Source organism: Streptomyces cinnamoneus (assembly GCF_014650495.1).
GTDB lineage: Bacteria > Actinomycetota > Actinomycetes > Streptomycetales > Streptomycetaceae > Streptomyces > Streptomyces cinnamoneus.
In genome coordinates, this window is sequence record NZ_BMVB01000018.1 from 56,381 (window position 1) to 113,009 (window position 56,629).

At 72.8% G+C, this 56,629-nt stretch carries 48 protein-coding genes and 1 pseudogene (2 of these 49 cut by a window edge); 34 read left to right on the plus strand and 15 right to left on the minus strand.

Annotated features, from left to right (window positions below; translation table 11 throughout):
- Positions 1-201 carry the 5' portion of an iron-sulfur cluster insertion protein ErpA gene (gene erpA, locus IE182_RS22890; RefSeq protein ID WP_004946545.1) on the minus strand. Its footprint begins 156 nt before the window's first position, so the window shows 201 of its 357 coding nt (coding positions 1-201); it begins with the start codon at positions 199-201; the stop codon falls past the left edge of the window.
- A gap of 245 nt (positions 202-446) precedes the next feature.
- On the opposite strand from erpA, the gene nadA reads away from it, so the two are divergent.
- Positions 447-1,625 carry a quinolinate synthase NadA gene (gene nadA / locus IE182_RS22895; protein ID WP_190111777.1) on the plus strand — a complete coding sequence of 393 codons (1,179 nt, stop codon included), beginning with the start codon at positions 447-449 and terminating at the stop codon, positions 1,623-1,625.
- Between the two features lie 98 nt (positions 1,626-1,723).
- Here nadA and IE182_RS22900 read toward each other — a convergent pair whose 3' ends face one another.
- The 4 genes from IE182_RS22900 to IE182_RS22915 all read right to left on the minus strand — a co-directional run bounded on the left by IE182_RS22900 (position 1,724) and on the right by IE182_RS22915 (position 5,022).
- Positions 1,724-2,413, minus strand: coding sequence for a response regulator (locus IE182_RS22900; protein ID WP_190111778.1), 690 nt, complete (start codon positions 2,411-2,413; stop codon positions 1,724-1,726).
- A gap of 33 nt (positions 2,414-2,446) precedes the next feature.
- Positions 2,447-3,739, minus strand: coding sequence for a sensor histidine kinase (locus IE182_RS22905; RefSeq protein WP_190111779.1), 1,293 nt, complete (start codon positions 3,737-3,739; stop codon positions 2,447-2,449).
- Positions 3,740-3,871: 132 nt separating this feature from the next.
- The gene (gene pspAA, locus IE182_RS22910; RefSeq protein ID WP_190111780.1) at positions 3,872-4,150 is read right to left on the minus strand and encodes a PspA-associated protein PspAA; all 279 of its coding nucleotides are present in this window, start codon (positions 4,148-4,150) and stop codon (positions 3,872-3,874) included.
- A gap of 74 nt (positions 4,151-4,224) precedes the next feature.
- Complete coding sequence (locus tag IE182_RS22915) at positions 4,225-5,022, minus strand: PspA/IM30 family protein (RefSeq protein ID WP_190111781.1); 798 nt, start codon at positions 5,020-5,022, stop codon at positions 4,225-4,227.
- Between the two features lie 289 nt (positions 5,023-5,311).
- Between IE182_RS22915 and IE182_RS22920 the strand changes: the two genes are divergently transcribed.
- Positions 5,312-5,905 (plus strand): DUF3043 domain-containing protein, encoded by a 594-nt coding sequence (locus IE182_RS22920; protein ID WP_229845031.1) that lies wholly within the window; start codon positions 5,312-5,314, stop codon positions 5,903-5,905.
- Positions 5,906-5,991: 86 nt separating this feature from the next.
- On the plus strand, positions 5,992-6,729 hold the full coding sequence (locus tag IE182_RS22925) for a class I SAM-dependent methyltransferase (RefSeq protein WP_229845033.1): 738 nt from the start codon (positions 5,992-5,994) through the stop codon (positions 6,727-6,729).
- A gap of 93 nt (positions 6,730-6,822) precedes the next feature.
- Here IE182_RS22925 and IE182_RS22930 read toward each other — a convergent pair whose 3' ends face one another.
- Positions 6,823-7,041, minus strand: a complete 219-nt coding sequence (locus tag IE182_RS22930) for a hypothetical protein (protein ID WP_190111783.1) — start codon at positions 7,039-7,041, stop codon at positions 6,823-6,825.
- 138 nt (positions 7,042-7,179) lie between these two features.
- Here IE182_RS22930 and IE182_RS22935 point away from each other — a divergent pair, with 138 nt between their 5' ends.
- From IE182_RS22935 to IE182_RS22950, 4 genes are all read left to right on the plus strand, one after another.
- On the plus strand, positions 7,180-8,379 hold the full coding sequence (locus tag IE182_RS22935) for a bifunctional adenosylcobinamide kinase/adenosylcobinamide-phosphate guanylyltransferase (protein ID WP_190111784.1): 1,200 nt from the start codon (positions 7,180-7,182) through the stop codon (positions 8,377-8,379).
- Positions 8,380-8,443: 64 nt separating this feature from the next.
- Complete coding sequence (gene cobT, locus IE182_RS22940) at positions 8,444-9,490, plus strand: nicotinate-nucleotide--dimethylbenzimidazole phosphoribosyltransferase (protein WP_190111785.1); 1,047 nt, start codon at positions 8,444-8,446, stop codon at positions 9,488-9,490.
- A gap of 76 nt (positions 9,491-9,566) precedes the next feature.
- Complete coding sequence (locus IE182_RS22945; RefSeq protein WP_190111786.1) at positions 9,567-11,348, plus strand: phosphatidylglycerol lysyltransferase domain-containing protein; 1,782 nt, start codon at positions 9,567-9,569, stop codon at positions 11,346-11,348.
- Entirely contained in the window at positions 11,345-12,064 is a 720-nt protein-coding gene (locus IE182_RS22950) for a hypothetical protein (RefSeq protein ID WP_190111787.1), read from the plus strand. The genes IE182_RS22945 and IE182_RS22950 overlap by 4 nt, the downstream gene beginning before the upstream one ends.
- Here IE182_RS22950 and IE182_RS22955 read toward each other — a convergent pair.
- Positions 12,031-12,768 carry a hypothetical protein gene (locus tag IE182_RS22955; RefSeq protein WP_190111788.1) on the minus strand — a complete coding sequence of 246 codons (738 nt, stop codon included), beginning with the start codon at positions 12,766-12,768 and terminating at the stop codon, positions 12,031-12,033. The genes IE182_RS22950 and IE182_RS22955 overlap by 34 nt on opposite strands.
- Positions 12,769-12,839: 71 nt before the next feature.
- On the opposite strand from IE182_RS22955, the gene IE182_RS22960 reads away from it, so the two are divergent.
- The 6 genes from IE182_RS22960 to IE182_RS22985 all read left to right on the plus strand — a co-directional run bounded on the left by IE182_RS22960 (position 12,840) and on the right by IE182_RS22985 (position 20,721).
- Positions 12,840-13,637 carry an adenosylcobinamide-GDP ribazoletransferase gene (locus IE182_RS22960; protein ID WP_190111789.1) on the plus strand — a complete coding sequence of 266 codons (798 nt, stop codon included), beginning with the start codon at positions 12,840-12,842 and terminating at the stop codon, positions 13,635-13,637.
- A 139-nt stretch (positions 13,638-13,776) separates the two neighbouring features.
- Positions 13,777-15,297, plus strand: a complete 1,521-nt coding sequence (locus IE182_RS22965; protein WP_190111790.1) for a leucyl aminopeptidase — start codon at positions 13,777-13,779, stop codon at positions 15,295-15,297.
- 289 nt (positions 15,298-15,586) lie between these two features.
- Positions 15,587-16,975: a dihydrolipoyl dehydrogenase gene (gene lpdA, locus IE182_RS22970; protein WP_190111791.1), complete on the plus strand. Its 1,389-nt coding sequence runs from the start codon at positions 15,587-15,589 to the stop codon at positions 16,973-16,975.
- A 49-nt stretch (positions 16,976-17,024) separates the two neighbouring features.
- A complete protein-coding gene (gene sucB / locus IE182_RS22975) occupies positions 17,025-18,818 on the plus strand; it encodes a 2-oxoglutarate dehydrogenase, E2 component, dihydrolipoamide succinyltransferase (protein WP_190111792.1) in 1,794 nt (597 codons plus the stop codon).
- A gap of 126 nt (positions 18,819-18,944) precedes the next feature.
- A complete protein-coding gene (locus IE182_RS22980) occupies positions 18,945-19,568 on the plus strand; it encodes a GntR family transcriptional regulator (RefSeq protein ID WP_190111793.1) in 624 nt (207 codons plus the stop codon).
- Between the two features lie 187 nt (positions 19,569-19,755).
- Positions 19,756-20,721 (plus strand): helix-turn-helix transcriptional regulator, encoded by a 966-nt coding sequence (locus IE182_RS22985; protein ID WP_190111794.1) that lies wholly within the window; start codon positions 19,756-19,758, stop codon positions 20,719-20,721.
- On the opposite strand, the gene IE182_RS22990 is transcribed toward IE182_RS22985, so the two are convergent.
- Entirely contained in the window at positions 20,712-21,629 is a 918-nt protein-coding gene (locus tag IE182_RS22990; protein WP_190111795.1) for an SDR family oxidoreductase, read from the minus strand. The genes IE182_RS22985 and IE182_RS22990 overlap by 10 nt on opposite strands.
- A 212-nt stretch (positions 21,630-21,841) precedes the next feature.
- On the opposite strand from IE182_RS22990, the gene IE182_RS22995 reads away from it, so the two are divergent.
- From IE182_RS22995 to IE182_RS23005, 3 genes are all read left to right on the plus strand, one after another.
- Complete coding sequence (locus tag IE182_RS22995) at positions 21,842-22,360, plus strand: DUF4240 domain-containing protein (protein ID WP_190111840.1); 519 nt, start codon at positions 21,842-21,844, stop codon at positions 22,358-22,360.
- 18 nt (positions 22,361-22,378) lie between these two features.
- Positions 22,379-23,302, plus strand: a complete 924-nt coding sequence (locus IE182_RS23000; RefSeq protein WP_190111796.1) for a TIGR01777 family oxidoreductase — start codon at positions 22,379-22,381, stop codon at positions 23,300-23,302.
- A 177-nt stretch (positions 23,303-23,479) separates the two neighbouring features.
- Positions 23,480-24,802 (plus strand): NAD(P)/FAD-dependent oxidoreductase, encoded by a 1,323-nt coding sequence (locus tag IE182_RS23005; RefSeq protein WP_190111797.1) that lies wholly within the window; start codon positions 23,480-23,482, stop codon positions 24,800-24,802.
- A 67-nt stretch (positions 24,803-24,869) separates the two neighbouring features.
- Here the strand turns inward: IE182_RS23005 and IE182_RS23010 are convergent, their stop codons facing one another.
- Entirely contained in the window at positions 24,870-26,327 is a 1,458-nt protein-coding gene (locus IE182_RS23010; protein ID WP_190111798.1) for an NsdA family TPR-like regulatory protein, read from the minus strand.
- Between the two features lie 276 nt (positions 26,328-26,603).
- On the opposite strand from IE182_RS23010, the gene lipB reads away from it, so the two are divergent.
- The 4 genes from lipB (at position 26,604) to IE182_RS23030 (ending at position 29,689) form a co-directional block, all read left to right on the plus strand.
- Positions 26,604-27,401, plus strand: a complete 798-nt coding sequence (gene lipB, locus IE182_RS23015; RefSeq protein WP_190111799.1) for a lipoyl(octanoyl) transferase LipB — start codon at positions 26,604-26,606, stop codon at positions 27,399-27,401.
- 97 nt (positions 27,402-27,498) lie between these two features.
- Entirely contained in the window at positions 27,499-28,452 is a 954-nt protein-coding gene (lipA, locus tag IE182_RS23020; protein ID WP_190111800.1) for a lipoyl synthase, read from the plus strand.
- 282 nt (positions 28,453-28,734) lie between these two features.
- Positions 28,735-28,995: an SCO2195 family GlnR-regulated protein gene (locus tag IE182_RS23025; RefSeq protein ID WP_229845035.1), complete on the plus strand. Its 261-nt coding sequence runs from the start codon at positions 28,735-28,737 to the stop codon at positions 28,993-28,995.
- A gap of 10 nt (positions 28,996-29,005) precedes the next feature.
- Entirely contained in the window at positions 29,006-29,689 is a 684-nt protein-coding gene (locus IE182_RS23030) for a DUF4191 domain-containing protein (protein WP_190111801.1), read from the plus strand.
- Positions 29,690-29,808: 119 nt separating this feature from the next.
- Here the strand turns inward: IE182_RS23030 and IE182_RS23035 are convergent, their stop codons facing one another.
- The gene (locus IE182_RS23035; RefSeq protein ID WP_190111802.1) at positions 29,809-30,276 is read right to left on the minus strand and encodes an RDD family protein; all 468 of its coding nucleotides are present in this window, start codon (positions 30,274-30,276) and stop codon (positions 29,809-29,811) included.
- Positions 30,277-30,521: 245 nt separating this feature from the next.
- Here IE182_RS23035 and glnA point away from each other — a divergent pair, with 245 nt between their 5' ends.
- The 8 genes from glnA (at position 30,522) to IE182_RS23075 (ending at position 39,154) form a co-directional block, all read left to right on the plus strand.
- On the plus strand, positions 30,522-31,931 hold the full coding sequence (gene glnA / locus IE182_RS23040; RefSeq protein ID WP_190111803.1) for a type I glutamate--ammonia ligase: 1,410 nt from the start codon (positions 30,522-30,524) through the stop codon (positions 31,929-31,931).
- A gap of 267 nt (positions 31,932-32,198) precedes the next feature.
- Positions 32,199-33,143, plus strand: coding sequence for a sphingomyelin phosphodiesterase (sph, locus tag IE182_RS23045; protein ID WP_190111842.1), 945 nt, complete (start codon positions 32,199-32,201; stop codon positions 33,141-33,143).
- A gap of 76 nt (positions 33,144-33,219) precedes the next feature.
- Positions 33,220-33,864, plus strand: coding sequence for a DUF6891 domain-containing protein (locus tag IE182_RS23050; protein ID WP_190111804.1), 645 nt, complete (start codon positions 33,220-33,222; stop codon positions 33,862-33,864).
- A gap of 381 nt (positions 33,865-34,245) precedes the next feature.
- Positions 34,246-34,809 (plus strand): winged helix-turn-helix domain-containing protein, encoded by a 564-nt coding sequence (locus IE182_RS23055; RefSeq protein ID WP_190111805.1) that lies wholly within the window; start codon positions 34,246-34,248, stop codon positions 34,807-34,809.
- 45 nt (positions 34,810-34,854) lie between these two features.
- Positions 34,855-35,319 carry a cupin domain-containing protein gene (locus tag IE182_RS23060; RefSeq protein ID WP_190111806.1) on the plus strand — a complete coding sequence of 155 codons (465 nt, stop codon included), beginning with the start codon at positions 34,855-34,857 and terminating at the stop codon, positions 35,317-35,319.
- A gap of 64 nt (positions 35,320-35,383) precedes the next feature.
- Positions 35,384-36,004, plus strand: a complete 621-nt coding sequence (locus tag IE182_RS23065) for a rhomboid-like protein (RefSeq protein WP_190111807.1) — start codon at positions 35,384-35,386, stop codon at positions 36,002-36,004.
- Between the two features lie 48 nt (positions 36,005-36,052).
- Entirely contained in the window at positions 36,053-36,868 is an 816-nt protein-coding gene (locus IE182_RS23070) for a tyrosine-protein phosphatase (protein ID WP_190111808.1), read from the plus strand.
- A gap of 339 nt (positions 36,869-37,207) precedes the next feature.
- Positions 37,208-39,154, plus strand: a complete 1,947-nt coding sequence (locus tag IE182_RS23075; RefSeq protein ID WP_190111809.1) for a hypothetical protein — start codon at positions 37,208-37,210, stop codon at positions 39,152-39,154.
- 75 nt (positions 39,155-39,229) lie between these two features.
- Here the strand turns inward: IE182_RS23075 and pulA are convergent, their stop codons facing one another.
- Both pulA and IE182_RS23085 read right to left on the minus strand, forming a co-directional pair.
- Positions 39,230-41,788, minus strand: a complete 2,559-nt coding sequence (gene pulA, locus IE182_RS23080; RefSeq protein ID WP_229845036.1) for a pullulanase-type alpha-1,6-glucosidase — start codon at positions 41,786-41,788, stop codon at positions 39,230-39,232.
- Positions 41,789-42,067: 279 nt separating this feature from the next.
- Positions 42,068-43,435: pseudogene (locus IE182_RS23085) on the minus strand (alpha-amylase); the annotation flags it as partial.
- Between the two features lie 329 nt (positions 43,436-43,764).
- Here IE182_RS23085 and IE182_RS23090 point away from each other — a divergent pair.
- The 6 genes from IE182_RS23090 (at position 43,765) to IE182_RS23115 (ending at position 50,603) form a co-directional block, all read left to right on the plus strand.
- A complete protein-coding gene (locus IE182_RS23090) occupies positions 43,765-45,066 on the plus strand; it encodes an extracellular solute-binding protein (protein WP_190111810.1) in 1,302 nt (433 codons plus the stop codon).
- A 6-nt stretch (positions 45,067-45,072) separates the two neighbouring features.
- The gene (locus IE182_RS23095; protein WP_190111811.1) at positions 45,073-46,017 is read left to right on the plus strand and encodes a carbohydrate ABC transporter permease; all 945 of its coding nucleotides are present in this window, start codon (positions 45,073-45,075) and stop codon (positions 46,015-46,017) included.
- Positions 46,014-46,868 carry a sugar ABC transporter permease gene (locus tag IE182_RS23100; protein ID WP_190111812.1) on the plus strand — a complete coding sequence of 285 codons (855 nt, stop codon included), beginning with the start codon at positions 46,014-46,016 and terminating at the stop codon, positions 46,866-46,868. Before IE182_RS23095 ends, IE182_RS23100 begins: the two co-directional genes overlap by 4 nt.
- 75 nt (positions 46,869-46,943) lie before the next feature.
- On the plus strand, positions 46,944-48,584 hold the full coding sequence (locus tag IE182_RS23105) for a glycoside hydrolase family 13 protein (RefSeq protein WP_190111813.1): 1,641 nt from the start codon (positions 46,944-46,946) through the stop codon (positions 48,582-48,584).
- Between the two features lie 25 nt (positions 48,585-48,609).
- A complete protein-coding gene (locus tag IE182_RS23110) occupies positions 48,610-49,635 on the plus strand; it encodes a LacI family DNA-binding transcriptional regulator (protein WP_229845037.1) in 1,026 nt (341 codons plus the stop codon).
- A 107-nt stretch (positions 49,636-49,742) separates the two neighbouring features.
- Complete coding sequence (locus tag IE182_RS23115) at positions 49,743-50,603, plus strand: phosphatase PAP2 family protein (protein ID WP_190111815.1); 861 nt, start codon at positions 49,743-49,745, stop codon at positions 50,601-50,603.
- 15 nt (positions 50,604-50,618) lie between these two features.
- Here IE182_RS23115 and IE182_RS23120 read toward each other — a convergent pair whose 3' ends face one another.
- The 3 genes from IE182_RS23120 to IE182_RS23130 form a co-directional block, all read right to left on the minus strand.
- Complete coding sequence (locus IE182_RS23120; RefSeq protein ID WP_190111816.1) at positions 50,619-53,705, minus strand: bifunctional [glutamine synthetase] adenylyltransferase/[glutamine synthetase]-adenylyl-L-tyrosine phosphorylase; 3,087 nt, start codon at positions 53,703-53,705, stop codon at positions 50,619-50,621.
- Between the two features lie 37 nt (positions 53,706-53,742).
- Positions 53,743-55,104, minus strand: a complete 1,362-nt coding sequence (gene glnA2 / locus IE182_RS23125; protein WP_190111817.1) for a gamma-glutamylpolyamine synthetase GlnA2 — start codon at positions 55,102-55,104, stop codon at positions 53,743-53,745.
- Between the two features lie 224 nt (positions 55,105-55,328).
- Positions 55,329-56,629, minus strand: partial view of a cytochrome P450 gene (locus IE182_RS23130; RefSeq protein ID WP_190111818.1) — the 3' portion only. It continues 85 nt past the right edge of the window; only the last 1,301 of its 1,386 coding nucleotides appear in the window; its start codon lies off the right edge, out of view; the stop codon is at positions 55,329-55,331.

Here is a 56,629-nt window from a genome sequence, read left to right on the forward strand (position 1 = left end):
CTTGACGACGTCGCCGTCGAGCGAGCGCTCGTCGAAGAAGAGCTGGTAGCGCAGGCCCGAGCAGCCACCGGGCTGGACGGCGACGCGCAGGGCGAGGTCGTCGCGGCCCTCCTGCTCCAGCAGGCTCTTGACCTTCGCGGCGGCGGCGTCGGACAGGAGGATGCCGTCGCTCACCGTGGTCTTCTCGTCCTGAACGGACATCTGCTTCACTCCCGGGTTTGGTGCGGACTGCTTGCCTTCGGCAGCAACCCACGACGTCCCGGATTCATTCCGGGCCTGGCCTATGTCTTCCGTCTTTCATGCTCGCACACCACCCGCACCGGGGGAATGTGTCACATCGACGCGATGGCCATCGTCAAACTGACGTGAAGCAGTTATGATAGATAGCGTCAAATTGACGACAAGGCCCGTACCGGCCGTCCGCAGAAACAGAAAGGGTGCGTGTCGTGACCACCGCCCAGCCCTTGGATGTCCAGCCCACCCCCCTCGCCCTCCTGCTGCTCGGACGCGAGTCCGACCCCCGGAGCGAGCGCGGCGTGGAGTGCCCCGGCGACCTGCCGGCGCCGTCCGACCCGGATCTGGTGGAGCGTGCCCGCGCGGCCAAGGCGAAGCTCGGGGACAAGGTCTTCGTGCTCGGCCACCACTACCAGCGCGACGAGGTCATCGAGTTCGCGGACGTCACCGGCGACTCCTTCAAGCTCGCCCGCGACGCGGCCGCCCGCCCGGACGCCGAGTACATCGTCTTCTGCGGCGTGCACTTCATGGCCGAGTCCGCGGACATCCTGACCACGGCCGACCAGCAGGTCGTCCTGCCGGACCTGGCCGCGGGCTGCTCGATGGCCGACATGGCCACCGCCGAGCAGGTCGCCGAGTGCTGGGACGTGCTGACCGAGGCCGGCATAGCCGAGGTGACCGTTCCCGTCTCGTACATGAACTCGTCGGCCGACATCAAGGCGTTCACCGGCAAGCACGGCGGCACCATCTGCACCTCCTCCAACGCCGAGCGCGCCCTGAACTGGGCGTTCGAGCAGGGCGAGAAGGTGCTGTTCCTGCCCGACCAGCACCTGGGCCGCAACACCGCCGTCCGCGACATGGGCATGTCGCTGGAGGACTGCGTCGTCTACAACCCGCACCGGCCGAACGGCGGTCTGACCGCCGAGGAGCTGCGCGGCGCGAAGATGATCCTGTGGCGCGGGCACTGCTCGGTGCACGGCCGCTTCTCGCTCGACTCCGTCAACGACGTGCGCGAGCGCATCCCGGGCGTCAACGTCCTGGTGCACCCCGAGTGCCGCCACGAGGTCGTGGCCGCGGCCGACTACGTCGGTTCGACGGAGTACATCATCAAGACCCTGGAGGCCGCCCCGGCCGGGTCGAAGTGGGCCATCGGCACGGAGCTGAACCTGGTGCGCCGCCTGGCGAACCGATTCGCCGGTGAGGGCAAGGAGATCGTCTTCCTCGACAAGACGGTCTGCTTCTGCTCGACGATGAACCGCATCGACCTGCCCCACCTGGTGTGGGCGCTGGAGTCCCTGGCGGACGGCAAGGTCGTCAACCGCATCGAGGTCGACCCCGAGGTCGCGAGCTTCTCGAAGCTGGCGCTGGAGCGGATGCTCGCGCTGCCGTAGCCGCAGCGGTCGTCGCCGTCCGCGGACGCCGGGCGGGCCGGAGGGATCCGGCCCGCCCGGCGTCCGGCGTTTTCCGTCCGTCCGCGGGCCGGCGTCCGTCAGTCCGTCCGCGGGCGGACCAGGCCCGACTCGTAGGCGATCACCACCAGCTGGGCCCGGTCCCGCGCGCCCAGTTTCGCCATGGCCCGGTTGACGTGGGTCTTGACCGTCAACGGGCTGACGCTGAGGCGCTCGCCTATCTCGTCGTTCGACAGCCCGCCCGCCACCTGGACCAGCACCTCCCGCTCCCGCACGGTCAGGACGTCCAGCCGCACCGGGGCCGCCCCCGGCCGCTGCGGCCCGCGCGCCTCCCCCTGCGCCAGGAACTTCGCGATGAGCCCCTTCGTCGCCACCGGTGACAGCAGCGCCTCCCCCGCCGCCGCGATCCGGATCGCGGCGAGCAGCTCGTCCGGCTCGGCCCCCTTGCCGAGGAAGCCCGAAGCACCCGCCCGCAACGACTGGACGACGTACTCGTCGACCTCGAAGGTCGTCAGCATCACCACCCGCACCGCCGCCAGCGCCGGGTCGGAACAGATGGCGCGGGTCGCGGCGAGGCCGTCCGTACCCGGCATCCGGATGTCCATCAGCACCACGTCCGGCGCGTGGAGGCGGGCCAGCGCGACCGCCTCGGCGCCGTCCGCCGCCTCGCCCACCACCCGCATGTCCGGCTCGGAGTCCACCAACACCTTGAACGCGCTGCGCAGCAGCGCCTGGTCGTCCGCCAGGAGAACGGTGATCGGCTCAGTCATGCGGCCCAGCCTAGGCTCGGCCTCCCCCGCCCCTCACGGCTCGGTACGGGCCTGCAGGGGCAGGACGGCGCGCACCCGGAAACCGCTCGCGCCCCCCGCGCGCGGGCCCGCCTCGCAGATGCCGCCGAGCGCGACCGCGCGCTCCCGCATGCCGATCAGGCCGTGGCCGCCCCCCGGTTCCGCGGCGGTGGCGGCGGCCGGTTCCGCCGCGGGGCGCCCGCCGCCGTCGTCCAGGACGGTCAGGTCCAGGCTGCCGGGCCGGCGCAGCAGGGCCACCTCGGCGCGGGCACCGGGCCCGGCGTGCTTGTGGACGTTGGTCAGCGCCTCCTGGAGCACCCGGTAGGCGGTCAGGTCGACGGCCCCCGGCAGCGGGCCGATGACGGCCGCGGCGCCGGCCGCGCCCGTGCCGGTGGCGGGGGTGCCGGGCCCGGTGGAGGTGGCGGTGACCTCGACGCCCAGTCCCACCCGGGCGAAGCCGTCGACGAGCTGGTCGAGCACGCCGAGGCCGGGCGCCGGCTCGGTGGGGGCCTCGGGATCGCCGTACTGCCGCAGCAGCCCCACGGTGGCGCGCAGCTCCTCCAGCGCCGAGCGGCTGGCCTGGCGGACGTGGGCGAGGGCCTGTTTGGCCTGGTCGGGGCGGCTGTCCATGATGTGGGAGGCCACGCCGGCCTGGACGTTGACGAGGGCGATGTGGTGGGCGACGACGTCGTGCAGCTCGCGGGCGATGCGCAACCGCTCCTCGGCGACGCGGCGCCGGGCCTCCTCCTCGCGCGAGCGCTCGGCGCGCACCGCGCGCTCCTCGACGGCCGTGACGTAGGCGCGACGGCTGCGGACGGCGTCGCCGGCAGCGCCGGCCATGCCGGTCCAGGCGAACAGGCCGAGGTTCTCCTGGGCGTACCAGGGCGGCGGGCCGAAGAGCATGACGGCGCCGGTGAGGACGGCGACGGTCACGGCGACGATGCGCCAGGCGGTGGGCCGTTCGGTGCGGGCGGCGATGGTGTAGAGGGCCAGCGCGACGCTGGTGGCGATCTGGGTGCGGGGCGGGCCCTCGTCGCAGGCGACGACGGTGGCCACGACCGTCAGGACGCAGGTCAGGGCGAGGACCGTGCGCGGCCGGCGGCGCCGCACCACCAGGCAGGCGCAGGCGGCCGCCGTCAGCAGGACGTAGGGGAGCCCCGGCGGGCGGCGCTCGGTGTGCGGGCCCAGGTAGGCGCCGACGAGGACGAGCACGAGGACGAGGACGGCCAGCAGGCTGTCGGCGGCGAGCGGATGGGTGCGCAGCCAGCGGTGCGGGCGGGCGAAGCCCGTGGCGGCGAGGGAGGTCATCGCGGTCCGTTCGGGGGGCGGGCCGTGCGGGCGGGCCGGTGCGGGGAGAGCGGCCGCGCCCCCGCCCGGGAAGGGGCGGGGGCGCGGCGGGTGCCGGAGTGCCAAAGGAGCCGGGTCAGGGGGAAGGCGGGGTCAGCCGGGGATGAGGCCGTCGTCGCCGAGCAGTTCGCGCACGTCGGCCAAGGTGGCGTCGGGCGCGGGCAGGATCAGTTCGGAGGGTTCCAGTGCGTCGTCGGGCAGCGGTTCGCCGATGCGGCGCACGGCGTCGAGCAGGGCGCCGAGGGTGCGGCGGAAGCCCGCCTCGTCGCCGCCCTCGACCTCGGCGAGCAGCTGGTCGTCCAGCGCGTTGAGCTCGGCGAAGTGGCGGTCGGCCACCTTCACCTGGCCCTCCCCCATGATCCGTACGATCATGACGGTCTCCCTTGCCTCGGGGCGTCCGGTGCCTACGGGCTCACGTCCTCGCCGCGCCCGGTGCGCCGGGCGCGTCAGCTCTTGTCGAACCGCGGCTGCTCCTGAGGGCGGTCCTGCCGCATCTGCCCGGCGGCGCCCCCTTCGATGGCCTGCTGCCGGCCGCTGCCGCCGCCCGCGAGCTCGGCCTTCATCCGCTGCAGCTCCAGCTCGACGTCCGAGCCGCTGGAGAGGCGGTCCAGCTCGGCGGTGATGTCGTCCTTGGCCGTACCGGTCGGGTCGTCGAGCGCGCCGGAGGCGAGCAGCTCGTCGATGGCGCCGGCGCGGGCCTGCATCTGGGCGGTCTTGTCCTCGGCGCGCTGGATGGCCATGCCGACGTCGCCCATCTCCTCGGAGATGCCGGAGAAGGCTTCGCCGATGCGGGTCTGGGCCTGGGCGGCGGTGTAGGTGGCCTTGATGGTCTCCTTCTTCGTGCGGAAGGCGTCCACCTTGGCCTGCAGGCGCTGGGAGGCGAGCGTGAGCTTCTCCTCCTCGCCCTGAAGGGTCTGGTGCTGCGTCTCCAGGTCGCTGACCTGCTGCTGGAGCGCGGCGCGGCGGGTGAGCGCCTCGCGCGCCAGGTCCTCGCGGCCGAGCGCGAGCGCCTTGCGGCCCTGCTCCTCCAGCTTGGTCGACTGGTTCTGCAGCTGGTTGAGCTGGAGCTCCAGGCGCTTGCGGGACGTCGCGACGTCCGCGACGCCGCGCCGCACCTTCTGCAGCAGCTCCAGCTGCTTCTGGTACGAGTAGTCGAGGGTCTCGCGCGGATCCTCGGCCCGGTCCAGGGCCTTGTTGGCCTTCGCGCGGAAGATCATCCCCATCCGCTTCATGACACCGCTCATGGGCCTCGCGCGCCCCCTTCTGACCGAACTGATCGGGCTTAGGCTCCAGCACATCTTTCAGAACCCACAGTACGGGCCCTGCTTCCATTACCGCACTGTTCGGACGCGGATGCGCTCCTCCTGCAGGACGATCGCAAGGGTGCTCCTCTCCGGCGCAAGGAGTAGATGCGGCGCCAGGGAAGTCTCCGGGGAGGGTGCGGGCCGGCCGGGGCGCGCGGGCGCACGCCGTTGCCGGATCGTGCCCCGAAGGGCTGGGGCAGCGCCGCCGGACCCCGTACCCTTGGGTCCCGTGTTCCGAAGCCGTACGAAAGCGCAGGCCGCACCCACCGAGGTGACCGCGGACCAGCCCAAGCAGCCCCGTGACCCGCAGGCCCCGAAGGGCCGCCCCACCCCCAAGCGCAGCGAGGCCGCCTCGCAGCGCCGCTCCCTGGCGCAGACGCCCGCCAACCGCAAGGACGCCGCCCGGCGGCAGCGGGAGGCGCGCCGCGCCGACATGGCCAAGCAGCGCGAAGCGCTGGCCAGCGGGGACGAGCGGTACCTGCCCGCCCGTGACAAGGGTCCGGTGCGCTCCTTCGCCCGCGACTTCGTCGACGCGCGGTACTCGGTGGCGGAGTTCTTCCTGCCGCTGGCCCTGGTCATCCTCGTCCTGAGCATGATCAACCAGGGCAAGTTCCAGTCCTACGTGCTGCTGGCGTGGCTGGTCGTGATCCTCCTGATCGTGATCAACTCCGTGATCACCGGCATCACCCTCAAGCGTGCCCTCAAGCAGCGCTTCCCCGACGAGCCCACGCGCGGCGCGGTGCCGTACGCCCTGATGCGCACGCTGCAGATGCGCCGGCTGCGCCTGCCCAAGCCGAAGGTCAAGCGCGGGGAACGGCCCTGAGCGCCCCCGCCCCCGGCGGGAGCGCACCCGGCGCGTTCCCGGGCTTCGGCGGCGGCGCCGAGGGGTGGCTGAGCGGGCTCGGCGGGTTGCGGAACACCGTCCGCCAGGAGCTGGTCGCCCGCCAGGTCGACGAGCAGATATCCGCCCGCTTCCCCGTCGGGCGGCGGCTGCGGGTGCTGGACGTGGGCCCCGGCCAGGGCACGCAGGCGCTGCGCCTGGCCCGGGCCGGCCACGAGGTCACCGGCCTGGAGTCCGACCCCCGGATGGTCGCGGCCCTGCGCGGGGCGCTGGCCGCCGAGCCCGAGGGCATCCGGGAGCGGGTGCGGATCATCGAGGGCGACGGCCGTGACACCGGCGCGCACTTCCTGCCGGGCACCTTCGACATCGTGCTCTGCCACGGCGTGCTGATGTACGTGCCGGAGCCGGACCCGATGCTCGCGGGCCTGGCCCGGGTGCTCGCCCCCGGCGGCGTGCTGTCGCTGCTCGTGCGCAACGCGGACGCGCTGGCCATGCGGCCGGGGCTGTCCGGCGACTGGGACACCGCGCTGGCCGCCTTCGACTCGCCCGCCTACACCAACCGCATCGGCCTCCACGTGCGCGCGGACCGGCTGGAGGCGCTGACGGCGACGCTCGCCGGGATCGGCGCTCCGCTGCAGACCTGGTACGGGGTGCGGGTCTTCTCCGACCTGGCCGCCGACGGGCAGCCGGCCCCGGCCGGCGAGGAGCTGCGGCGGCTGCTGGCCGCCGAGGAGCGGGCGGGGCGCACCGACCCCTACCGTGCGGTGGCGGCGCTGCTGCACCTGTGCGGAGTGCGCGGCGGCTGAGTTTTCGTCCTCGAAGAACGCCGGGCGGGCTGCATCTTCAGCCCGCCCGGCGTTTTTCGAGCACCGGGGCCCTGGGCGGGGCCCCGGGCGAGGTCAGCCGGCGTCCGCCGCCTCGTGGAGGCTCATCGGCGACGCGTAGATCTCCGTGTCGTCCTCGAAGAGGCGGACCTGGTCGACGCCGCCGTCCAGCAGGGCCCGCCATTCCTCGCCGATCCAGGACTCCGCGTCCCCCTGCGTCGTGAACTCCTCCGGCTCCACCGGCGGGACCGTCTCCGTACCGTCGGTCTTCTCGAACCGCCACGTCCACGCCATGTCCGCCTCCTGGGGATCCGGGAACTCTGCCGTCGCAGCCTAACGGCCACCGGTCACGGGCAGTAGTGAAGGCTCGCGCCGGACGAGAAAGGGTGAGCCCCGCGCGCCCGCCGTGCACGGACGCGAGACGATCAGGGCGTGGATCTGACTCTCCTCGGCACCGGAGCCCCCGACGGGCTGCCGCGCCCCGGCTGTCCCTGCGCCGTCTGTGCCTGCGCCGTGGGCGACGCGGCGCGGGCGGCGACCGCCCTGCTCGTCGACGGCGCCCTGCTGCTCGACCTGACCCCCGGTCCGGCGTTCGCCGCCGCCCGCGCGGGCCGTTCGATCACGGGGGTGCGCCAGGTGCTGCTCTCGCACCCGCACGACGGGCCCGCCGTGGAGTTCCCGGCGGGGCTGCCCGCGCCGGGGCGGGTGCCGGACGGGCGCGAGCTGTCGGTGATCAGCGGTCACAGGGTGCGGGCGCTGGCGCTGGACGCGCCGGGCACGGGCTACGAGGTGACGTCCCCCGACGGGGAGCGGCTGCTGTACCTGCCGCCGGGTGCGGGTCCGGCCGGGCTGTCCGCCCTGCCCGGCCCGTACGCCATGGTGCTGCTCGACGTGCTGGGCCGGCCCGACGCGCTGGCCCGGCTGCGGGAGTCCGGTGCCGTGGGGCCGACAACGGACGTCGTCGCGGTGCACGTGGACCACGACGTGCCGCCGGGGCCGGAGCTGCACCGCCGGCTGGCGGCGGCGGGGGCGCGTGCGGTGCCGGACGGCACGACGCTGACCGTCGGCGACTACCACGAGGTGCCGGACGTGCCGCGGCGGACGCTGGTCGTGGGCGGGGCCCGCTCGGGCAAGTCGGTGGAGGCGGAGCGGCGCCTGGAGTCCTTCCCGGACGTCCTCTACGTCGCCACGAGCGGAACGCGCGCGGGCGACCCGGACTGGGCGGACCGCGTGAGCCGGCACCGCGAGCGGCGGCCGGGCTCGTGGCGCACGGTCGAGACCTGCGACCTGGTCCCGCTGCTGGCGCAGGAGGGCCCGCCGCTGCTGATCGACTGTCTGGCGCTGTGGCTGACCGACGCGATGGACGCGGTCGGCGCGTGGGACGACGACCGGTGGGCGGAGGGCGGCGCCAAGGCCCTGGCCGAGCGGGTCGCGGAGCTGGTCGCGGCGGTGCGGGCGACGACGCGCACGGTGGTCGTGGTGAGCAACGAGGTCGGCTCCGGCGTCGTCCCGGCCACCGCGTCGGGCCGCCGCTTCCGCGACGAACTGGGCCGTCTGAACGCGGCGGTGGGCGACGAGTGCGAGCACGTCCTGCTGGTGGTGGCGGGGCAGGCGCTGCCGCTGCGCGGCTGAGCCCGGCGGTGCGGGAGCGGGCGCAGCCCGAATGGGAGGGCCCGCCACGGGTAGTGTGTCGCGGATGAGCGGTCTGAATCTTGATGACTTCGCCACGCTGATCGAGCGTCCGGACTCCGGTGTCCGGCGGGACGCGGAGGAGCGGCGCGAGCGGCTCGGTCCCCCTTCCGGCGCGCTCGGGCGGCTGGACGAGCTCGCCGAGTGGCTCGCGGCCGCCCAGGGTGCCGTTCCGGTGAAGCCGATAGAGCGGCCCAGGATGCTGGTGTTCGCGGGCGACCACGGTGTCGCGGCCCTGGAGGTGTCCGGCGGGCCCAAGGGCGGCGCGCGGGAGCTCGTGCGGGCCGCCCTCGACGGGGAGAGCGCGGGGGCGATCCTGGCGCGGCGGTTCGGGGCCGGGCTGCGCGTGGTCGACATGGCGGTGGACTGCGACCCGGGCGAGCTGCCCGCGGACGTCACCCGCCACCGGGTGCGGCGCGGTTCGGGCCGGATCGACATCGAGGACGCACTGACCGCCGAGGAGGCCGAGCAGGCGTTCCGCGCCGGGATGGCCGTCGCCGACGAGGAGGCCGACTCCGGCACCGACCTGATCGTCCTGGGCGATCTGAGCGTCGGCGGCACCACGGCCGCGGGGGTGCTGATCGGGGCGCTGTGCGGCACCGACGCGTCCGTGGTCACCGGCCGCGGCGGCTTCGGCATCGACGACCTGGCCTGGATGCGCAAGTGCGCGGCCATCCGCGACGCGCTGCGCCGGGCCCGCCCGGTCCTGGGCGACCAGCTGGAGCTGCTGGCCGCGGCGGGCGGCGCGGACCTGACGGCGATGACCGGTTTCCTGCTGCAGAGCGCGGTGCGCCGCACCCCGGTGATCCTGGACGGCGTGGTCTCCGCGGCGTGCGCGCTGGTCGCCCAGCGGGTGGCGTTCCGGGCCCCCGACTGGTGGCTGGCCGGGCAGGCGAGCGGCGATCCGGCGCAGGCGAAGGCACTCGACCGGATGGCACTCAACCCTCTGCTCGACCACGGCGTCACAGTCGGCGAGGGGACAGGGTCTCTGCTCGCCCTGCCTTTGGTGCAGGCGGCCGCGGCCCTGGCGGCGGAGCTCCCCGAGCGCTCCTGACGAGGACGGCCGGCAGGCCCGTACGCGGCGCGAGCGCCCGGAACCCCGCTGCACCCGGGCCCCGAGGATCACTTTCATGGGAGAAGTCCGCTTGACTCCGGATGAGGGCGCTCGCACGGGCACCTGGCAACGGCGCTCCGCGTCGTTCGCGGTGTGGTACCTGCGTGCCGTTACGTTCGTCAATCTGCTCGGCGCGGTCTGGGTGTCCTTCGGCTCGGACATCCGGCGGCACAACATCGAGGAGTACTTCACGCCGTACCTGCTCACGGCCGGCTTCGCGCCGGCGGTGGTGTCGGCGTTCATGGCGATCACCCTGCGCCGGCGCAAGCGGGCCGCGTGGATCCTCAACCTGGTGCTGGCCGGGCTGCTCCTGCTGCTGCTGGCGTTCGTGATGTTCTTCCCGGAGTTCCGCCGGCACGCCCTGAACTGGTTCTCCCTGGTCGCCACCGCCCTGTTCGTGCTCGCGCTGGTGGCCGGCCGCCGCGCGTTCTACGCCAAGGGCGACCGCTCCAACCCCAAGCTGGCCACGGCCGTCGCGGCCGGCGGCCTGCTGGTGACCTCGCTGATCGCCGCCGGGCTGGTCACGGTCACCAACGAGGCCACCGACGAGCAGCGCTCCACCTTCCTCGACCGCTGGCACTACGGCGTGATGCGGCTGATCTCGATCGCCGCCGACGACTCCCGCTACGCGGGCATCGCCCCGCCCGGCTGGGTCGACGTCACCATCAACGTGATGAGCGCGGCCCTGCTGATCCTCGTGGCGTTCGCCGCCTTCCGCTCGCGCCGCGCCGCCGACCCGATCACCGCCGAGGACGAGACGAGGCTGCGCGAGCTGCTCGACAAGTGGGGCGACCGCGACTCGCTGGGCTACTTCGCCCTGCGCCGCGAGAAGAGCGTCATCTGGTCGCCCTCCGGCAAGGCCGCGGTCACCTACCGGGCCCTCGGCGGCGTCTCGCTGGCCTCCGGCGACCCCATCGGCGACCCCGAGGCGTGGCCCGGCGCCATCGAGCCGTGGCTGGCCGAGGCGCGCGAGCACGGCTGGATCCCCGCCGTGATGGGCGCGAGCGAGGAGGCCGGCACGATCTACGCGCGGCACGGCATGGACGCCCTGGAGCTGGGCGACGAGGCGATCGTGGACACCGCCGAGTTCACCCTCGAAGGCCGCGCCATGCGCACCGTGCGCCAGGCGTACAACCGGGTCAAGCGCGCCGGCTACACCGTTCGCATCCGGCGGCACGAGGACATCCCCGAGGAGGAGATGGCCGAGCTGCTGCGCCGCGCCGACGACTGGCGCGACGGGGCGACCGAGCGCGGCTTCTCCATGGCCCTGGGCCGTCTGGGCGACCCGGACGACGGCCGCTGCGTGATGCTGGAGTGCTGGGACAGCGGCTCCGGGGAAGGGGACGGCGAGCTGCGCGCGGTGCTGAGCTTCGTGCCGTGGGGGCCCAAGGGCCTGTCGCTGGACCTGATGCGCCGTGACCGCGACTCCGAGAACGGCCTGATGGAGTTCATGGTCATCGAACTGCTGCAGCAGGCGAAGAGCCTCGGCATCACCCAGGTGTCGCTGAACTTCGCGATGTTCCGGTCCGTCTTCGAGCGCGGCTCCCGGCTCGGCGCCGGCCCGGTGCTGCGGATGTGGCGCTCGCTGCTCAGCTTCTTCTCCCGCTGGTGGCAGATCGAATCGCTCTACCGAGCAAATGCGAAATACCGCCCCATCTGGGAGCCTCGTTTCATGCTCTTCGAGAAGAGCAGTGACCTGCTGCGGATCGGCATCGCCAGCGCCCGCGCCGAGGGCTTCCTGGAGGCCCCCGGCCTGCCCAAGTGGCTCAACCGCAAACACTTGGAGAGCCGGCGATGAACCGCGCGGCGCTGCTCCGCGCCGCGCGCACCGAATGGGGTCCGCTCTATGCGGCCGTGTGGGGGACGTTCGTCCGCAAGCGGCTGAAGGCCATCCCGATGACGCTCTCGGCCGTGGCCCTCACCGCCGTCTTCCAGATCGTGCAGAACCAGCCCTGGGGCTTCGGGCCCGTCCAGCGGCTGGGCTGCGTCCAGGCGCAACTGCCCTGGTGGCTGGCGTTGCTGCGCACCCCGCTGTCGCTGTTCGTGCCCGCCCTGGACCTGCCGGTCTGGGGGGCACTGGCCCAGGTCCTGATCGTCTTCGGCATCGCCGAGGCCGCCCTGGGCATGGGGCGCACCCTGGCCGTCGCCTACCTCGCGACCCTCGCGGGGACGATGTACGCCCGGCTGGCCATCGCCATCGGGCCCGGCTCGCCCCTCGGGCTGCCGCCCGAGGCCGCCGCGGTCGTCGACACCGGCCCGTCGGCGGCGGTCGTCGGCCTGGCCGTCTACGTCTCCTGGCGCTACCGGGCCTGGCTGACCTGCGCCGTGGTGGTGCTGGCCATGTTCGGCGAGGTGCTGCTCAAGCCCAATCTGGCGGGCAAGGAACACATCGCCGCCGTCGTGGCCCTGCTGGTGGTGTGCGGCGTGGACGAACTGCGCCTGCGCCACAAGCCCCGCAGCGACGCCCACCGCGAGGGGGATCAGCGGTCCGGGGCGCCCGCCAGCAGATCGTGAACCCGGTTGCGCACCGCCGCCCAGCGCGCGTCGTGGCGGTAGGCGCGCACCCGCGCCCGGCGGCGGGCCCGCGGCCGGCGCCGGTAGAAGCGCCGCGCCCACGGTGACCCGGGCCGGGCCAGCCGCACCGCCCCCACGATCGCCACGAACGGCACCACCGCCCCGATCAGGGCGATCCGCGGCTTGCCCTTGGCGAGGGCGAAGAGCGCGATCAGGAAGTTGCCGAGGACGTTCACCACCACGATGCCGCGGTCGTGCATCTCCTGCGGGGTCAGCTCGTTCACCCCGAACGGAAGGAACCCGGCGAGGACCAGCGCCACCAGAGCCGCCGTCAGCACCACGATCTCGACGCTCTTGCGGCCCTGCTCGGTCCAGTACACGTCGTCCAGGTGCAGGACGAGCGCGAACTCGTCGAGCACCAGCCCCGCCCCCATGCCGAACAGCACGGCGACGGCGGCGGCACCGAAGCCGTGGCGGCCCGAGGAGACCGCGCCGAAGCCCCCGATCACCATGAGCACCACGCCGGGCACCACGTGGTGGACGTGCAGCCCGCCGGGCCTGATGTTGCGGAAGGGGCCCTTGCCGGCGCGGATCAGCCGGGTGATCACGCGGGTCACCAGGAACGTCAGCACGAACGCCGCCAGCGCCAGCAGCAGCGGCAGCTTGCCCGGCTCGACGATGTTGCGTGTCAGCCAGTGACCCATGTGACTCCCGCTCCCGCATTGCGCCTACCGGCCAAAATACTGCCCGGGAGGGGCGGGATACCCTGCCCGCGATGACCGACACGACCTCCCCCCGGGCCACCCCCGGCGACGCGCTGCGCTTCGCCTTCGGCACCCTCACCGTCCTGCCCGTGACGCTGACCCGCTGGGACCGGCGGGCCGCACGCGGCGGGATGCTGGCGGCGCCGCTGGCCGGGCTCGTCGTGGGCGGCTGCGCGGCCGCGGCCGGCGCGCTGTTCTGGCTGCTGGGCTCCGGCCCGCTGCTCGCCGCCGTGGTCACGGCCGCGGTGCCCGCGGTCCTCACCCGGGGACTTCACCTGGACGGGCTCGCGGACGTGGCCGACGGGCTGGGCAGCGGCAAGCCCGCCGAGGACGCGCTGCGCATCATGAAGCAGTCCGACATCGGGCCGTTCGGCGTCATCACCCTCCTGCTGACCCTGCTCGGCCAGGTCGCCGCGCTCGACCGGCTCTACGCCGCCGGCTGGACGCACGGCGCCCTCGCCGCGGCCGTCGCGGCCCTCGCCGCGCGCTGCGCCCTCACCCTCGCCTCCCGCGCCGGCGTCCCCGCGGCCCGCCCCGAAGGGCTGGGCGCGGCGGTCGCGGGCGTCGTCCCCGTACGCGCCGCCCTGGCGGTGGCCGCCGCGAGCACCCTCGCGGCCGCCTGCGCCGCCGCCCCGGCGGGACCGTACGCGGCGGTGCACACGGGCCTGGCCGTGCTGCTGGCGCTGGCCGGCGCGGAGTTGCTGCTGCGGCACTGCCGGCGCCGCTTCGGCGGGGTCACCGGCGATGTGTTCGGCGCCCTCGCGGAGACCGCCGCGACCGTCGCCCTGCTGGCCGCGGCCCTGGGCTGAAATGACGCGCGGGGATACGCTCGCACATGCCCAAAGGCCCGATACCGGACGGCATCAGCGTGGCGCATACGATGCGCAGGGTGCGGCCGGCCCACCAGCCTCGGCCGAAAATTCAACGGAAGTAGGGACACCCACCACCGTGACTGCTCTGACTCTCAGCACTTCCAGCGCGGCGACGCTGCGCGCGGACGCCCTTGTCATCGGTGTGGCGAAGGGCCCGAAGGGCCCCGTCGTCGCGCCCGGCGCCGAAGCCGTGGACAAGGCGTTCGACGGCAAGCTGGCCACCGTCCTGGAGACCCTCGGCGCCTCCGGCGGCGAGGGCGAGGTGACGAAGCTGCCCTCCCCCGCCGGCCTCAAGGCCCCGGTCGTGGTGGCGGTCGGCCTGGGTGAGCTGCCGGCGAAGGGCGACGGCTTCGACGAGGAGGCGCTGCGCCGCGCCGCCGGCTGCGCCGCCCGCGCGCTGACCGGCACGAAGAAGGCCGCGTTCGCCCTGCCCGTCGAGGACGCCGGGTCCGCTGCGGCCATCGGCGAGGGCGCGCTGCTGGGTGCGTACTCCTTCAAGGCCCGCAGCAACGGCGGTGCGAAGAAGGACGACAAGAGCGCCCCGCTGAGCGAGGTCGCGATCCTGGGCGGCAAGCCGCGCGACAAGGCGTTCAAGGCCGCCGCCGAGCGTGCCCTCGCCGTGGCCGCCGAGGTCAACCGCGCCCGCGACCTGGTCAACCTCCCCTCCAACGACCTCAACCCCAAGTCGTTCGCCGCCCAGGTCCAGGCCGCGGCCAAGGAGTTCGGCCTGAAGTTCGAGGTGCTGGACGAGAAGGCACTGGTCAAGGGCGGCTACGGCGGTCTGATGGGCGTCGGCCAGGGCTCGGTCAACCCGCCGCGGCTGGTGCGCATCGGCTACACCCACCCGAAGGCGGAGAAGACCCTCGCCCTGGTCGGCAAGGGCATCACCTACGACTCGGGCGGCATCTCCCTGAAGCCGGCCGGCCACAACGAGACCATGAAGTGCGACATGGCCGGCGCCGCCGCCGTGTTCGCCGCGGTCGTGGCCGTCGCCAAGCTCGGCCTGCAGGTCAACGTCACCGGCTGGCTGGCCCTTGCGGAGAACATGCCCTCCGGCAACGCCACCCGTCCGGGCGACGTGCTGAACATGTACAGCGGCAAGACGGTCGAGGTGCTCAACACCGACGCCGAGGGCCGCCTGGTCCTGGCCGACGCGCTGACCCGCGCCTCGGAGGAGAACCCGGACGCCATCGTCGACGTCGCCACCCTGACGGGTGCCATGGTCCTGGCCCTCGGCGACCGGATCTTCGGTGTCATGGCCAACGACGACGCGTTCCGCACCGCGCTGTACGAGATCGCCGAGGAGGTCGGCGAGCAGGCGTGGCCGATGCCGCTCCCCGCCGAGCTGCGCAAGTCCATGGACTCCCCCGTGGCCGACATGGCCAACATGGGTGAGCGCATGGGCGGCGGCCTGGTGGCCGGCCTCTTCCTGCAGGAGTTCGTGGGCGAGGGCATCGCCTGGGCGCACCTGGACATCGCCGGCCCCGCCTTCCACGAGAAGGCCCCCTACGGCTACACCCCGAAGGGTGGCACCGGCTCCTCGGTCCGCACCCTGGTCCGGCTGGCGGAGCGCACCGCCGACGGCGACCTGGGCTGAGCGGGCGGCGGCACCGTACGGCCCCGGGGAATGGTCCGGGGCCGTACGGTGTTGGCTCGTTTGCTCTGAGCGAAAACGCACTTTTCTACGCACTAGTAACCCTAAAAGGTGACGCATCAGTCGTCCCGCTCCCCGGGCCCGGCGTCCCGCCGTCCGTCAACAAGTGCGAAGATGTTGTCTCGGCAGGACAGGGCCCACCCATCACAGGGCCGAAGCAAAGCGGCCGTACGACAGCCGCCGGCCGGTCACCGACGACCGGTCCGGCGCACCCATGCATGGAGGACGTGACGTGGCGAACGACGCCAGCACCGTTTTCGACCTAGTGATCCTCGGAGGCGGTAGCGGCGGTTACGCCGCTGCCCTGCGCGGAGCGCAGCTGGGTCTCGACGTCGCCCTGATCGAGAAGGACAAGCTGGGCGGCACCTGCCTGCACCGCGGCTGCATCCCCACCAAGGCTCTGCTGCACGCGGGCGAGATCGCCGACCAGGCCCGCGAGGCCGAGCAGTTCGGTGTCAAGGCCGCCCTGGAGGGCATCGACATCGCCGGCGTCCACAAGTACAAGGACGACGTGATCTCGGGCCTGTACAAGGGTCTGCAGGGCCTGGTCGCCTCCCGCAAGATCACCTACGTGACCGGCGAGGGCCGCCTGTCCTCCCCGACCTCCGTCGAGGTGGGCGGCCAGACCTACACCGGCCGCCACGTCCTGCTGGCCACCGGCTCCGTGCCGAAGTCGCTGCCGGGCCTGACCATCGACGGCGACCGCGTCATCTCCTCCGACCACGCGCTGGTCCTGGACCGCGTGCCGAAGTCCGCGATCGTGCTGGGCGGCGGCGTCATCGGCGTCGAGTTCGCCTCCGCGTGGAAGTCCTTCGGCGTGGACGTCACCATCGTCGAGGCGCTCCCCCACCTCGTCCCGGTCGAGGACGAGAACAGCTCCAAGCTGCTGGAGCGCGCCTTCCGCAAGCGCGGCATCAACTTCTCCCTCGGTTCCCGCTTCTCGGGCGTGGAGTACACCGCCGACGGCGTGAAGGTCTCGCTGGAGAACGGCAAGACCTTCGAGGCCGAGCTGCTGCTCGTCGCCGTGGGCCGCGGCCCGGTCTCCCAGGGCCTGGGCTACGAGGAGGCCGGCGTCGCGATGGACCGCGGCTACGTCCTCGTCGACGAGTACATGCAGACCAACGTGCCGACCATCTCGGCCGTCGGTGACCTCGTCCCGACCCTCCAGCTCGCGCACGTCGGCTTCGCCGAGGGCATCCTGGTGGCAGAGCGGCTGGCCGGTCTCAAGCCCGTGCCGGTCGACTACGACGGCGTGCCGCGCGTCACGTACTGCCACCCCGAGGTCGCTTCGGTCGGCATCACCGAGGCCAAGGCCAAGGAGCTGTACGGCGCCGACAAGGTCGTCGCCCTGAAGTACAACCTCGCGGGCAACGGCAAGAGCAAGATCCTGAAGACCGCGGGCGAGATCAAGCTCGTCCAGGTGCGGGACGGTGCCGTCGTCGGCGTCCACATGGTCGGCGACCGTATGGGTGAGCAGGTCGGCGAAGCCCAGCTGATCTACAACTGGGAGGCCCTGCCCGCCGAGGTCGCGCAGCTCATCCACGCGCACCCGACGCAGAGCGAGGCTCTGGGCGAGGCCCACCTGGCCCTGGCCGGCAAGCCGCTGCACTCGCACGACTGAGTCCCGAGCGCACCACCATCCGCACTAATCGTAAGGAGCAACCGCAATCATGGCGGTTTCCGTAACCCTGCCGGCGCTCGGCGAGAGCGTGACCGAGGGCACCGTCACCCGTTGGCTCAAGGCCGAGGGTGAGCGCGTGGAGGCCGACGAGCCGCTGCTCGAGGTCTCCACCGACAAGGTCGACACCGAGATCCCGGCCCCCGCGGCCGGCATCCTCGCCTCCATCAAGGTGGCCGAGGACGAGACCGTCGAGGTCGGCTCCGAGCTGGCCATCATCGACGACGGCACCGGCGCCCCGGCCGCCGCCCCGGCTCCGGCCGCGGCCGCTGCCGAGGCCCCCGCCGCCGAGCCCGCCCCGGCCCCCGTGGCCGAGGCCCCCGCCGCTCCGGCTCCGGCCGCCGCCGAGGCCCCGGCCGCTCCGGCCGCCGGTGCCGCCGAGGGCACCGACGTGGTCCTGCCCGCGCTGGGCGAGTCGGTCACCGAGGGCACCGTCACCCGCTGGCTCAAGGAGGTCGGCGAGACGGTCGAGGCCGACGAGCCGCTGCTTGAGGTCTCCACCGACAAGGTCGACACCGAGATCCCCGCCCCGGCCTCCGGCACCCTGCTGGAGATCCTGGTCGGCGAGGACGAGACCGCCGAGGTCGGCGCCAAGCTCGCCGTCATCGGTGTCGCGGGTGCCGCTCCGGCCGCCGCCCCGGCTCCGGCCGCCCCGGCCGCTGCTCCGGCTCCGGCCGCTGCCCCGGCTCCGGCCCCCGCCGCTCCGGCTCCGGCCGCCGCCGCCCCGGCCGCTCCGGCCCCGCCCCCGGCTCCGGCCGCCCCGGCTCCGGTGGCCCCGGCCGCCCCGGCTCCGGTGGCCCCGGCCGCTCCGGCCGCCCCGGCCCCCGCCGCCGTCACCCCGGCGGCCGACGGCGCCTACGTCACCCCGCTGGTGCGCAAGCTCGCCGCCGAGTCCGGCGTCGACCTGGGCACCGTCGCGGGCACCGGCGTCGGTGGCCGCATCCGCAAGCAGGACGTCATCGCCGCCGCCGAGGCCGCCAAGGCCGCGCAGGCCCCGGCCGTCGCGCCGGCTGCCGCCCCGGCCGCCGCCGCGCCGAAGGCTCCGGCTCTGGAGGCGTCCCCGCTGCGCGGTCAGACGGTCAAGATGCCGCGCATGCGCAAGGTCATCGCCGACAACATGATGAAGGCGCTGCACGGCCAGGCGCAGCTGACCTCCGTGGTCGAGGTGGACATCACCAAGATCATGCGGATGCGCAACAAGGCCAAGGACGCCTTCGCCGCCCGTGAGGGCGTCAAGCTGTCCCCGATGCCGTTCTTCGTCAAGGCCGCCGTCCAGGCGCTGAAGGCCCACCCGGTCATCAACGCCCGGATCAACGAGGACGAGAACACCATCACCTACTTCGACTCCGAGAACGTCGGCATCGCCGTCGACTCGGAGAAGGGCCTGATGACCCCGGTCATCAAGGGTGCGGGTGACCTCAACATCGCGGGCATCGCCAAGAAGACCGCGGAGCTGGCGGGCAAGGTCCGTTCCAGCAAGATCAGCCCGGACGACCTGGCCGGCGCGACCTTCACGATCAGCAACACCGGCTCGCGCGGTGCGCTGTTCGACACGGTCATCGTGCCTCCGAACCAGGTCGGCATCCTGGGTATCGGTGCGACCGTCAAGCGCCCGGTGGTCATCAACCACCCGGAGCTCGGCGAGACCATCGCGATCCGCGACATGACGTACCTGGCGCTGTCCTACGACCACCGCCTGGTGGACGGTGCCGACGCGGCCCGTTACCTGACCACGGTCAAGCAGATCCTGGAGGCCGCCGAGTTCGAGACCGAGATCGGTCTCTGACCCGAGCGCCTTCGACGGTGAGCGCTGAAGGGCGCGGCCCCGGCTCCGTACTCCGTACGGGCCGGGGCCGCGCCCTTCCGTCTGCCCCGATAATGACGTATCCGGCAGATCCGACCAAGGAGAGAAATGACCCCGCCCGTCGTGCATTCGCTGCGCGAGCAGATCCGCGAGCACATCCTCGAAGGGATCGTGAGCGGCCGCTGGCAGCCGGGCGAGCGCATCGTGGAGCGCCGGATCGCCGCCGAGCTGCTGGTCAGCCAGACCCCGGTGCGCGAGGCGCTGCGCGAGCTGGAGTCGCTGCGGCTGATCGAGTCCGTGCCCAACAAGGGCGTGCGGGTCCGTGACCTGAGCGCCGCCGACCTCAAGGAGAGCTACCCGGTCCGGGCGGGCCTGGAGCAGGTGGCCGCCGAGCTGGCCGCGGAAACCCTGGCCGAGGACGTCTCGGCGCTGGAGCGGGAGGTGGCCGCCCTTGAGGTGGCGGACCGCGCGGGCGACAGCGAGGCGCAGGCCCGCCACACGGTCGCCTTCCACCGCGAGATCGTGCGGGCCGCCCGGAACTCGGTGCTGCTGCACACCTGGGAGTCGCTGGGCATCGAGGTGTGGACGACGCTGTCGATCCGCTGGCTGAGCCCGGAGCCGCGGACCCACGCCGAGGACCACGCGGAGATCGTCCGGGCCTTCCGGCGGCGCGATCCCGCCATCGGCGAGGTCCTCAAGCGGCACGTGCTGAACTGCGCACCGCAAATCTGACGGCCAGGCATTGATCGATCATCGATCAAAGGCGTATCGTCTCCGCCGGAGCCGCGTCGCGCGCCCTGTCCTGTGACGCGGAGCGGCTCAGGGGTGACGACAGGACCCCGCGCGCTCGTCCATGCCCTGGCTCGGCACGCGGGCTCCTGTCGTCACGCCCCGCAGTGGCCCCCGGCATCATGGGGCCATGCGTGCGGCCCGTCTGATCAAACTGATGCTCCTGCTCCAGTCCCGCCCGTCGATGACCGGCCCGGAGCTCGCGCACCACCTCGAGGTCTCGGAGCGCACGGTCTCGCGGGACGTCCTCGCCCTGTCCGAGGCGGGCGTCCCCGTCTACGCCGACCGCGGCCGCACCGGCGGCTACCGCCTCATCGGCGGGTACCGCACCCGTCTGACGGGCCTGGGCCGCACGGAGGCCGAGGCGCTCTTCCTCTCCGGCGTGCCGTCGGCGCTGCGCGACATGGGCCTGGCCGACGCCGCCTCCGCCGCCCGTCTGAAGGTCTCCGCCGCCCTCCTGCCCGAGCTGAGCGACGCGCCCGCGAGCGCGGCCCAGCGCTTCCACCTCGACGCCCCCGGCTGGTGGCAGCCCCACGACCCGCCCCCTGCGCTGCCCGCCCTCGCCGACGCCGTCTGGGACGACCGCCGCATCACGGCCCGCTACCGGCGGCGGGAGACGGAGGCCGAGCGGGAGCTGGAGCCGTACGGGCTCGTCCTGAAGGCCGGCGTCTGGTACGTGGCGGCCCGGTCCGGCGACGACTTCCGCGTCTACCGTGCCGACCGCTTCACCGCGGTGACGGTCGGCGCGGAGCGCTTCCACCGCGCCGGCGACTTCGACCTGCCGGGCTTCTGGGAGGAGCGGGCGGCGCAGTTCGCCCGCTCGATCCTGCGCGACCGGGTGGAGCTGCGGCTGAGCCCGGAGGGAGTGCGCCTGCTGCCGCACGTCACCGATCCCGTGGCGGCCCGGGAGGCCCTGGCGGAGGCCGGCCCGCCGGACGAGCGGGGCCGTACGACGCTCACGCTGCCCGTGGAGACGCAGGAGGTGGCGTACGCCCAGCTGCTGGGCCTGGGGCCGGAGGCGGAGGTGCTGGGGCCGCCGGAGCTGCGCGAGCGGTTCGCGCGGGCTGCGGCCCGGAGCGCCGGCCTCTACCGGTAGTCGTCGGCGGGGGCGTCCTTGCCGCCGAAGACCACGTCCTTGAAGTACGCGAAGCAGTCGGGCCGCGAGCCGTCCAGGTCGTCGAAGCCGTACGCCGCGGCCAGCTCGCCGCTGGAGAGCGACCTGCCGTTCCAGCGGGCGCGGTCCGGGTCGGCGGCGAGGGCGGCCACGGCCCGCCCGATGAACGCGGGGGACTCGGAGATGGCGAAGTGCGGGCTCCTCGCCACCGCGTCCCGCCAGGTGGCCTCGGTGACGCCGAAGTGGTCGAGCATCTCCTCCGAGCGCAGGAAGCCGGGCGTGAGGGAGACGGCCGTGCCGCCGTGCTCCTCGATCTCCCGGGCGAGGCCGAAGGCCATGCGGATGGGGGCGTACTTGGCCAGGTCGAAGAAGAGGTTGCCCCGGTAGGTGCGGTTGAACTCCTCCGTGCCGTCCGTGACCTCCACGACCAGCCCCCCGGGCCGCCGGACGAGCAGCGGGAGGGCGAAGTGGCTGGTGATCGCGTGCGTGTCGACGGACAGCCGCAGCATCCGCAGCCCCTTCTCCAGGTCCACCTCCCAGACCTTCGTGTCGAACTCGATCAGGTGATCCCCGCCCCACACGTCGTTGACGAGGACGTCGAGCCGCCCGTGGTCGCGGTCGATGCGTTCGACGAGGGCCCGCACCTGTGCGGGCTCCAGGTGGTCGATGGGCACGGCGATGCCGGTGCCGCCCGCGGCCGTCACCAGCCCGGCGGTCTCCTCGATGGTCTCGGGGCGGTTCACCTCGCTGCGCCGTCCGCGGGTCGAGCGCCCCGTCGCGTAGACGACGGCGCCCCGGGCGCCCAGCTGCACGGCCATGGCCCGTCCGGCGCCGCGCGTGGCCCCCGCGACCAGGCACACACGGCCTTCCAGGTCCTTCGGCGCGTTCATGAACGGTCTCCTCTCGTCACCTCTTGCTGACGGGACCGACGCTCCCACCGAATCCGGACACCTTCTGTCGTGATTTCCGGGGCGACCGGAATTTCCGGGCCGACCGGACCTCGGACCACATCCGGCCGCACCCGGCTCACCGATAACAACACGGCCGCATCCGGCCCGCCCGGGGTGCGTGGCCCGGCGGCAGGCCCGATGCTGGTCCCGTGATGGACGAGACGGAGTTCTGGGAGCTGATCGACAGCACGCGCGAAGCCGCCGACGGGGACGCCCAGGACCAGGCGGACCTTCTGATCGAGAGGCTGACGCAGCTCGACCCCGACGCCGTGCTCGACTTCTCCCGGCACTTCGAGGCGCGGTACAACCGCGCGTACCTGTGGGACCTGTGGGGGGCCGCGGGCGTGCTGCTCGGCGGTGCGAGCGACGACGCCTTCGACTACTTCCGCTGCTGGCTGATCGGCCAGGGCCGGGAGGTGTTCGAGGGCGCGGTGCACGACCCGGACGCGCTCGCGGACCTCCTGGAGGACTTCGACGAAGAGGTGGACGGGGACGGGGAGGACCTGGGGTACGCGGCGGACGAGGCGTACGAGCAGCTGACGGGGGTCGAGACCCCCGACCTGGGCCTGCCGCCCCCGCCGCCCGAGCCGCTCGGCACGCCCGTCGACCTGGAGGACGAGGCGGCGCTGGCGGAACGCTTCCCCAAGGTGTGGGACAGGTTCGGCTCCTGACCGGGTAGAGGTCCGCTCATGCGTATTGCGGTAACAGGTTCGACCGGCCTGATCGGCACGGCTCTCGTGCGCTCCCTGGAGGCCGACGGCCACGAGGTCGTGCGCCTCGTCCGCCGCCCGCCCCGGCACTCCGGCGAGGTGCAGTGGGACCCGCGGCGGCCGGGAGCACCTGCCGGCGGTGGCCGGGGGAGGATGAACACCGAGGCCCTCGCCGGCTGCGAGGCCGTGGTGCACCTGGCCGGGGCGGCGATCGGCGGCCACCGCTGGACGGACGCCTACAAGAAGGAGATCCGCGACAGCCGGGTGCACGGCACGGGGGCGATCGCCCAGGCCGTGGCGGCGCTCGCCACCCCGCCCCGCGTCCTGCTGAGCGCCAGCGCGATCGGCATCTACGGCGACACCGGCGACCGGACGGTCGACGAGAGCACCCCGCCCGGCAGCGGCTTCCTGGCCGAGGTCTGCCAGGAGTGGGAGGAGGCGACGGGCGCGGCCGTGGAGGCGGGCGTCCGCACGGTGCTCCTGCGCACCGGCCTGGTCGTCTCCCGCGACGGAGGAGCCTGGAAAAGCATGCTGCCGCTCTTCCGGTTCGGCCTCGGCGGGCGGCTGGGGAGCGGCCGGCAGTACTGGAGCTTCATCGCCCTGCAGGACCACGTCGCAGCCGTGCGCCACCTGCTGGACGCCCCGTCGCTCTCCGGCCCGTTCAACCTCACCGCACCGCATCCGGTCACCAACCGCGAGGCGACCGAGGCCACGGGGCGCGTGCTGAAGCGTCCGACGCCCTTGCCGGCGCCCGCTCCGGCGCTCAGGCTCGTCCTGGGCGAACTGGCCGGTGAGGTCCTGGCCAGCCAGCGCGTCCTGCCGCGCCGCCTGCTGGAGTCCGGCTTCTCCTTCGCCCACCCGGACGTCGAGAGCGCCGTACGCGCGTCGCTGCCGGGCGGCTGACGCTCCCCCGCCCCGCATCGGGACGGTGCCGCGTGCGACCACCGTGCGACCGTGCTCGCCCTGTGCGCGACTGTTATTGACCGGAATTCTCTCTACGGTCGAGGCGAACTCGCGCATCGCCGCCGCCGGTTGAGGGCATCAGGCCCCCGAGCGAGCGGACCGACCCCGGGAGGGCACGTGCTCAGCAGCGCACGCCACACCGCACACCACGCTGACGTCGTCATCGTGGGCGCCGGCCTCGCCGGCCTGACTGCGGCTCACCATCTCACCAGCGCCGGGGTAACAGTCACCGTCCTGGAGGAAGCCCCTTACCCGGGCGGCCGCATGACCACCGAGGAGATCGACGGCTTCCGGCTGGACCGCACGGGCCAGCTGCTCAACACCTCCTTCCCGGAGCTCTTCCGCACCCCCGGCCTGGAGGCCCTCAAGCTGCGCCCCTTCACCCCCGGGGTGCTGGTCCACACCGACGGCCGCAACCTCCGCACCGGCGAACTGCGGGGTGCCAAGCGCGCCTTCACCACCGCCCGGGCCTTCGCCGCGGCCCGCGCCTCCCGCAGCGCCGGCCTCGACCAGGCGCGGCTCGGCGCGGCCCTGGCCCGCCTCGCGTCACTGCCCATGGACCGCATGCTGGCCCGCCCCGACCGGCCCACGGCGGCGACCCTCGCCGGCCGCGGCCTGCCGGCCCGGACCGTGGAGGGCTTCCTGCGCCCGCTGCTGACCTCCCTGCTGTCGGACCCGGACCTCACCACGTCCAGCCGCTGCGCGGACCTGGTCCTGCGCGGCTACGCCCGCGGCCGCCTGTGCCTGCCGGCCGGGGGCGCGGGCGTGCTGCCCCGGCTCCTGGCCGCCCAGCTGCCGCCGGAGACGGTCCGTACGGGCGTCCAGGCCACGTCCGTCGGCACCACGTCCGTCGCCACGGCGGCGCACGGGGAGGTCAGGTGCCGCTCGGTGATCGTGGCGACGGGCGCGCGGGCCGCCGCGGAGCTGATCCCGGGCCTGCGACTGCCCGGCTTCCACCCGGTGACGGTCCTCCACCACACCGCCGACGCCCCGCCGCTGCGGGACGCCTCGCTGCTGCTGACCGGCACCCGCCGGGGCCCGGTCGCCCACACCACGGTGGCCAGCGAGGTGGACCCCGACCGCGCGCCCCGGGGCCGCACCCTGATCACGTCCACGGTCCTGGGCGCGGCGGCGGCCCTGCCCGTCACCGAGCTGGACCGCCGGGCGCGGGCCCAGCTGTCCCACGTCTACAACACCTCGACCACGGCGTGGCGGCTGCTGTCCGCCCACCACGATCCGGACGCGGTCCCGGCGATGCCGGCCCCTCACGACGTCCGCCGCCAGGTCCGCCTCCTGTCGGGTCTCTACGTCTGCGGCGACCACCGCGACACCAGCACGGTCCAGGGCGCCCTCTTCTCGGGCCGCCGCGCCGCCCAGGCGGTCCTGCACGACCTGGGCATCCGCCCGGGCTACGCCGCGCAGACGCTGCGGGCGGCGTAGCCGCATCCCGGCCGCCCGACCGCCGGGCGGGTGGCCGGGCGCGGTGCCGCCGGAGGCGTCGGCCGGGCTAGAGTCCGGCCACCTTCTCCCGGTAGGCCCGGACGGCCGCCGCGTCCCGGTACGGCTCCAGCCGGCGCTCGAAGTCCCGTACGTACTCCAGCGCCCGCACCGAGCGCATCTCCGCGGCCTGCTGCGCCGCCTCCGCGCCCAGCAGGCACGCCTGCTCCAGCTCGCCCAGTCCGAGCCGCGCCGCCGCCAGCACCACCCGGCAGAACAGCCGGCTGCGCGCGTACGCCGGGCTCCGCAGCTGCAGCGACCGTTCCGCGTGCTGTGCGGCGGCCCGGTACTGCTGCAGGTCGCGGTGGCAGTGCGCGAACTCGTCGGCGAGGTGCGCCTCGTCGAAGAACCGGGCCCAGTACGGCACGTCGTCGCCCGCCCGCGAGCTCTCCAGTGCCCGTTCCGCCCGCGCCAGGGACGCCGAGCAGGCCCGTACCTCGCCCAGCACTCCGTGCCCGCGCGCCTCCACCGCGTGCAGCAGCGACTGGACCACCGGCGGCGCCCCGGAGCCGACGCCCTGCTGGGCGACGCGCGCGAGCTGCACGGCCTCGCGTCCGTGGCCCAGGTAGACGGCCTGCCGGCTCATCGTGACGAGGACGTACGAGCCGTAGGCCCGGTCCCCGGCGGCCTGGGCCAGCCGCAGCGCCTGCACGTAGTAGCGCTGGGCGAGCCCGTGCGCCGCGATGTCGTACGAGGTCCACCCGGCGAGCCGGGTCAGGTCGGCCGCGGCGGCGAACAGCCGCCGCCCGGTCGTCTCCCCGTACGTCCCGCGCAGCATCGGCTCGGTCTCGTGCTCCAGATAGCGCACGAGCGCCTGCCGGGCGTGCCCGCCGCCGTAGGCGTGGTCGATGGTCCGGAAGAGCTCGCCGACGGACCGCAGGGCCGCGATGTCGCCCATGGAGACCCGGCTGCCCGGTGCCCGCTCGGTGAGCCGCTGCCGGGGCAGCGACACCTGCCCGCCGCGCGCCTGCAGCGGCAGGCGCGCGCCCTCGGCCGAGGGCGCGGGGCCGGCGCCGCGCGCCACCCGTTCGTCCGCACGCCCGATGAGCCAGTCGCGGCTCGGCACCACCAGCCCGGCCGGGGTGAAGGCGATCTTCCGTAGCTCGGTGTGGCTGCCGGAGTCCTTGCGCCAGAGGCCGCTGACGATGTCAATGGCCTCCTCCGGCGACGCGGCGAATTCCAGCCCGGCGTACACGGGGGCGCATGCGTCGAGCCCGAGGTCCTGCGCCGACAGCCGGCGCCCGAGCCGCCGGGTGAACACCTCGGCGATCAGGGCGGGCGTGGTCCCCCGCGGCTGCTGCCCGCGCAGCCACCGGGTGACGGAGGTTTTGTCGTACCGCAGGTCGAGGCCGTGCTCTAGGCCCAGTTGGTCGACGCGGCGGGCCAGGCCCGCATTGGAGAAGCCGGCCTCCGCGATGAGCGCAGCGAGCTGACGGTTGGGGATGCGCTGTGGGGGTCGTTCCGTCATCAGCCTGCCGGTCTCCCTGGATCTTTCCTGGATCTTTGTTCCTGGAACGGCGTGAACTTAGCGGCCCCCGCCGCCCCGATCGCCACCTTCGCCCCGCATTCATCCGATCGTGTGAGGACAGATCAAATAGCCGCGGAGGGTCACTCCGGGCGACGGCCGCCTGCGGGGTTGCCGGCGCCCCGCCGTACAGTGGCAAGGGCGTGTCGCACGCCGAGAGACACCGAGACCGAGCGAGACGGACCGGGGGACGAGCCACCGGTGCGAAGAGGAGCTGCCGTGACTGAGCTGCGCTTTGTCCACCTGGGCTTCGGGCCGGACGCCGTCGAGTACCAGGAGGCGTGGCAGGAGCAGCGCAGGGTCCACGCGGCCCGGTTCGCGGACGAGATCCCGGACACCTGCCTGCTGCTGGAGCACCCGGCGGTCTACACGGCCGGACGGCGCACGGAAGACAACGAGCGCCCCTTGGACGGCACCCCGGTGGTGGACGTCGACCGCGGCGGGAAGATCACCTGGCACGGCCCCGGCCAGCTCGTCGGCTACCCCATCCTCAAGCTCCCCCGCCCGGTGGACGTGATCGCCCACGTGCGCCGCCTGGAGGAGGCCCTGATCCGCACCTGCGCGGAGCTCGGCCTGGAGACCACCCGGGTGGAAGGCCGCAGTGGCGTCTGGGTGCTGGGCGATCCGGTGGAGCAGCGCCCGGCCCTCGGCGGGCTGAGCCTGGACTTCGACCCGCGGCTGACGGACGAGGAGTTCGACCCCCGGCTGAACGGCCCGGAGTACGCCCCGTCCAACGCCGGCCAGCGCCGCGAGGACCGCAAGCTGGCGGCGATCGGCATCCGCATCGCCAAGGGCGTCACCATGCACGGCTTCGCCATGAACTGTGATCCGGACAACACCTGGTTCGACCGCATCGTGCCCTGTGGCATCCGCGACGCCGGTGTGACCTCGCTCTCCAATGAGCTGGGCCGGAAGGTGACCGTGGCCGAGGTGGTTCCCCTGGTGGAGAAGCATCTGCGGGAGGTCCTCGAGTCGCAGGAGCCCCTCCCCCGGGCCGTGGCGGCCCAGGCGGGCTGACGGCCCGGCCCCGTTGCGGGCCGGCGTCGTCAGAGCAGAGGAAATAACGGGCGTACCCTGGTGTTCGCCGAGGAATCGAAGTCATAGGGAGCCGGACGTGTCCGCTGTCGCACCCGACGGACGCAAGATGCTGCGCTTGGAGGTCCGGAACGCCCAGACCCCCATCGAGCGGAAGCCCGAGTGGATCAAGACCCGCGCGAAGATGGGCCCCGAGTACAAGGAACTCCATGGCCTGGTGAAGCGCGAGGGCCTGCACACCGTGTGCCAGGAGGCCGGCTGTCCCAACATCTACGAGTGCTGGGAGGACCGGGAGGCGACGTTCCTCATCGGCGGCGACCAGTGCACCCGGCGGTGTGACTTCTGCCAGATCGACACGGGCAAGCCGCAGGCGCTGGACCGCGACGAGCCGCGCCGCGTGGGCGAGTCCGTCGTGGCGATGGACCTGAACTACGCCACCATCACCGGCGTCGCCCGCGACGACCTGGAGGACGGCGGCGCCTGGCTGTACGCCGAGACCGTGCGCGAGATCCACCGGCAGACCGCCGGCCGCGAGGGCGGTCACACCAAGGTGGAGCTGCTCGCCCCCGACTTCAACGCGGTCCCGGAGCTGCTCGAAGAGGTCTTCGACGCCCGCCCCGAGGTCTTCGCGCACAACGTCGAGACGGTCCCGCGCATCTTCAAGCGGATCCGTCCGGGCTTCCGCTACGAGCGCTCGCTGGAGGTCATCACCCGCGCCCGCACGGCCGGCCTGGTGACCAAGTCCAACCTGATCCTCGGCATGGGCGAGACCCGCGAGGAGATCAGCGAGGCCCTGCAGGACCTGCACGACGCGGGCTGCGACCTGATCACCATCACCCAGTACCTGCGCCCGTCGGTGCGCCACCACCCCGTGGAGCGCTGGGTGAAGCCGCAGGAGTTCGTGGAGCTGAAGGAGGAGGCCGAGGAGATCGGCTTCGCCGGCGTCATGTCCGGCCCCCTCGTCCGTTCCTCGTACCGCGCGGGTCGCCTGCACCAGCAGGCCATGGAGCGACGCAGCCGGGCCGAGGCGTAGCCCGACGGCACCGACGCGTACCGACCGTCCGACGCGGCCCGTACCCTCCGGCGACAGCCGGGAAGGTACGGGCCGCGTCAACGTTTCATAGGTGTTTGACCAACAGGTCATCCATTGGTAACACCGTTCAGTGACGATAGGTGTACGCACAGCAGTACGACCCCACCGGGTACGGCTGTGCACAACCGTGTGCACACCCCCGTGCACGACCCCCGTTCGGCCCACTGCACGACCTCGCCCTCCACGCCTACGCATCCTTCCGCTCCCGAGGGGAAAACCGACATGCAGGCCGCGCCCGGTACCGCAGTTCTGGCGACCGTCACCAGCGCCTCGTCCACCTTGCCTTCCACGCTCTCCGTACGGCCCCCGTCCGTCACCGGGGCCCTGCGCGCGCTGGAGGGGCTGCTGATGCGCGGCGGACAGCGCACAGCCCGCCGGAACGCCTGGACGGCGGTGCTGGAGGACCGGCGCCGGGCGAAGGACCGCCGGGAGGCGCAGCACGTGCTGGAGGCCGTGGCGGCCCCCGGTCCGCAGGCGACGTAAACTGCGCCGTATGGCGAGGAAGGAAACATCCGAGAACCCCGGGCGACTGAAGCAGATCGCCCTGACCTACAAGATGACCAAGAAGGTCGACTCGAAGGTCGGTCTTGTCGTCGCAGCTGTGGGCATTGTCACCTTCGGTGTACTCCTTGCCATCGGCTTCTGGATCGACCACCCGGTCTACCTGGGCATCCTGGGCTTCCTGCTGGCATTCCTCGCGATGGCGATCGTCTTCGGACGCCGCGCCGAGCGCGCCGCCTTCGGGCAGATGGAGGGCCAGCCGGGAGCGGCTGCCGCGGTCCTGGAGAACATCCGGCGCGGTGGCTGGACGACGACGCCCGCGGTCGCGATGAACCGCAACCAGGACGTCGTCCACCGGGCCGTCGGCAAGGCGGGCATCGTGCTGGTCGGCGAGGGCAACCCGAACCGGGTCAAGGCCCTGCTGGCGGCCGAGAAGAAGCGCATGGCGCGCATCGTCGCGGACGTGCCGGTGCACGACATCGTCGTGGGTGACGGCGAGGGCCAGGTGTCGCTGAAGAAGCTGCACACCACCCTGCTGAAGCTGCCGCGGGTGCTGCCGGGCGCGCAGGTGACGGCCGTGAACGACCGTCTGCGGGCGCTGGGCGACCTGATGAGCAACATGCCGATCCCGAAGGGCCCGATGCCCAAGGGCACGAGAATGCCGAAGGGCCGCTGACGCGGCGGCACACGAACCGTAGGAGAAACGGGGCGGGGCGGGAACGATGAGTTCCCGCCCCGCCCCGTTGTGCGTCGCGCGTTGCGTGTGCGGCAGTGGTCCTAGATCCGCACCTGGTCCTAGATCCGCACCTGGACGGCGCGGGCGAGCCGGTCGTGCAGGCCGCGGGTGTCGCGGTCCCAGACCACGGCGGGGACGACGAGGAGGAGGAGCACGCTGCGCAGCAGGACGCGCGGCAGGGACAGCCGGGCGCCGTCCTCGCCGATGACGCGCAGGCCCAGCAGCCGCTTGCCGGGGGTGCTGCCGACGGTGCCGACGGTGAGCAGGCTGAGCAGCAGGAAGATCAGCAGGGCCCAGTTGCCGGCGCGCTGGGGGTCGCCGCCGGCGAGGAAGCCGTAGGCGATGAGCATGCAGAGCGCCCAGTCGATGACGAGGGCCCCGACGCGCCGGCCGATGGGCGCGACGGCCCCCGGCCCGCTCTCCGGCAGCCCGAGGCGCTCGCCGCGGTGGCCGAATTCGATCCCCATGTCCTCCGCGGCCGCGCGGGGACCGGAAAGCCATGATCCGATTGCTTGCCTGTTGTCCACCCATCCACGGTACTGCGACCGCATACGTTCTCCGGGGGCCGGGTGGGGGGAAAGCACCGCAGGTACGAGGCACCGGCACGAGAGGGCACGTGACGTCGACCGCGCGGCGGTTAACCTCGGCGAAACAAATGGGTCATGCTTGGGAAATCCCGTCTCTCTAGGGTCGGCCGCAGCGCGCCATTGCGATACGGACCGCGCCACCGAAGCAATCCCCGACCGCGTGCGGCCGGGCTAGGAGGAGTTGGATGTTCCAGAACGCCGACGAGGCCAAGAAGTTCATCAAGGATGAGGACGTCAAGTTCGTCGACGTCCGATTCTGCGACCTGCCTGGCGTGATGCAGCACTTCACGATCCCGGCCGCGGCCTTCGACCCCAACGAGGAACTGGCGTTCGACGGCTCGTCGATCCGCGGATTCCAGGCCATTCACGAGTCGGACATGGCGCTGCGCGCCGACCTCTCGACGGCCCGCATGGACCCGTTCCGTCGCGACAAGACGCTGAACATCAACTTCTTCATCCACGACCCGATCACGGGTGAGCAGTACAGCCGCGACCCGCGCAACATCGCCAAGAAGGCCGAGGCGTACCTCGCGTCCACCGGCATCGCGGACACCGCGTTCTTCGGCCCCGAGGCCGAGTTCTACGTCTTCGACAGCGTTCGCTTCGAGACCAGCGCGAACCAGTCCTTCTACCACATCGACTCCGAGGCGGGCGCCTGGAACACCGGTGCGCTGGAGGACAACCGCGGTTACAAGGTCCGCTACAAGGGCGGCTACTTCCCGGCCCCGCCGGTCGACCACTTCGCCGACCTGCGCGCCGAGATCTCCCTGGAGCTGGACAAGGCCGGCCTGCAGGTCGAGCGCCAGCACCACGAGGTCGGCACCGCCGGCCAGGCGGAGATCAACTACAAGTTCAACACGCTGCTCGCCGCGGCCGACGACCTGATGCTCTTCAAGTACATCGTGAAGAACGTCGCGTGGCGCAACGGCAAGACCGCGACCTTCATGCCGAAGCCGATCTTCGGCGACAACGGCTCGGGCATGCACGTCCACCAGTCGCTGTGGAGCAACGGCGAGCCGCTCTTCTACGACGAGCAGGGCTACGCGGGCCTCTCGGACACCGCCCGCTACTACATCGGCGGCATCCTCAAGCACGCCCCGTCGCTGCTGGCCTTCACCAACCCGACGGTGAACTCCTACCACCGCCTGGTCCCCGGCTTCGAGGCCCCGGTGAACCTGGTCTACTCGCAGCGCAACCGCTCCGCCGCGATGCGCATCCCGATCACGGGCTCGAACCCGAAGGCCAAGCGCGTCGAGTTCCGCGCCCCGGACCCGTCCTCCAACCCGTACCTGGCCTTCTCGGCCCTGCTGCTGGCCGGTCTGGACGGCGTCAAGAACAAGATCGAGCCGGCCGAGCCGATCGACAAGGACCTCTACGAGCTCGCCCCCGACGAGCACGCGAACGTCCCCCAGGTCCCGACCTCCCTCCCGGCCGTCCTCGACGCCCTGGAGCAGGACAACGAGTACCTCCAGGCCGGCGGTGTCTTCACCTCCGACCTGATCGAGACCTGGATCGACTACAAGCGCACCAACGAGATCGCCCCGATCCAGCTCCGCCCGCACCCGCACGAGTTCGAGATGTACTTCGACATCTAAAGCCTGCGGCCGGGCGCCCCGGAGAGGGCCCCCTGCGACTGAGCCCCGTCACCTGCCATCGGGCGGTGACGGGGCTCAGTGCTGTGCCGGGCGAAGAGTTGGGCCGGAGTTTCCTCCGCTTCATGCGGCGGTCATGCGGACCTAACGGTGGCTGGTGGGATGTGTGAGGTTCCCTATCGCTTCGGCTCCCATAGGGTTACCGCAGGTTACCGCCCTACCGAGGGAGACGCAGTGCCGTTCCTGAAGAGTGCTCGTTCCGTCCCGCTGATGGCCGTTGCGGCCACCGCACTTGCTGTCGCGGCCGCGCCGCAGGCCGTGGCCGCGCCCGCCGCCGTCCCGCCGGTGAAGGTGCTGAGTTACAACGCGTTCCTCATGAGCGCCGGCCTGTATCCGAATTGGGGGCAGGAACACCGGGCCAAGGAGATAGCGGCCGCGGATTTCTTCCGGGGAAATGACGTCGTGGTGCTCCAGGAAGCCTTCGACAATGCGGCGACCGATCATCTCAAGTCCCTTGCGGCCGACCGCTATCCATACCAGACGCCCGTCGTGGGGCGGACCAAGGACGGCTGGGACGCCACCGGCGGCAATTACTCCGCCACCTCGCCGGAGGACGGCGGCGTCACCGTGCTCAGCAAGTGGCCGATGCTGCGCAAGGAACAGGTCGTCTTCAACGACGCGTGCGGTTCCGACTGGTGGTCCAACAAGGGCTTCGCGTATGTGGTGCTGAACGTGGGCGGCAGCAAGGTGCACGTGGTGGGGACGCACCTGCAGTCCACGGACAGCGGGTGCAAGGCCGGCGAGGCCGCGGCGGACCGCTCCCGGCAGCTCCGGCAGATCAACGCCTTCCTCGATGCGAAGAACATCCCGGCGAACGAGCAGGTCCTGCTCGCCGGAGACCTGAACGTGGACTCCCGCAGTGCGGAGTACCGTTCGATGCTCGCCGACGGCGACCTCGCGCCCGCGGACACCCGCACCGGGCACCCGTACTCCTTCGACACGAAGGAGAACTCGATCGCGGTCTACCGCTACCCGACGGACGCCCGCGAGGACCTCGACTACGTCCTCCACCGCAACGGCCACGCCCGGCCCGCGGGCTGGACCAACACGGTGGTCAAGGAGCAGTCCGCGCCGTGGACGGTCTCCAGCTGGGGCAAGCGGTACACCTACACCGACCTCTCCGACCACTACCCGTTGATCGCCGGAACCGGCTGACTGTCAGTGGTGGGTGCCACGATGTTCTCCATCGGGCCCGCCGGTCGTGCGCGGGCCGGGGAACGAGGGGGAATCCGTGCTGCCCACCACCGCCGATCACGCCAGCGACCGCGCCACCGATCACGCCAGCGACCGCGCCGCCCTCGATCCGCAGCTGCTCGGTGAGGCCGAGACGTACGCCGCGGCGCTGGTCCGGCGCGGCCTCGACACCCCGGGGCAGGTGGCGGAGCTGGTCTCCGACTACTTCTACGCCGACGGCGCCACCCCCGTCTCCCCGGCGGCCGCGCGGGAGATCGTCGGCCGGCTCTGGCGCGAGCGCCTCGCCGAGCAGGAGACGTGGCCCGAGGCGACCGACGTCGGCCGGCTGGAATCGGCCTTCGCCGCGCTGGGCGCCGCCGGGGTCACGGCGCGGGCGGCCTTCACCTGCTGCATGTCCTGCGGCACGGCCGAGATCGGGGGCGAGGCCGCCGAGGGTGATCACGGCTACGTCTTCTTCCACTCCCAGGACGCCGATGCGGCCGCCGCGGGCCACGGCCTGTGGCTGCGGTACGGCGTCCACGGCGCGGACGCGGACGGCAGCGGCACCGTGGCCGTCGGGCGCGCGGTGGTGGCCGCCCTCGCGGCGGCCGGCCTGACCGGCACGTGGGACGGAAATCCCGCCCGGGCGATCAGCATCGAGGCGTTGGACTGGCGCAAGCGGCTCGCGCCCCTGGCCGACTGAGGCGGCTCCGCAGGGGCGGTCGTGACCGACCGTGACCGCGCTCCCGGCGCGACGTGACGCACGTCGCACCGACGATCAAGGACGATACAGGTCAAACGTCCGCATGAACTGCGCAAAGAGGTCTGCTGCCCCGCCCCCGGTCATGCTTCAATAGGGGCATGGCCAGCCACCAGAACACCGCGACGGGTCGCAACGACCTTGAGCCCTTCTGGCCTTCTCGCCAGCACCACGACTTCGACCGAGTGTGTTGTCGCGCGTCCTTCGCGCAGGCCCTCTCCTCTCGCTGACGCCCACGTCGAAGTCAGCCGCCGGCACCGGTTCCGGCAAAGCGGCCCGCGCCTGCACGTCCTCTCGACGTACCGCGCGAAAGAGCTGAGCCCCATGTCGAACCTCCGCACGCTGCCCGCCCCCGCGTCCACCACCGCGACCGCCCCCGTGCTGCCCGCCCAGGCCGCCCATCGCCACCGGCTGCGCGCCGTGGCGCCGGACGAGGTGCCGCCCGTCGCCGACCTGCTGCACCCGGGCGCCACCTGGATGCCCGCACCGCAGCACGCGCTGCCCACCCTGCCCGGCCAGCCGCCCATGATCGGGTACCTGGTGCTCGTGCCGGCCGAGCAGCCGCCCGCGCCCGAGCAGCCGCTCACCGAGGGGGACGGCCTGGTGCGCATCGACCCCGAGGAGCGGACCGCGCACGTCGCGGGCCGTCTGCTGGACCTGACCTACCTCGAATTCGAGCTGCTGGCGCACCTCGTCGCCCACCCGCACCGGGTCCACACCCGTGATCAGCTGGTGACGACCGTCTGGGGCTACGGGCACGTCGGCGACGGCCGTACCGTCGACGTCCACGTCGCCCGGCTCCGCCGCAAGATGGGCGCCGAGTACCGTTCGTCGATCGTGACCGTCCGCCGCGTCGGCTACAAGTACGCACCGCCGGCCGGTTTCTGAGCCCGGTCCGGGGCGGCCGGGAGGCCCGGGTGGGAAGGTGGGGCCATGACCGACACCTCCGAGCTCGTCACGCTCCTCGGCCTCCAACCGCACGTCGAGGGCGGCTGGTTCCGCGAGACCTGGCAGACGTCCGGCACGGCCGTGCCCGAGGGATACGGCGGGCCGCGCCCGCATGCGACCGGCATCTACTTCCTGCTCCACCCCGGTGAGCGTTCCCGCTGGCACCTCGTCCGCTCCGACGAGCTGTGGCTCTGGCACCGCGGGGGCCCGCTGCGGATGCGGCTGGGCGGCTCCGGGCCGGCCCCCGACGAGGCGGGTGCCACCGAGGCCGTGCTGGGCGCGGACGTCGAAGGGGGACAGCGGCCGCAGCTACTGATCCCCGGCGGGGTGTGGCAGTCGGCGGAACCGGCCGGCACCGAGCCCACGTTGGTGACCTGCGTCGTGTCCCCCGGCTTCCACTACGAGGACTTCACGCTGGCCGGGGAACCGGCCGGGGAGCCGTCCGCGTAGCCCTGGTCCGGAGCGCCCGTCAACTGGGTTGAGCCGGAGGCGGGATGCGCACGATCATGGCCCGATGACCTCCCTCGCCGACCGCCTTCCCCGTCTCGCTCCGCTCTACGTCGGGGGCGTGCAACTCGGCGCGTACGCCCTGCAGCGCATACTCACGCCGGCCATGCGCGAGCGCGTGCTGCGCGACTGTTCCACCAACGTCGACAACCTGCGCGCCGGCCGCTGGGACACCCTCGCCAGCAGCGCGCTGATGGTGGAGGCGCCGCTGGAGCTGCCGTACGCACTGCTGCTCCTGGCCGTGCTGGGCTATACGGAGTACACCTACGGAGCGTGGTGGGCGGCGGCCGCGTTCCTGTACGGGCACGTGGGCGCGTCCTTGGTGGTGTACGGAGGGCTGCGCGCCCTCCGGGCGGGGGCGCGCACGCGGTCCGCGATAGACGTGGGCGCGAGCTACGGCTTCAACGCGGTGGCCGGCGCGCTGGCCACGGCGCTGCCGCGCGGGCGCGTGCGCACCGGGGTCGGTGCCGGCCTGCTCGTCCTCGCCGTACGGCCCTGCCTGCGCGGCCGCGGCCGTGCGACGTTCACGGACGCCGGGCACCTGCTGGCGCTGCTGCTCGGCATGGGGCTGGGACCGGCTCTGGCCAGGGGGCGGCGTCGCGGACTCGCCCACCGTTCTTCACAATAAAGGGAGAAAATGCGATAAGCAGAGCAAGGCACCGAGGGAGACCGGCCCATGCCGCAGCAGGTGGATGTCTCGACGATCATCAACTTCCGTGACCTCGGCGGCATCCCGCTCGTCGGCAACTCCGCCGTCCGGCCCGGTCTGCTGCTGCGCTCCGGCCAGCTGGACCGCCTCGACCCGCAGGCCGATCCCGCCGTCGCCGCCCTCGGCATCCACACGGTGGTGGACCTGCGCACCGAGCACGAGCGCCGCGAACGCCCCGACCGGCTGCCGGACGGCGCCCGGCTGATCGTCGCCGACGTCATGGCCGCCATGGCCGGCACGGCCTCCCAGCAGGGCTCTCCGGAGAACGCGGCCCCCGCCCGCCTGGAGACGGTCCTCGGCAACCCGGCGACCGCCGAGGAGTACCTGGGCGACGGCAAGGCCGAGAAGCTCATGGGCGACACCTACCGGGCGTTCGTCACCTCCGCGTCCGCCTGCCACGCCTACCGCCTGCTGCTGACCACGCTCGCCGAGCCGGACTGCGGGCCGCTGCTCTTCCACTGCACCGCCGGGAAGGACCGCACCGGCTGGGCGGCCACCGTGATCCTGCTGCTGCTCGGCGCGGACGTGTCGGCCGCCGAACGCGAGTACCTCGCCGTCGTCCCGGCCGTGCGCGCGGCCTTCGCCCCGCACGTCGACCGCTTCACGGCCGCCGGCGGCAACCCGGACATCGCCGACGCGATCCTGGGCGTCCGTCCGGCCTATCTGGCGGCGGCGCTGGAGGAGATGCACCGGGTCCACGGCGACGTCGAGTCCTACGTGCGCGACGGGCTCGGCATCCCGGACACGGCCGTCGACCGCATCCGCGCCCGCTGCATCGCCTAGGGCGTGTCCGATGGGTCGGTGCGGGCCCCGCGGCGTCTGGTGCTGGGGGCACCTCCCAGCGGTAGCTGGGGGAGCATCGCAAGGCGGAGCATCTCCCGCGTACTGGGCGTACTCGGGTGATGCGACAACGCGGCGAGGTGCCGTGCCTGGGGGCACCTCCCAGCGGTAGCTGGGGGAGCGTCGTGGGGTCTGTGCTGACCCATCGGACACGCCCTAGCCCGGCCCCAGCCTGGTCCGGCCCCCGCAAGGGCCACCGCAGCAGCAGCCGGGGGGGGCGGCGTCCGAACAGGCGCCCAGACGGGTGAAGTGACCATCCCATCATTCACTCGTTCTACGGACGTGGAGCAGCACGCTACGGCCCCCCGGCCCCTCACCCAGGCCCCTCCGGCCCCCGTCGACGTCGAGCAGGCCGAGGCCGCGCTCATCGAGCACTACCCCCGCCTCGTCCGGCTGGGGTACCTCGTGCTGCCGCCCGCGCTGGGCCGCCACCGCCGGGTCCTGACCGCGCACGCCCTCGTCCAGCGGGCGCTGCCCCGCACCCGCGGCGGCGCGAAGGAGGCCGGCGTCCCCGCGCCCCGCGGCGCGGGGGGCTTTCCCGGCGACCCGGGCTACGCCTACGTACGGCAGCGGGTGCTGCGGGCCGCGCTGCGGGCGGGCCGGCCGCGCGGGCCGTGGCGGCTCCCCCGGCCGGGCCAGCTGCCGCCGTCACTGCCGCAGGTGTGGGGGCTGCGCCTCTTCCCGCGCTCGGGCGGGGCCGACGAGCTGGTCCTGGACCAGGCCCTCGCCGCGCTGTCGGGGCCGGGCCGGGCCGCGTACGTCCTGCGGGAGCTGGAGCTCCCCACCGACCACGACGTGCGGCAGCTGCTGTCCTCGGCCGGTGTGAGCGACCCGGACGCGGCGCTCGCCGAGGCGGACCGGGTGCACGTCCCGGCCGGCAGCAGGGACGGCTCGCTGCTGGAGTCGGTGGAGTTCGACCCGTGCTCGCTCCAGGCACGGCCCACCGACCTGATGCGCCGCCGCCAGCACACCCGCGCGGCCCTCGCGGCCGCCGCCGCGGTCGTGGTGTGCGGGACGCTGCTCGGGCTGCCGGGCGGGGGCTGGGGGCCCGACGGCGCGGCCGCCCCGCCCTACGCGCAGAACGCCGCGGCCGAGCAGGCCCTGGACCCCGCCCGGCTGACCACGGCCTCCCCCACCGCGTGGAAGCGCGCCGACCGTCCCGGCTTCGCCGTCTGGCCCGCGCGCGGCAACCGCACCGGCGACCGGGAGCTGCTGCGCCGCGCGCTCGCCGTCTGGGCGCGCCCCGGGCGTTCGGTGCAGGTCACGGCGACCCCGGGCACCGCACCCGGGCCCGCGGCCGGGCCGCCGCAGCTGCTGTACGCGGGCGAGGTGGACTCGGCGGTGGTCGTGCTGCTCCACGACGGGCTGCGCGTGGTGCGCTATGCCGAGGCCCGCAGCGGCGACACCCGGTCCGCCGCCCTGGACTTCGCGCGGGCGGACGCGGCGGACACCGGCACCGCCACGGCCCTCGTCGTCGGCCGTACCGACGGCAACGTCCGTTTCCTGACCGCCCCGTGGGTGAACGACGCGGCGGTGCGCGACCTGCTGCAGCCCGCGGGCGGCGCCGAGCCGTTGCACCGCGACGCCGACGGCCTGACGGACCCGGTGACCAGCCCGGCCGCGTCGAGCGACTGCCACGGGTGGAAGGCGCTGCAGTTCGGTGACCACCTCGTCTCCGACCTCGGCGAGCTGCTGCCGGCCCGGCTCACCGCCGGATCCCCCGCCGCCCCGCACGACGTGAGCGGCCCTAAGGACCGCGCCGGCTGGGCGCACACCGCCTGCCACCTGGCGTCCGTCCGGGGCCAGGGCGTGCGGTCGGTCAACTCCTGGCAGTTCGCGACGCAGGTGCTGCCCGGGGGTGCCGGGAGCGCGGAGTGGTTCTGCACCCGCGCGGAGACGTGGCGGGGTGCGGGCAGCCGGGTGCTGGCCCAGTTCCAGGCACCCGGCACGCGGACGGGCGCTCCGGGCGCGGTCGTCGCCCGCGCCGAGGACTCCCCCGCCTGCGGGGCCCGCGAGCCGCACGTCCTGGCGGGCGCCCTGTGGAAGTCGGCCAAGGGCAACTGGTACGCCCTCGCGGCGGGTGGCGGCGAGGTGACCGCCGTCACCGCGAGCGGCGGGGTCACCGGCAGCGCACCCGGCCCGCTGCTGGCCCTGCCGGCGAAGCCGGGCGCCCGCACGGAGCTGAGCGCCCGGCTCTCGGACGGCACACGGATCACGCCGCTGCACTGAGTGCTTTTGCACTGAGTACCGCTGTACTGAGTGCCGCTGTCCTGAGTGCTCCTGCGCCGAGGCCGAGGCGCGTCCTCAGGCCCGGCGGAAGACGGCGACCGTGCGGGCCGGCACGGCGAAGGTGCCGGAATCCGCCCGGTAGGAGGCGGACGCGACGGTCGCGTCGGCGCCCTGTGCCTGGACGGGGTGCAGGGCGTAGCCGGTGCCGGCGAGGGCGTCGATGCGCTGGGTCTGCTGCTGCGGGGTGGCGTTGAGGACGACGACGAGGTCGTCGAGGCGCAGGGTGACGACGCCCGGGGTCTCGTCCTTGCCGGAGAGCGGGAAGGACAGGCTCCGCTGGACGGCGTCGGCGGTCGGCAGGCTGAACGCCTTCTCCGTCGTGCGGATGCGCAGCAGGTCCCGGTAGGCGGCCGAGGCCGAGGTGACGGGACCGCAGCCGGGGCGCAGCGCCGGGTCGGCGAGGAGGGGGCGGGCGTAGGGCCACTTGTCCGCGTTGTCGCGGGCCGGGGGCAGACCGCGGCCGAATCCGTTGCCGTCGGCGCAGTTCCAGTGGAGGGCGTTGAACCAGTCGCCGCTGTCGTAGGAGTTGCGGTCGAGGGACTTGGAGCGCAGGAGGTCCGTGCCGGCCTGGGAGAGGGCCGGGCCCTGGGAGAGCGTGGCGGCGGCCAGCGCGACGACCTGGGCGCGGGCCCGGTCGGCGGGGGTCGTGGCCTGGGGGAGCTTGTAGGCGAGGGCGTCGTAGAGGGTCTCGTTGTCGTGGGCGTCGGCGTAGGACAGGGCGTCGCCGGGGGCGGCGGCGTAGCCGGCGGGCGAGCCGTTGTAGTCGACGTCGGCGCCGCGGACGCTGCGGCCGGTGGAGTCGGTGAAGCGGTAGTCGGCGAGGTTGCCGGTCAGGCCGACCTTGATGAGGTCCTGGGCGTGCAGGAGCCGGGCCCGCTGCTCGGCGTGGGTGCCGTTCGCGGGTGAGTCGTTGGGGTCGGTGAACAGGCCGGAGGCGAAGCCCTGGACGCGGGGGTCGGCGTCGAAGGGGCCGCCGCCGCGGATCGCGTCGCGGGAGCGGTCGGAGAAGGTGGCGATGCCGGTGCCGGCCATGTTCTTCTGCGTGGCCTGGACGAAGCGGGCGTCGTTCGCGACCTCGCCGAAGTTCCAGCCCTCGCCGTAGAGGACGACCGATTTCCCGTCGACGCCGTCCTTGGCGGGCGTCAGGGCGTCGAGGGCCTTGCGGACGGCGAGGACGTTGGCCTTGGGGTGGTGGCCCATGAGGTCGAAACGGAAGCCGTCGACCTTGTACTGCTTCGCCCAGGTGACGACGGAGTCGACGACGAGCCTGCCCATCATGGCGTGCTCGGGCGCGGTGTTGGCGCAGCAGGTGGAGGTGGCGACGGTGCCGTCGTCGAGGAGGCGGTGGTAGTAGCCGGGCACGATGCGGTCGAGGACGGACTTGTCGTCCTGGCCGGAGGCGGCGGTGTGGTTGTAGACGACGTCCATGACGGTCCGCAGCCCGGCGCCGGCCAGGCCCTGCACCATGCGCCGGAACTCGACGGTGCGGCGGGCGCCGTCGGGGTCGGAGGCGTACGAGCCCTCGGGGACGGTGTAGTGCAGCGGGTCGTAGCCCCAGTTGTAGGCGTCGCGGGCGGCGGTCTTCGCCACGCATGCCTGCTGCCGGTCGGAGTCGGCCGGAAGTGCGGCGAGGTCGCAGGGCGGCTGCGCACGGTCGGCGGCGCGTTCGGGGACGGTGGCGAAGTCGAAGACGGGCAGCAGGTGGACGTACGAGGTGCCGGCGTCGGCGAGCTGCCTGAGGTGGCGCATGCCGGGCGCGTCGCGGTCGGTGAAGGCGAGGTAGTCGCCCCGCGGGGAGAAGTCGCGGATGTGCAGTTCCTGGATGCGGGCGTCGCGGAAGGGCATGGCCTTCGGCTTGCGCATCCGCTGCCAGCCGGCGGGTGCCAGGGCCGGGTCGGCGAGGTCGGTGACCAGGCTGTCGGTGGAGTCGGCGGTGAGGGCGGTGGAGTAGGGGTCGGTGACGCGGTTGGTGACGACCTTCCCGGCGGCCGGGGCGTGGACGGTGACGGCGTAGCGGTAGGGCTTGCCGGCCCAGTCCCGGCTGCCGGTCGCGCTCCAGACGCCGCTGGCGTCGTCGCGGCGCATGGGGACGGTGCGGCCGTCGAGTTCAAGGGCGACGTTCTTGGCCGTGGGCGCCCAGACGGAGAGGGTGGGGTGGCCGTTGCGGAAGGTGGGGCCGAGGGGGGCCTTGGTGGCGGCGGGGGCGTAGAGGTCGTCGAGGACGCCGGGGATCTGGACGCCGGTGGTGACGGTGCCGGCCTGTGCCAGGACCTTGCCTCTGAGCGCGGTGCGTTCCTTGCCGTGGGCGTCGAGGTGGAAGGCGTCGTGGGTGGCGGCGAGGCGTGGGTACTTCGCCAGGCCGCCGGGCTGGGGGGTGAGCGCGAAGCTGCCTCGGTCGTGGACGAGGCGGTGGGGGTGGGTGGGGTTGCCGAGGTTTTTGGGCCAGGCGAGGGTGTGTCGGTCGAGCCACTGGACTTTGGCGTCGGTGGGAGTGGGGGCGGCACTCGCGGTGCCGGTGCTGGCGGTGGGCGCCACCAGCGCTATCACTGCCGCGAGTGCGGCGAGGCGTTTCACGCAGGGTCTCCTTCGGCTGGGGTCAGGACGTGGCGCTTGCCCCGGTCCCGCCCTTTCTCCGTTTCCCGGGGCTCCGCCCCGGACCCCGCTCCTCAAACGCCGGAGGGGCTGGATTGTGCCCGGACGGACTGGATTGTGACCGGACGGGCTGGATTGTGACCGGACGGGCTGGATTTTCAGCCCGTCCGGCGTTTGAGGACACCGCGCGTCAGTGCGGTCCGGGGTCCGGGGGCGGAGCCCCCGGTCAGGGGCGGGGTGGGGAAGGCTCAGTGATCAACCGCACGTACGCGCGCCCGCGTGCAGCGCCAATGCCGTGTTCGGGGCGACGGTCGCCGCGAAGCGGCCGTCCGCGGCGACCGTCACGCGGCGGCCCGACTGGACGTCGCAGTAGTCCCCGCCCGGCAGCGACGTCTGGAAGGTCCGGCTCAGCGCGAAGCCCTCGTGGTTGACGACCACGTAGCCCTTGTCGCCGCGCCCGAAGGCGATCGCCTGGTAGCCGTTGTCCCACCACCCGGTGACCGGCGTCCCCCGCACGGCGTTGCGGAACGCCACCATGCTCCGGATCTCCGGCCACGTGTGCTGGCACTTCCAGCCGTCCTGCCAGCAGGCGCCCACCACTCCCCCGCGCGGCGGCCCCGCGTCCCGGTCGGTGAACTCGTAGCCGGAGTGGACGTCCGGGGAGCCGTAGGGCCAGGCGAGCATGAAGACGTTGGCGAGCGTGTAGGAGGCGCCGTCCTTGTAGCTGAGGGTGTCGCCGCCGCGTTCGGTGTCGTGGTTGTCGACGAAGACGGACGCCTGGGAGGAGGGCAGGTAGCCCCAGCCCTCGCCGTAGTTCCTCAGGTAGGCCAGGCGCTCGCCGAGGAACACCCGGCGCAGGTCGCGCGCGTAGCGGAACTCCTGGACGTCGCCGTTGCCCAGGTACTCCTGCGGCTGTACGGCTTCGCCGGCGCCGTGGATGGTCTCCTGCTTCCAGTAGACGTCCGGCTTGCTCAGCTTGGCCTTGACGGCGGCGAGGTCCTCGGTCGCGATGTGCTTGGCCGCGTCGATGCGGAAGCCGTCGACGCCGAGGGCCAGCAGGTCGTCGAGGTAGCGGGCGATCGCGGTGCGGACCCGGTCGCTGCCGGTGTCGAGGTCGGCGAGCTGGACGAGCTCGCAGTTCTGGACGTCGTTGCGGCTGGTGTAGTCGGTGATGGGCGTGCGGCAGCGGTGGAAGTCGGCGTCCTCGTAGAGGCCGGGATAGCCGTACTTCGTATACGGCGTGCCGCCGGTGCCGGTGCCCTGGCCGGCCGACATGTGGTTGATGACGGTGTCGACGACGACCTTCACCCCGGCGGCGTGGCAGGCGCCGACCATGGCGGAGAAGGCGGCACGGTCGCCGAGCCGGCCGGCGATGCGGTAGCCGACGGGCTGGTAGGAGGTCCACCACTGCGGGCCCTGAATGTGCTCCTGCGGCGGGGAGACCTGTACGTAGCCGTAGCCGGCGGGGCCGAGGGCGGTACGGCACTCGGTGGCCACGGAGTCGTACCGCCACTCGAAGAGGACGGCGGTGACGTCCTTGGGGCCGGGGGCGGCCGCCTGTGCCGGGGGCATGGGGAGGGTCGCGCCGGCCACGAGGGCGATTGCGGCGGTCAGGGCTCTTCGGGCTATGCGGGACATGGCGGTGGGGGCCATGGCGCCTCCAGGTGTGGGGGAAGGATGCCGGTGCAGCCTGTGCGGCAACCCGCCGCCCCCGTAAGGCCCCTGAGGCTTGGAAGCTTCTTGCTGCAAGCTTGCCCGCACGGCAGCAAGCGCTTGCCGGTCGAGACCGTACGAGCCCCGCCTTCCCCGGTCAACCCTGGGGACACGGGATGGTTACAACCCCGAAATCTTGCAATTCCCTTCTTGCAAGGTCTTTCGCAAGAGATTGCAGCCTGTTAGCTTCCTCCTCAGCTCGGGCCGCCCGTCCCCCCAGGCGGCCTCCTGAACGAGGAGTCCATATGCGAAGAGGCATATCGGTCGCCGCCGTCGTCGGCGTGCTGGCCCTGACCGCAACCGCCTGCGGCGGTGGCGGCGACAGCGGGAGCGACGGTTCCAAGGCCGCGCAGGACCCGGGCAGTGTGAGCGGGACCATCACCTGGTGGGACACCTCGGACGCCACCAACGAGGCCCCCGCGTTCAAGAAGCTGGTCGCGGCCTTCGAGGCGAAGTACCCCAAGATCAAGGTCGAGTACGTCAACGTGCCGTTCGACCAGGCGCAGCAGAAGTTCAAGACCGCCGCCTCGACCGGCAAGGGCGCCCCGGACGTGCTCCGCTCCGACGTGGGCTGGACCCCCGGCTTCGCCCAGCTCGGCTACCTCAAGGACCTCACCGGCACCCCCGCCCTCGACAAGAGCGAGGACTTCCTCGACGGCCCGCTGAAGAACGCGGCGTACCAGGGCAAGACGTACGGCGTCCCGCAGGTGACCGACACCCTCGGGCTCCTCTACAACAAGGAGCTGTTCCAGAAGGCCGGCGTCGACAAGGCCCCGGCCAACTGGCAGGAGGTCAAGGAAGCCGCCGCGAAGATCAAGGACAGGACGGGCGCCGAGGGCATCGGCCTCAGCCCCGACAGCTACTACTCGCTGCCCTTCCTCTACGGCGAGAAGAGCGACCTGGTCGACGCCGACAAGAAGAAGATCACCCTTTCCAACGCCGCCTCGCGCAAGGGCATCGAGACCGCCGTCGACCTGGTGAAGTCCGGTGCCGCGCCCAAGCCGGCCGGCACCGACGGCTACAACGTCCTCAAGACGGACTTCAAGAACGGCAAGCTGGCGATGCTGATCGACGGTCCCTGGGCGACCAAGGAGATCTTCGGCGGCGACGCCTACAAGTCCCGCGAGAACCTGGGCATCGCGCCCGTTCCGGCCGGCTCGACCGGCACCGCGGGCGCCCCGGTCGGCGGTCACAACCTGGTGGTCTACGCGGGCTCGAAGAACTTCGACGCCTCCTACCTCTTCACGCAGTTCATGACCGAGGCCGCGCAGCAGGAGAACGTCTCCAACGCCATCGGCGTGCTGCCGACCCGCAAGTCGGCCTACACCAAGGCCGTGCTGGACGACCCGGTGCGCAGCGCCTTCCACAACGCGCTGGACAAGGCCCACGCGCGGCCGCCGATCCCGCAGGGCGGTGACCTGTTCACCGACTGGCTCCAGCACTACACCAAGATCCTCACGCTGAAGGAGGAGCCGAAGGAGGGCATGGACGCCACGGCCAAGGCCTGGCAGTCCGCGCTCCTCAAGGACTACGGCATCGAGGAGTAGACCCTCATGTCCACAGTCGTCACCCGGGTCAGGCGCTCCTTCGGAACCCACTGGTATGCGTGGGCGATGGTCCTGCCGGTCGTCATCGTGCTGGCCGTCCTCGTCGGCTATCCGCTGGGGAGGGGCATCTACCTCTCCTTCACGGACGCCAACGAGGCCAACGTCGGGCGCACGATCGGCGTCAACCACATCGAGGCCACCTACCAGTTCGTGGGGCTCGACAATTACTGGAAGGTGCTCTCCGGTCAGGAGGGGCACTTCTACTCCAGGCTGACCTGGACCGTCCTGTGGACCGCGTCCTGTGTCGTCCTGCACTACACCATCGGCCTGGGCCTGGCGCTGCTGCTCAACCGCCAGGTCCGGTTCAGGGCCCTGTACCGGGTGCTGCTGATCCTGCCGTGGGCGGTGCCGGCCTTCGTCGCCACGTTCTCCTGGCGGCTGATGTTCAACGAGAAGTACGGCGTGCTCAACGCCTTCCTGTCCGGGCTGGGGCTGGACCCCGTGGACTGGCTCGGTGACAGCACGCTGCAGAAGGCGTCGGCGGTCGCCGTGAACGTCTGGCTCGGGGTGCCGTTCATGATGGTCGCCATCCTCGGTGGCCTGCAGTCGATCCCGGGCGAGCTGCACGAGGCCGCCGAGATGGACGGGGCCTCGCCGTGGCAGCGGTTCCGGCACGTGACGCTGCCGGGGCTGCGGCCCGTGAGCGGGACGGTGATCCTGCTGGGCACCATCTGGACGTTCAACATGTTCCAGGTCATCTACCTGCTGATCGGGCAGGGGGCGAGCTCGGAGAGCGAGATCCTGGTGACGTACTCCTACCGGCTCGCCTTCCAGGGCGTGCGCGACTACGCGGGCTCCGCGACGTACGGCATCCTCATCCTCTCGCTGCTGCTGGTCTTCGCCGTCTTCTACCGCCGGATGCTCACCCGACAGGAGGCCACGACGCGATGAGCTCCACCACCGTCAGACCGCGCGGGCGCGGACAGCGCTCGCGCGCGGCCTCCGTCGCCCTGCACACGGCGCTGATCTGTGCCTCCGCGATCTCCCTCTTCCCCGTCCTGTTCATCGTCTTCGTCTCGCTGCGCGGGCGGGACGGCTGGCAGGAGCCCACCCGCTTCGTCGGGTTCGACTTCTCCAACTACACGCACATCCTGGGCGAGACGAAGTTCCTGACCTGGTTCGGCAACTCCGTGATCGTGGCGCTGGGCGCGACCGTGCTGGGCGTGCTCATCGCGGCGACCGCCGGCTACGCCGTGTCGCGGATGCGCTTCCCCGGGCACCGGCCGCTGATGTGGACGTTCCTGGTGGTGCAGATGTTCCCCATGGCGGTGCTGATCGTGCCGCTGTACAACATCCTCGGCCAGCTGGAGCTGCTCGACTCCTACGCGGGTCTCGTCCTCACCTACTGCTCGGTGTCGGTGCCGTTCTGCGCCTGGATGCTCAAGGGCTACTTCGACTCCATCCCGGCCGAGATCGACGAGGCGGGCCGGGTGGACGGGCTGTCGCCGTTCGGCACCTTCTGGCGGCTGATCGTGCCGCTGGCCCGGCCCGGGCTGGCCGTCACGGGCTTCTACTCCTTCATCACGGCCTGGGGCGAGGTCGCCTTCGCCAGCCAGTTCATGAGCAGTGAGGACCACTACACGCTGGCCGTGGGCCTGCAGACCTTCGTGGGTCAGCAGAAGGCCGAGTGGGGGCTGATGACGGCGGCCGCCGTGCTCATCACCGTCCCGGCCGGCCTCGTCTTCTTCCTCGCCCAGCGCCACCTGGTCGCCGGGCTGACCGCGGGCGGCACCAAGGGCTGACCTTGCGCCGCCGGCGTCGTTGAGCCGTTCACACGCACCGCCCGTCCCATGAGACCACGAGCCGATAGGAAGTACATGACCCAGGATCTCGCGCCCACCGTCCGTCCGTCCGCCGACGCCCGCGCGCACACGGACGGCTGGTGGCGCAGCGCCGTCATCTACCAGGTGTACGTGCGCTCGTTCGCCGACAGCGACGGGGACGGCATCGGGGACCTGCGCGGGATCCGCGAGCGGCTGCCGTACCTGGCGGGGCTGGGGGTGGACGCGCTGTGGCTGACGCCGTTCTACGCCTCGCCGCAGGCGGACGGCGGCTACGACGTCGCGGACTACCGGGCGGTGGACCCGCTGTTCGGGCAGCTGTCGGACGCGGACGACCTGGTGCGCGAGGCGCACCGGCTGGGTCTGCGGGTGATCGTGGACATCGTGCCCAACCACACCTCCGACCAGCACGCCTGGTTCCGGGCTGCGCTCGCGGACCGTCCGGGGGGGACGGCCCGCGAGCGCTACCACTTCCGCCCCGGCAAGGGCGAGCGCGGGCAACTGCCGCCGAACGACTGGGAGTCCGTCTTCGGCGGTCCCGCCTGGACCCGTACGACGGGCCCGGACGGCGAGAGCGGCGAGTGGTACCTGCACCTGTTCGCGCCCGAGCAGCCCGACCTCAACTGGGACAACGCCGAGGTGCGGGCGGAGTTCGACTCCGTGCTGCGGTTCTGGCTGGACCTGGGCGTGGACGGCTTCCGGATCGACGTGGCGCACGGCATGGTCAAGGCCGCGGGGCTGCCGGACATCGGTCTGAGCGAGCAGGCCAAGCTCATCGGCGCGCAGGTCCTGCCGTTCTTCGACCAGGACGGGGTGCACGAGATCCACCGCGCCTGGCGGCAGCTGCTGGACTCCTACGACGGGCAGCGGATCGGCGTGGCGGAGGCGTGGGCGCCGACGTCCGAGCGGCTCGCGCTGTACGTACGCCCGGACGAACTGCACCAGGCGTTCAACTTCCAGTTCCTGACCTGCGACTGGGGCGCGGCGCCGATGCGGCAGGTCATCGACGAGTCGCTGGCGGCCACCCGGTCGGTGGGGGCGCCGACGACCTGGGTGCTGTCCAACCACGACGTGGTGCGGCACGCGACCCGCTACGGCGCGGGGGACGAGGAGCTCGGGCTGCGCCGGGCCCGGGCGGCGGCGCTGCTGATGCTGGCGCTGCCCGGATCGGCCTACGTCTACCAGGGCGAGGAGCTGGGCCTGCCGGAGGTCGTGGACCTGCCGGACGAGGTGCGCCAGGACCCGGCGTTCTTCCGCGGCGACGGGCAGGACGGCACCCGCGACGGCTGCCGGGTGCCGCTGCCGTGGTCGGGTGAGGCGGCCCCGTACGGCTTCGGGCCGGGCGGCAGCTGGCTGCCACAGCCCGGGCGGTGGCGGGAGCTGTCCGTGGAGGCGCAGTCCGGCGACCCGCGCTCGACGCTGGAGCTGTACCGCTCGGCGCTGGCGCTGCGCGGCGAGCTCCCGGGGCTGGGCGACGGGGAGATGGTGTGGCTGGACGACGCGCCGGAGGGCGTCCTGGCCTTCTCCCGGCCGGGCTTCGTGTGCACGCTCAACACGCTCGGTGCCGAGGTGGCGCTGCCCGTGCCGGGGCGTCCGGTCCTGTCCAGTGCAGCCCTGGAATTCGCAGGCGGAACCGTCCGGATCCCTTCGGATACATGCGTGTGGTGGGCAGTCTGAGATGCGACCGGTACAGTCACCTCCTGTGACCGCCCGGCTAGCCGATATCGCAGCCCAGGCGGGTGTCAGCGAAGCAACCGTCAGCCGCGTCCTCAACGGAAAGCCGGGGGTCGCCGCCACCACCCGCCAGTCCGTGCTGGCCGCGCTCGACGTCCTGGGTTACGAACGACCGGTCCGGCTGCGGCAGCGCAGCGCGGGCCTGGTCGGGCTGATCACCCCCGAGCTGGACAACCCCATTTTCCCGGCGTTCGCCCAGGTGATAGGGCAGGCGCTCACGCGCCAGGGCTACACGCCCGTCCTCGCCACCCAGACCCCGGGCGGTTCCACCGAGGACGAGCTGACCGAGATGCTGGTCGACCGCGGGGTCTCCGGCATCCTCTTCGTCTCCGGTCTGCACGCGGACACCTCGGCCGACATGCAGCGCTACGAGCGGCTGCGGGCCCAGGGCGTGCCGTTCGTGCTGATCAACGGCTTCTCCTCGCAGGTGCGGGCCCCCTTCGTCTCCCCCGACGACCGGGCGGCCATGGGGCTGGCCATCACCCATTTGGCCGCACTGGGCCACCGGCGCATCGGACTGGCGCTCGGGCCCAGGCGGTACGTTCCGGTGCAGCGGAAGATCGAGGGCTTCCTGCTCGGCATGAAGGAGCAGCTCGGCGTCGGGGAGGCCGAGGCGGAGCAGCTGATACAGCATTCGCTGTTCACCCTTGAGGGTGGTCAGGCGGCGGCCTCCGCGCTCATCGACCGGGGGTGCACGGCGGTGGTGTGCGCGAGCGACATGATGGCGCTCGGGGTCGTCCGGGCGGCCCGGCAGAAGGGCCTCGAAGTCCCGCGCGACGTCTCGGTGGTGGGTTTCGACGACTCGCCGCTCATCGCGTTCACCGATCCGCCGCTGACGACGATCCGCCAGCCCGTGCAGGCGATGGGGCAGGCCGCGGTGGGGGCGCTGCTGGAGGAGATCGGCGGCACCCCCGCGCCCCACAGCGAGTTCGTCTTCCTTCCCGAACTGGTGGTCCGCGGGTCGACGGCGTCCGCTCCGGGGGTGCGTACCTGAGGTCGTCCGGACGCCTTGCCGGCGGTGGGCACATCGGTCCGAAAGACGGCGAGGACCAGACCTTGGGATGATCTGCCGCCGTGGGCTTTCTGGCAGACTCTTTCCCTATGGGTGAAGCGACAGCAAGGACCCTGGTAGGCCGTACGACCGCTCCGCCACCCACCGAGGAGCGTGCGGGAGCGTCGTCGGCGGACCACCGTTCTGCGCGCGCTCCGCGCCGCGTCCCGCGGCGGCCTCGTCTGTGGTTCGAGGTGCTGCTGATCGCGGTCAGTTACTGGACGTACTCCCTCGTCCGCAACGCGGTGCCCGAGCAGAGAACGGCGGCGCTGCGCAACGCCGACTGGATCTGGCAGGCGGAGCGCACCCTGCACATCGCGGTCGAGCACACCGTCAACCAGGCCGTCAATTCGGTGACGTGGCTGGTGGTGGGTATGAACTACTACTACGCCACGCTGCATTTCGTGCTGACGATCGGGGTGCTGGTCTGGCTCTACCGCTGGCATCCGGGGCGGTACGCCGCCGCCCGGCTGGCGTTGTTCGCCACCACGGGTGTGGCCCTGCTCGGTTACTACCTGTATCCCTTGGCGCCACCACGGCTGATGGGCGGTCTCGGCTTCGTCGACACGGTCGTGGTGCACCACACCTGGGGGTCGATGGCCTCGGGCAATCTGGCCAACATGTCGAACCAGTACGCGGCGATGCCGTCGATGCACATCGGCTGGTCGGCGTGGTGCGGGCTGACCATCGCCATGCTGGCGCGGCCGGTGTGGGCGAAGGTGCTGGGGGCGCTGTACCCGGTGGTCACACTGCTGGTGATCGTGTCGACCGCCAACCACTTCTGGCTGGACGCGGTGGGCGGCGTGCTGTGCCTGGGCTTCGGCTTCGTGCTGTCGTACGCCTGGTTCGGGGCGTTCCCGTGCCGGCTGGCCCGCCATGTGGCGGTCCGGGGCGCTTCGCGCGATGCTTGAGACGGCTCCCGTCGGTCAGGCGCCGTAGAACAGCGTCTCGACCACGGCCCGGGCCCGCCGCGTGGTGCGGCGGTAGTCGTCGAGCATCTCCCCGACGTGGCCCGGCCCGTAGCCGAGGTAGCGGCCGACGGCGGCCAGCTCGCGGGGGTCGCCCGGGAAGGTGTCCCCCGCCCGGCCGCGGACGAGCATCACGGCGTTGCGGACGCTGGTCGCCAGGACCCACGCCTCGTCCAGGATCCGGGCGTCCTCGGCGGAGATCAGCTCCGCCGCGCAGGCGGCGGCGAGCGCTTCGCGGGTGCGGGTGGTGCGCAGGCCCGGTTCGGCCCAGCCGTGCTGCATCTGCAGCAGCTGGACGGTCCATTCGACGTCCGACAGACCGCCGCGGCCCAGCTTGGTGTGGGTGGTGGGGTCGGCGCCGCGCGGCAGCCGCTCGGACTCCATGCGGGCCTTGAGGCGGCGGATCTCGCGCACCGCGTCCTCGCCGAGTCCCTCGGCGGGGTAGCGCAGCGGGTCGATCAGCTCGACGAATCTGCTCCCCAGCTCCGCGTCGCCCGCGACGGGCTCGGCGCGCAGCAGGGCCTGGCTCTCCCACACCAGCGACCAGCGCCGGTAGTAGGCGGCGTAGGAGGCCAGGGTGCGCACGATGGGCCCGGACTTGCCCTCGGGCCGCAGGCCGGCGTCGACGAGCAGCGGCGGGTCGGTGGTGGGCAGCTGGAGGAGGCGGCGCATCTCGCCGGCGACGGCGAACGCGGCCTTGCCCGCCTCCTCGTCGGTGACGCCCTCGCGCGGCTCGTGGACGAACAGCACGTCGGCGTCGGAGCCGTAGCCCTGCTCGTGGCCGCCGAAGCGGCCCATGCCGATGACCGCGAAGCGGGTGGGCAGGGTGTCGCCCCACTCGCCCCGTACGGCCGCGCGCAGGGCGCCGGCGACGGCGGCGGCGTTGACGTCGGAGACGGCGTCGCCGACGGTGCGGATGCGCTCGCCCGGGTCGCTGCCGGCGGTCTCGGCGTGGCCGCGGGAGCCGGTGCCGCGCTCGCCGCCCGCATGGGCGCCGTTGCGGGCGTGCCCGTAGGCGCCGATGATGTCGGCCGCGGCGGTGCGGAACAGCTCGCGGCGGCGCACGCCGCGCACGGCGACGATGGCCGCCTCGGCGTCCTCGGCGCGGCCGACGGCGGCCAGCACCTCCTGTTCGAGGGCCTCGCGGCCGCGGGGGCGCAGGCCCCCGGGGTCGCCGAGCAGGGCGACGGCCTCGGGGGCGCGCAGCAGCAGGTCGGGGGCGAGGCGGCCGGCGGACAGCACGCGGGCGAGGTTCTCGGCGGCGGCGCCCTCGTCGCGCAGCAGCCGCAGGTACCAGGGTGTCCTGCCGAGCGCGTCGGAGACCTTGTGGAAGTTCAGCAGTCCGGCGTCGGGGTCGGCGGAGTCGGCGAACCAGCCGAGCAGGACGGGCAGCAGGGTGCGCTGGATGGCGGCCTTGCGGGTGACGCCGGAGGCGAGGGCCTCCAGGTGGCGCAGGGCGGCGGCGGGGTCGGCGTAGCCGAGGGCCTTCAGGCGCTGGCCGGCGGCCTTGGGGCTGAGCCGGATCTCGCCGGGCTCCAGCTGGGCGACGGCGTCCAGCAGCGGGCGGTAGAAGAGCTTCTCGTGCAGCCGCCGCACCTCGCGGGCGTGCAGCTTCCACTGCCGGCCGAGCTCGGCGACGGGCTCCTTGCCGCCGGGCCACTGGTAGGTGCGGGCCAGCGAGCGGCCCAGGCGGCGCAGGTCGGCCTCGCTCTCGGGCACGAGGTGGGTGCGGCGCAGCCGGTGGAGCTGGATGTGGTGCTCCATGGCGCGCAGGAAGCGGTAGGCGGCGTCGAGGGCCTTGGCGTCGGCGCGGCCGACGTAGCCGCCGGCGGCGAGGGCGGCCAGCGCGTCGAGGGTGCCGCCGACGCGGAGGGTGGCGTCGCTGCGGCCGTGCACCAACTGCAGGAGCTGGACGGCGAATTCGACGTCGCGCAGGCCGCCGGGGCCGAGCTTGAGCTCGCGGTCGACCTGGGTGGCGGGGATGGAGGCGATGACGCGGCGGCGCATCTGCTGGACGTCGGCGACGAAGTTCTCGCGCTCGGCGGCCTGCCAGACCAGGGGGGAGACGGCGTCGACGTAGTCCTGGGCGAGGGCGAGGTCGCCGGCGACGGGCCGGGCCTTGAGGAGGGCCTGGAACTCCCAGGTCTTGGCCCAGCGCTGGTAGTAGGCGAGGTGGCTGGTCAGGGTGCGCACCAGGGGACCGTTGCGGCCCTCCGGGCGGAGGTTGGCGTCGACGGGCCAGATGGTGCCCTCGGCGGTGACGTCGGAGCAGACGCGCATCATGCGGGAGGCGAGCCGGGTCGCGGCCTGCAGCGCGGGGCCCTCGGGCGCGCCGTCCCGGGCCTCGGCGACGAAGATGACGTCGACGTCGGAGACGTAATTGAGCTCCTGGCCGCCGCACTTGCCCATGCCGATGACGGCGAGCCGGCAGGCGGAGGCGTCCGCCGGCTGCTCCTCGGCGGCGATCGCCAGGGCCGCGCGGAGCGTGGCGGTGGCCAGGTCGGCGAGCTCGGCGGCCGCCTCGGCGACGTCGATGGTGCCGCTGACGTCGCGGGCCGCTATCGCCAGCAGGCAGCGGCGGTAGGCGGCGCGCAGGGCGTCGGCGGGGGTCAGGCCGGCGTCGCGGCCGGCCCGGGCGCCCTCGGCGAGGGACTTCTCGAACTCCCGGGTGCCGGGGTGCAGGTCGGTGGAGTCGAAGCTGTCCAGGGCGTGCCAGTCGCCCGGGTGCCGGGCGAGGTGGTCGCCCAGCGCCTCCGAGGCGCCCAGCACGCCCAGCAGCCGGTCGCGCAGCGGCTTGGCGGTGACCAGGGTGTCCAGCAGCGCCCGCCGCTCGTCCTCCCCGGCGGACTCGGCCAGGCGGACGAGCCCGCGCAGGGCGAGGTCGGGGTCGGCCGTGGCGCCGAGCGCGTCGAGGAGCACCGGGTCGGCCCGCACGGACGCGAGCGCCGGGCTCTCCAGCGACCGCTCGGCCGCCGCCGCGTCCGTGAAGCCGTACCGGAGCAGCCGGGTGTAGGTGCTGCTGCGCCGCCCGTCGGGCACGGTCATCGCTGGCCTCTCGCCGTGGATCGGTACGCGGTCGCCGTCAGAGCACCGGCAGCATCTTGCGGAGCTCGAAGGCGGTGACTTCCGATCGGTACTCCTCCCACTCCTGCTTCTTGTTGCGCAGGAAGAAGTCGAAGACGTGCTCGCCGAGGGTCTCGGCGACCAGCTCGCTGCGCTCCATGAGCTCGATGGCCTCGCCGAGGTTCTGCGGCAGCGGCTCGATGCCCATGGCCCGGCGCTCGGCGTCGGACAGCGCCCAGACGTCGTCGTCGGCGCCGGCAGGGAGCTCGTACCCCTCCTCGATGCCCTTCAGTCCGGCGGCCAGCAGGACGGCGTAGGTCAGGTAGGGGTTGGCGCCGGAGTCGATGGAGCGGACCTCGACCCGGGTGGAGCCGGTCTTGCCGGGCTTGTACATCGGGACGCGGATGAGCGCGGAGCGGTTGTTGTGGCCCCAGCAGATGTACGAGGGTGCCTCGCCGCCGGCGCCGGCGGTGCGCTGGGAGCCGCCCCAGATGCGCTTGTAGGAGTTGACCCACTGGTTGGTGACGGCGGAGATCTCGCCCGCGTGCTTCAGCAGGCCGGCGATGAAGGACTTGCCGACCTTGGACAGCTGGTACTCGGCGCCGGACTCGTGGAAGGCGTTGCGGTCGCCCTCGAAGAGGGAGAGGTGGGTGTGCATGCCGGAGCCGGGGTACTCGGAGAACGGCTTGGGCATGAACGTGGCCTGCACGCCCTGCTCCAGCGCGACCTGCTTCATCACGAGCCGGAAGGTCATGATGTTGTCGGCGGTGGAGAGCGCGTCGGCGTAGCGCAGGTCGATCTCCTGCTGGCCGGGGGCGCCCTCGTGGTGGCTGAACTCGACCGAGATGCCCATGGATTCGAGCATGGTGATGGCCTGGCGGCGGAAGTCCATGCCCACGTTCTGCGGGGTGTGGTCGAAGTAGCCGGAGGAGTCGGCGGGCACCGGGCGGGTGCCGTCGACGGGCTTGTCCTTGAGCAGGAAGAACTCGATCTCGGGGTGGGTGTAGAAGGTGAAGCCGAGGTCGGAGGTCTTGGCCAGGATGCGCTTGAGGACGTAGCGCGGGTCGGCGTAGGAGGGCGAGCCGTCCGGCATGAGGATGTCGCAGAACATCCGGGCGGTGCCGGGGGCCTCGGCGCGCCAGGGCAGGATCTGGAAGGTGCCCGGATCCGGCTTGGCGATCATGTCGGACTCGTAGACCCGCGCGAAGCCCTCGATCGCGGAGCCGTCGAAGCCGATGCCCTCGTCGAACGCCTGCTCAAGCTCGGCGGGGGCGACGGCGACCGACTTGAGGTAGCCGAGCACATCGGTGAACCACAGCCGCACGAAGCGGATGTCGCGCTCTTCGAGCGTACGGAGCACGAACTCCTGCTGCTTATCCATAACTGTCATCCTCGCTGGTCAGGCCGTCCGCTCCCAAGCAGCGGGCCACATCGGGGGCACAAGAGCATCCCACCACACCATTTCGGCGGCGTTGCGTACACGCGTCCGGACGCCTTCCGTCACGTGTGCACAGCCCCGTTCCCCTCCATTGTGGAACACCGGCCGGATCTTGGTCGACCGACCCTGCCCCGGATGTGCGGGCAGGGCCGGCGGGCGCGGGCGGCCTAGTGGGCCGCGGCGGGCGCGGGGCGGGCGGTCAGGGTGAGCCGGAGCCTCCTCGGGTGCAGGACGGTGGTCAGCCGGGCGGGACGGGGGTCGTTGCCGGGGGCGGGCCGCAGCCGCCACCGGGAGGCGATCGTGGCCAGTGCGAGGGTGCCCTCCGCCATGGCGAAGGTGTCGCCTATGCACTTGCGCGGCCCGCCGCCCCAGGCCAGGAAGGCCCCGCGGGGCAGGGCGGCGGCGCGCTCGGGCAGCCAGCGGTCGGGGTCGAAGACCTCGGGCCGCTCGTAGAGGTCCGGGTCGCGGTGCAGGCCGACCGGGGTGATGACGACGGTGCTGCCGGGCGGGAGGCGGAGGCCGGCCAGCTCCACCTCCTTGCGGGTGATCCTGGTGAACAGCCAGCCGGGCGGGTGCAGGCGCATGGTCTCGGTGAGCAGGCGGCCGGTGAAGGGCAGGTGGGGCAGGTCCGGCCAGCGGGCGGGGCGGCCGCCGAGCACGGCGTCCACCTCCTCGTGGAGCCGGCGTTCGGACACCGGGTCCCGGGTCAGCTGGTGCAGGGCCCAGGCCAGGACGGCGCCGAGGCTCTCGGAGCCCGCCATCATCATGGAGATGACCTGGTCGCGGATCTCCCGGTCGTCCGGGCCCGCGGCACCGTCCGCGCCCGTGGCCAGCAGCGCCGACAGCAGGTCGCCGGAGTCGTCCCCGGCCCGGCCCTGCTCGGCGCGGTAGCCGGCGATGATGCGGTCGACGCTGTCGAACAGGTGGCGGCGGCACTGCTGGTAACGGCGGTTGCCGGGGGTGGGGAGCCGCAGCAGCGGCTCGGGGACGAACATCCGCTGCATCACCCCGCCCAGCACGGTCTCGAACGAGCGCTGGATCCCGTCCGCCGTCCGGCCGTCGATGTGTGCGGAGAACAGGGTGCGGAGAACGGAGCGCAAAGTGAAGCTGTACATCACAGGAAAGACATCCAACACGTCACCGCTGTGCCAGCCCCCGAGGAGACGTGCGAGTTCTTCCTCCATCGAGGCGCCGTAGCGCTCCAGCCGGGCGCGGTGGAAGGCCGGCTGGATCAGCCGGCGCTGCCGGCGGTGGTCCCGGTACGGGCACGTCCCCAGGCCGTTGCCCAGGACGTCCCGCAGCCGGTCGAAGAGCGGACCGCCCTTGTCGAAGGTGCGGTCGTCCTTCAGCACCTGCAGGGCGAGTTCGGGATGGCAGACCACGTACGCCCGCTGGGGGCCCAGCCTGATCTGCACCAGGTCGCCATGGGTCCGCAAGGACTGCAGGAAGCCGAGCGGCTCGCGCAGCA

Excerpts from the sequence above, each read along its gene's own strand:
- IE182_RS22900 (WP_190111778.1), bottom strand. The coding sequence starts at position 2,413 with ATGACTGAGCCGATCACCGTTCTCCTGGCGGACGACCAGGCGCTGCTG.
- IE182_RS22905 (WP_190111779.1), bottom strand. The coding sequence starts at position 3,739 with ATGACCTCCCTCGCCGCCACGGGCTTCGCCCGCCCGCACCGCTGGCTG.
- pspAA (WP_190111780.1), bottom strand. The coding sequence starts at position 4,150 with ATGATCGTACGGATCATGGGGGAGGGCCAGGTGAAGGTGGCCGACCGC.
- IE182_RS22915 (WP_190111781.1), bottom strand. The coding sequence starts at position 5,022 with ATGAGCGGTGTCATGAAGCGGATGGGGATGATCTTCCGCGCGAAGGCC.
- IE182_RS22930 (WP_190111783.1), bottom strand. The coding sequence starts at position 7,041 with ATGGCGTGGACGTGGCGGTTCGAGAAGACCGACGGTACGGAGACGGTC.
- cobT (WP_190111785.1), top strand. The coding sequence starts at position 8,444 with ATGAGCGGTCTGAATCTTGATGACTTCGCCACGCTGATCGAGCGTCCG.
- IE182_RS22945 (WP_190111786.1), top strand. The coding sequence starts at position 9,567 with ATGGGAGAAGTCCGCTTGACTCCGGATGAGGGCGCTCGCACGGGCACC.
- IE182_RS22950 (WP_190111787.1), top strand. The coding sequence starts at position 11,345 with ATGAACCGCGCGGCGCTGCTCCGCGCCGCGCGCACCGAATGGGGTCCG.
- IE182_RS22955 (WP_190111788.1), bottom strand. The coding sequence starts at position 12,768 with ATGGGTCACTGGCTGACACGCAACATCGTCGAGCCGGGCAAGCTGCCG.
- IE182_RS22960 (WP_190111789.1), top strand. The coding sequence starts at position 12,840 with ATGACCGACACGACCTCCCCCCGGGCCACCCCCGGCGACGCGCTGCGC.
- sucB (WP_190111792.1), top strand. The coding sequence starts at position 17,025 with ATGGCGGTTTCCGTAACCCTGCCGGCGCTCGGCGAGAGCGTGACCGAG.
- IE182_RS22980 (WP_190111793.1), top strand. The coding sequence starts at position 18,945 with ATGACCCCGCCCGTCGTGCATTCGCTGCGCGAGCAGATCCGCGAGCAC.
- IE182_RS22985 (WP_190111794.1), top strand. The coding sequence starts at position 19,756 with ATGCGTGCGGCCCGTCTGATCAAACTGATGCTCCTGCTCCAGTCCCGC.
- IE182_RS22990 (WP_190111795.1), bottom strand. The coding sequence starts at position 21,629 with ATGAACGCGCCGAAGGACCTGGAAGGCCGTGTGTGCCTGGTCGCGGGG.
- IE182_RS22995 (WP_190111840.1), top strand. The coding sequence starts at position 21,842 with ATGGACGAGACGGAGTTCTGGGAGCTGATCGACAGCACGCGCGAAGCC.
- IE182_RS23000 (WP_190111796.1), top strand. The coding sequence starts at position 22,379 with ATGCGTATTGCGGTAACAGGTTCGACCGGCCTGATCGGCACGGCTCTC.
- IE182_RS23010 (WP_190111798.1), bottom strand. The coding sequence starts at position 26,327 with ATGACGGAACGACCCCCACAGCGCATCCCCAACCGTCAGCTCGCTGCG.
- IE182_RS23025 (WP_229845035.1), top strand. The coding sequence starts at position 28,735 with ATGCAGGCCGCGCCCGGTACCGCAGTTCTGGCGACCGTCACCAGCGCC.
- IE182_RS23030 (WP_190111801.1), top strand. The coding sequence starts at position 29,006 with ATGGCGAGGAAGGAAACATCCGAGAACCCCGGGCGACTGAAGCAGATC.
- glnA (WP_190111803.1), top strand. The coding sequence starts at position 30,522 with ATGTTCCAGAACGCCGACGAGGCCAAGAAGTTCATCAAGGATGAGGAC.
- sph (WP_190111842.1), top strand. The coding sequence starts at position 32,199 with ATGGCCGTTGCGGCCACCGCACTTGCTGTCGCGGCCGCGCCGCAGGCC.
- IE182_RS23055 (WP_190111805.1), top strand. The coding sequence starts at position 34,246 with ATGTCGAACCTCCGCACGCTGCCCGCCCCCGCGTCCACCACCGCGACC.
- IE182_RS23060 (WP_190111806.1), top strand. The coding sequence starts at position 34,855 with ATGACCGACACCTCCGAGCTCGTCACGCTCCTCGGCCTCCAACCGCAC.
- IE182_RS23065 (WP_190111807.1), top strand. The coding sequence starts at position 35,384 with ATGACCTCCCTCGCCGACCGCCTTCCCCGTCTCGCTCCGCTCTACGTC.
- IE182_RS23070 (WP_190111808.1), top strand. The coding sequence starts at position 36,053 with ATGCCGCAGCAGGTGGATGTCTCGACGATCATCAACTTCCGTGACCTC.
- IE182_RS23090 (WP_190111810.1), top strand. The coding sequence starts at position 43,765 with ATGCGAAGAGGCATATCGGTCGCCGCCGTCGTCGGCGTGCTGGCCCTG.
- IE182_RS23095 (WP_190111811.1), top strand. The coding sequence starts at position 45,073 with ATGTCCACAGTCGTCACCCGGGTCAGGCGCTCCTTCGGAACCCACTGG.
- IE182_RS23100 (WP_190111812.1), top strand. The coding sequence starts at position 46,014 with ATGAGCTCCACCACCGTCAGACCGCGCGGGCGCGGACAGCGCTCGCGC.
- IE182_RS23105 (WP_190111813.1), top strand. The coding sequence starts at position 46,944 with ATGACCCAGGATCTCGCGCCCACCGTCCGTCCGTCCGCCGACGCCCGC.
- IE182_RS23115 (WP_190111815.1), top strand. The coding sequence starts at position 49,743 with ATGGGTGAAGCGACAGCAAGGACCCTGGTAGGCCGTACGACCGCTCCG.
- IE182_RS23120 (WP_190111816.1), bottom strand. The coding sequence starts at position 53,705 with ATGACCGTGCCCGACGGGCGGCGCAGCAGCACCTACACCCGGCTGCTC.
- glnA2 (WP_190111817.1), bottom strand. The coding sequence starts at position 55,104 with ATGGATAAGCAGCAGGAGTTCGTGCTCCGTACGCTCGAAGAGCGCGAC.